The sequence below is a fragment of the Streptomyces sp. NPDC015532 genome, assembly GCF_043078065.1.
Classification (GTDB): Bacteria; Actinomycetota; Actinomycetes; order Streptomycetales; family Streptomycetaceae; genus Streptomyces.
Genome location: NZ_JBIBSY010000004.1, coordinates 450,338 through 507,288, shown reverse-complemented (window position 1 = coordinate 507,288; position 56,951 = coordinate 450,338). Strand labels below are relative to the sequence as shown.

Below are 56,951 nucleotides of genomic sequence, written 5' to 3'. Positions count from 1 at the left end.
CCTTCGCCGTCCTCGATCTGCTGCTGTTCTTCCTCGCGTTCGAGACGGTGCTCATCCCGATGTACTTCCTCATCGCACGGTGGGGAGGTGCCCAGCGCCAGGCCGCGGCCTGGAAGTTCATCCTCTTCACCCTGCTCGGTTCGGTCGTCATGCTGCTGGGCCTGCTCCTGATCGGAATCAAGGCGGGCACATTCGACATGGTGGCACTCGCCACTGACAACGGCCGGTCGCTGAGCACAACCGTGCAGGTCACCGCCGTTCTGGCGATCGGGATCGGGCTCGCGGTCAAGACGCCGATGTGGCCGTTGCACAGCTGGCTGCCCGACGCCCACACCGCCGCCCCGACCGTCGGCTCGGTCCTGCTGGCCGGCGTCATGCTGAAGATGGGCACGTACGGGTTCGTCCGGATCCTGCTGCCCATCACGCCGGACGGATTCCGGACCTTCGCCCCCTACCTCGCCGCCTTCGCCGTGGTCGGGATCATCTACGGTTCCCTGGCCTGTCTGGCCCTCGCCAAGCAGGGCGCGAAGGGCGACCTCAAACGGCTCATCGCCTACTCCTCCGTCGGCCACATGGGCTTCGTCCTGCTCGGCATCTCGACGATGACCCCGACCGGCGTGAACGGCGCGCTGTTCGCCAACATCGCCCACGGCCTCATCACCGGCCTCCTCTTCTTCCTCGTCGGAGCGCTGAAGGACCGCACGGGAACCTCCGACCTCGACACCCTCGCCGAGGAGACCGGCGCCGCGCTGTACGGCAAGGCGCCGCGCCTCGGCGGCCTGCTGGCCTTCGCCGCAGTCGCCTCGCTCGGGCTTCCGGGCCTCGCCGGTTTCTGGGGCGAGATGCTGGCGCTGTTCGGCGCGTTCGAGCCCGCCTCCGGCCTCAGCCGTCCCGCCTATCTGACGTTCATGACGATCGCCGCGTTCGGCACGCTGCTCACCGCCGCGTACATGCTCGTCGTCGTACGCCGCGTCTGCATGGGCGCGACGCCCCGGGAGGCGCCGGCACTCGCCGACGTCCAGGCCTACGAGTTCGCCGCCTGGACACCGCTCGTCGCCCTCACCGTCGTCGCCGGTCTGTGGCCCCGGGCCCTGCTCGGCCTGACCGACCCGGCCGTACAGCAGCTCCTCGCAGGAGGCACCCGATGAGTTCCCTGGTCCAGTCCGTCGACTGGCTCGCCATCGCGCCGCCCACCCTCGCGGCGGTCGTCGGACTCGTCGTGCTCGTCACCGATCTGTTCATCGGCGACGCGAGGAAGGCCGTACTCGGCTGGATGTCCGTCGCGGGCCTCGCCGCGTCCGCGCTGTTGCTGCTGCCCCTGCGAAACGGCGACCGGGCCACGTTCTGCCTGACGGAGGCGAACGACACCTGCAGTTACGTGGCGGACCGCTTCACCCTGGTCATCCAGCTCCTGGTCCTCGGCGGCGCCCTCCTCGTCGCCCTGCTGTCGGTCACCGCCCTGAAGGACGCCGACAGGGAACTCCCCGAGGGGGAGTACTGGTTCCTGCTTCTCTCCTCGGCCGCCGGCGCCGCGCTCCTGCCCGCCTCCCGCGACCTCGCGACCCTCATCGTCGCCCTGGAAGTCGCCTCGCTGCCCGCCTTCGCGCTCGTCGGCATCAAACGCGGCGACAAGAAGTCCTCGGAAGCGGCCCTGAAGTTCTTCCTGTCCTCCGTCACCGCGACCGCGGTCAGCCTGATGGGCGTCAGCTTCGTCTACGCGACGACCGGCACCCTCTATCTCACCCGGATCGCGGACCGGATCCAGCACGTCGACGGACAGTTCCACACCCTGGCCCAGACAGGCGTCGTCCTCACCCTCGTCGGCTTCGCCTTCAAGACGGCCGCCGTGCCGTTCCACTTCTGGGTGCCCGACACCTACGTCGGGGCACCCCTGCCGATCGCCGCCTACCTGTCGGTCGTCGGCAAGGCCGTCGGCTTCTCCGGGCTCATCCTCGTCACCGTGATCGCCTTCCCCTCGTACGCGGACGTCTGGGGCCCGGCGCTGGCGGCACTGGCGGCCCTCACCATGACGGTCGGGAACGTCGGCGCCCTGCGACAGCGATCCACACGCGCGTACAGCGCGGTACGGCTGCTCGCCTGGTCCTCCGTCGGCCAGGCCGGCTACCTCCTGGTCCCGATCGCGGCCGCCGCCTACTCCAAGGACGCCCAGCAGGCGATCGGTTCCACCGTCGCGTACGCCCTCATGTACGCCGCCGTGAACCTCGGCGCCTTCGCCGTGGCCGCTCTCGTGGCCCGCCGAAGCCCCCTGAACCGCATCAGCGACTACCGGGGCCTGTACGCCGAGAGCCCCCTGTCCGCGCTGGTCCTCGGCTTCTTCCTGCTCTGCCTCGCGGGTCTGCCGCCGGGCATCATCGGCCTCTTCGCCAAGGTGACCGTCTTCTCGGCGGCCGTCGACGCGGGGCTCGGCTGGCTGGCCGTCGTCATGGCCGTCAACGTGGTGATCGCGCTCTTCTACTACCTCCAGTGGACGGCACTGCTCTTCCGCGCTCCCGAGGGCGAGCCGGGCACGCAGCGCGCACCGGTTCCGCTCACCGCGGCCATCGCCCTGACGGCCGTCCTGGGCGTCGTCCTGTCCGGGGCGCCTCAGCTGATCCTGCGTTTCTCGGAGACCGTTCTCTTCTGAAGCGCCACTCCTGAAGCGGCTCTTCACAGAGGAACGCGCGCGCGTGGAACGCCGTCCGAATCACCCGGACGGCCCACGTGCCGGGCAGTGCGCACAAGGGAACTAGTGCTTCCCGTCTGGCGTTGACCAGTACGGGAGGGTCCACTGAAGAGTGGAAGCAGAGCATCAGCAAGCAAAGGGTTCCCCCGCCGCACGACTTGGAGGGCTACCGTGCACCGCCGGCACAATGGGCTCAGGACAGCCGTACTCCTCGGGGGACTGTCCGCACTCATCATCGTCATCGGCAGCTTCTTCGGACGCACAGGCCTGATCGTCGCGCTGTTCATCGCGATCGGGACGAACGCGTACGCGTACTGGAACAGCGACAAGCTGGCTCTACGCGCGATGCGCGCGCGCCCGGTGAGCGAGTTCGAGGCCCCGGCCCTGTACCGCATGGTCCGCGATCTCTCGACGCAGGCCCGCCAGCCCATGCCGCGCCTGTACATCTCGCCGACGGAGGCGCCGAACGCGTTCGCGACGGGCCGCAACCCGCGCAATGCCGCCGTGTGCTGCACCGAGGGGATCCTGCGCATCCTGGACGAGCGCGAGCTGCGTGGCGTCATCGGCCACGAGCTCAGTCACGTCTACAACCGCGACATCCTCATCTCATCCGTGGCCGGCGCCCTGGCTTCCGTGATCATGTTCCTGGTCAATTTCGCCTGGCTGATCCCCGTCGGCCGGTCCAACGACGACGACGGTCCCGGCATTCTCGGGATGCTCCTGGTCATGATCCTGGGACCGATCGCCGCTTCCCTCATCCAGCTCGCCATCAGCCGTTCCAGGGAGTACGAGGCGGACGCGTCCGGTGCCCAGCTCACCGGCGATCCCCTCGCCCTCGCCAGCGCGCTGCGCAAGCTCGACGCGGGCACCAAGCAGCTCCCGCTGCCTCCCGAGCCGCGCATCGAGACGGCGAGCCACATGATGATCGCGAACCCCTTCCGCCCGGGACAGGGAATGTCAAAGATGTTCTCTACGCATCCGCCGATGGCGGAACGCATCTCCCGGCTCGAGCAGATGGCAGGTCGTCAGCCGTGAAGACAATTCTGAACGTCATTTGGCTCATCCTGAGCGGCTTCTGGCTGTTTCTCGGGTATCTCGCCGCAGGCATCATCCTGTGCATCACGATTATCGGAATTCCCTTCGGCATTGCCGCGTTCCGTATCGGTATCTACGCGCTGTGGCCGTTCGGCTATACGACGGTGGAGCGCCACGACGCCGGCGCCCCGTCCTGCGTCGGCAACGTCCTGTGGCTCGTCCTCGCGGGCTGGTGGCTGGCCCTGGCCCACATCGTCACGGGCATCGCCATGTGCATCACGATCATCGGCATCCCGTTCGGCATCGCCAACTTCAAACTCATCCCGATCTCGCTGTTCCCGCTGGGACGCGAAATCGTGCGCACGGACGAGCCGTTCGCGGGGCGTTGAGGGGACCGGACCGCGCGCCCCGCTCCTCGCCGGAAACAGGGTCGACGTCCTTCTCGCGTGAGGGTTTTCCACAGGCTGCCCGATTGTCAGTGGCGCGCTGCATCATGAACCCATGACCGAAATCGAGCAGTTGCTGGCACGGGTCACGACGGAGGCCCGTAACACCCGCCCGTGGGGCTGGCCTTCGCTCCCGGAGCCCGTGGGCCCGGCTGAGGTCGCCCGCGCCGAGGCCGTCCTCGGCTTCCCCCTGCCCGCACTGCTCGCCTCGCTCTATCTCCGGATCGGGGACGGCGGATTCGGTCCGGAATACGGCCTGTTGCCCCTGCTCGACGGTCAGCCGTCGGGTGAGCCGGCGGCTGTTCCGCAGTACCTCGCCAGCCGCGAGAGCGGCCGCAAGGACCCCGACTGGCCGTGGCCCGAGGGTGTCCTGCCCATATCCCACTGGGGCTGCGGCATGTACGCGTGCGTGGACTGCCAGAGCCCCGACGGCACGGTCCTGCTCTTCGAGCCCAACGCAGACCGGGCCGACCACGCCTGGTACGTGGACGCACCCGACCTCGCGACCTGGCTGGTCACGTGGCTGGAGGGAAGGGGCTGGTACGAGGAGTCCAACGACGACCCGGACCTCCCCCTCTGGCCCGACTTCCCCATACGCGCGACGGCGACCCGGGCCTCCTGACCCCTGACCCCGGCCCCTGATCGCCCGAACGCGCCGAGCAGGGCGACCACTGTCCGCCCGACGACGCACGACAGTTCATGCCGCGCTGGTCCACCGGGGGGATCAGGGGACAGTGCTCAGCGGGAGGCCGCCCACAGTCGTACGCCGTACGCGGCCGCCCCCACCGCGAGCACGGCCGCGCCCATGACCACCGAAACCCCCGGCAGCGCGCAGGCCAGCGTCACACAGCCGAGGAGGCCCAGGACCGGCACGACCCGCGACGCCGGGGCCGGACTCAGCGTCCACGCGGAGGCGTTGGCGATCGCGTAGTACGCCAGCACACCGAAGGAGGAGAAACCGATCGCGCCGCGCACGTCCACGGTCGCGGCCAGCACGGCGACCACCGCGCCCACGGCCAGCTCCGCCCGGTGCGGGACCTGGAAGCGCGGATGCACGGCGGCCAGGGCGCCCGGCAGACGGCGGTCGCGGGCCACGGCCAGCGTGGTCCGTGAGACACCCAGGATCAGCGAGAGAAGCGAGCCGAGCGCGGCCACGGCGGCGCCCGCCCTCACCACCGGCACGAGTCCTGGCAGTCCGGCGGCTCGTACGGCGTCCGCCAGCGGCGCCGGGGCAAGCCCCAGACCGTCCGTTCCGAGCACCGAAAGGACAGCGACAGCGACCGCCGCGTACACCGCGAGCGCGATGCCCAGAGCCAAGGGGATCGCACGCGGAATGGTGCGCGCCGGATCGCGTACCTCCTCGCCGAGCGTGGCGATCCGCGCGTACCCGGCGAACGCGAAGAAGAGCAGCCCGGCCGCCTGAAGCACCCCGCCCGCGCCGGACGACAGTCCGACGCCCAGCCGCCCGGCATCGGAGACGTCGGACCCGAGACACCCCACCACCACGGAAGCGAGGACCGCCAGGACCACCGCCACGATGACCCGGGTCAGCCAGGCCGACTTCTGCATGCCGCCGTAGTTCACGGCGGTCAGGGCGACCACGGCCGCGACCGCCACCGCGTGTGCGTGGGACGGCCAGACGTACGCGCCCACGGTGAGTGCCATCGCCGCACAGGAGGCCGTCTTGCCGACGATGAACGACCAGCCCGCCAGATAGCCCCAGAAGGCCCCCAGTCGCTCGCGTCCGTAGACGTACGTGCCGCCCGAAGCGGGGTACAGGGCGGCCAGCCGGGCCGAGGACATCGCGTTGCAGTAGGCGACGACCGCGGCGACCGCGAGCCCGAGCAGAAGCCCGGATCCGGCCGCCCGTGCGGCGGGGCCGAGCGCGGCGAAGATCCCGGCTCCGATCATCGAGCCGAGCCCGATGACCACGGCGTCACCGACTCCCAGCGTGCGGCGCAACTCGGGACTGGACGGTGTCATGCGCCGCACCCTACTGATCGTCGCAACCGGCGGGAGCCACAGCGACGTCCTGTTCATCAGCGCGACGCCGACACGACATCGGCACACGCGACCCGTACCGGATACGGACAGCAAAGACACGGCCCGCCCGGACCGAAGTCACAGGGCCGGTACAGCGTGAGTACAGAACGGAAGGGCAGGCTCAGAGCATGGGCATCATCAGCTGGATCATTCTGGGGCTGCTGGCCGGCGCCATCGCCAAGTTCCTGCTCCCGGGGCGCGATCCGGGAGGGTTCGTCGGGACGACCGTCATCGGTGTCGTGGGCGCGTTCGTCGGCGGCTGGATATCGGCCCGCTGGCTGGACCACCCCATCAGCAAACACTTCTACGACGGCGCCACTTGGGCCGCCGCCATCGGCGGGTCGCTCGTGCTGCTGATCCTGTACCGCATCCTGTTCGGCGACTCGCGCCGCTGAGCCGGCGTCGCCGGGACCGCGGCCGGCGGTACGAGGAAGGGTGGACACCAGGGGCGTCCACCCTTCCTCGTGCCGCCGCGCACGGCGTCGCGCGGGGTGCCTCGGCAGGTGTCCCGCGGGTCGTTCTACCGGTAGTTCACGTACTGGAGGGCGAAGTCGAAGTCCTTGCCCTTGAGGAGGGCCTGAACGGCCTGCAGGTCGTCGCGGCTCTTCGAGCTGACCCGCAGCTCCTCACCCTGTACCTGGGCCTTCACGCCCTTGGGACCCTCGTCACGGATGATCTTCGCAACCTTCTTGGCGTTCTCCTGGGAGATGCCCTCCTCGATCGTCGCGAAGATCTTGTACTCCTTGCCGGAGAGCTGGGGCTCACCGGCGTCCAGCGACTTCAGCGAGATGCCGCGCTTGATCAGCTTGGTCTCGAACACATCGAGGACGGCCTTCACGCGCTCCTCGGAGTTCGCCTCCATGAGGATCTTCTCGCCGGACCAGGAGATGGAGGCGCCGACGTTTTTGAAGTCGTAGCGCTGCGAGATCTCCTTGGCGGTCTGGTTGAGGGCGTTGTCGACCTCCTGCCGCTCGACCTTCGAGACGATGTCGAAACTGGAGTCGGCCATGTCCTGTGGCTCCTTGTATCGGGGTGCGTAGGGGCGGCTGTCGAGCCCGGCGTAGGCCTCCGGCCGCATCCGCATAAGCCTAGCCACCCCCCTCCCCCCAAGCGTCGATCAATTGGGTGGCGAAGCATCCCCGAGCATCAGGTATCGTTTACGTCGTTGCCAGGGAGCACCGCGAAAGCGAGTCTCAGGGCAGCAACCCCGGCGGTGTGCCCGAGTGGCCAAAGGGAGCAGACTGTAAATCTGCCGGCTTAGCCTACCCAGGTTCGAACCCTGGCGCCGCCACATGAAGGTAAACCCCCTCCGATCTGCGGAAACGTAGATCGGAGGGGGTTTCTTCTTGTTCGAGTGGCTGTGGACGGGGCATGGACGGGTCTCGTCGTGTGCGCGACGCTCTGGAGCGGCTCGTCGTCGAGCGGGATGTATGGGCGTCGGCGGCTCACCCTGATCACGGGCCGCCATCCGGGAACAGGCTCTGAGGCTCCGTCACCAGGTGACTTCCCCCCGGCGTCCCCACCGCCGCGGAGAACCCATGAACGCCCCGCTCGCGGCCTCTGGTGCCGACCCGCCGCGAAGCCGCCGGCTTCGCCTTCCCGGGTGCGGTGCGAACCGGGAGGCGGGAGGGATGTGGCCGCAGGGCCGTGAGCTGGGCGGTCGGGGGTAGAGGCCATGAACCTGCCAGATAGGCTGCCGCTTTCTTGTAGCGGCATCCTCCTGAAGAGGTGTGAATGAAGACAGGCAGACGAACCGTCACGGCGGCCACGTTCGTGGGGGCACTGGGGCTCTCGGTGCTGAACGTGCCGACTGCTCAGGCGGCGGACACCGGTATCACCGTGTCGAGCATCGTCATCAACAACGGCAAGCCGATCGTCGTCGGCACGACGAAGGAGGTGGAGCCGCCCATCAGTTTCAACATCGCGCTCCCTTCCGGGTACAGCACCGCCGACTCGTCCCGCTACGACGCGTACCCCTTCCTCTACCGCGGCAGCATCACGACGGCGGCCGACACCGGAGAGAACTTCATTCAGCCGGGCAGCTACACCTGCTACGAGATCGACTCCAAGCACGCGCGCTGCGAGGGCAACCTCTACATCGACCCGCACCCGAGCCAGGAGCACGTCGATTCCAACAGCGACGCCACGACCTGGAAGGTCGGCGTCTCGCTGAGGCTGTGGAAGGCCGACGGCGGCCTCAAGACCGGGGAGCGGGAGACGCGGTCCACGACCGCTCAGCTCAAGCGCGCGGCCAAGGCGACCACCAACGCCTCGCCGGAGCCGGTCACCAAGGGCAAGACGATCACCGTCACGGGCAAGGTGACCCGGGCGAACTGGGACACGAAGGAGTACGACGCCTACAGCGGCCGTACGGTCAGCCTCCAGTTCCGCGCCAAGGGTGCCGCGACGTACAAGACGGTCAAGAAGGCCACCAGCGGCAGCACCGGGGGCTTGGAGACCACCGTCACCGCGTCGGTCGACGGCTACTACCGCTGGGTCTACTACGGCAACGCGACGACCGGTGTCGCCACCAGCGTGGCCGACTACGTCGACGTGCGCTGACGCCCCGGGCGCGGGGGCGGGAGGTCGCCGCCCCCGGCCCTGGCCGGCGTGACCCCCGGCACCTCGCACAGCCCTGTCCCGCCACACGGGAACCAAGGGCCCGTGGACCTGTACCAACAGGTCCACGGGCCCTTGGCCGTGTCGCGGCCCGCGTGGGTTCGTGAAACGAGAGTCACCTTCGGGGGAATGGCAGGGTTCATCGCAGTCGGTGCCGCGATGGTTATCTGCATTGCCGGCGACCGGGGCGCGAAGAAGCCTTAGAAGGCCTTTTGGGACGCGCGCGAATCCTTCCAAGGGTTCCGCGACCAGGTCGACGCGAAAGGCATCCAGGGGGTCCGCAGGGCCAAGGCTGACATCGTGGCCGTCAGGGCGGTCCGCGGGGACCACCCCGGGACCACTCCCACGTGTCGCTCATGACGGCGAAGCGTTACGTGGACTAACTGCCTTACTGGCGAGGGGAGTTGAGCCCGAGAGGTCGGGCGGGCGACGGGCGTCGACGTCGGCGCTGACGTCTCGATCCCGTAGGGCGAGGCCGGCCGGCCGCGTCCTGTTTTCGTTTTCGCGCGTCGCATTCTTCATGCACCCATGCGCCCATGCGCCATGCGGGGAATTCTCATCCGATGGGGATCGGGGTAATGGGAGGGCATCGATCTTCATTGCTCGACCGCTTCATCGCTGAATATCGGTAGGCGGGGGCGTACTCGAGAATTCCTCCAGAAGCTCCGTTTTAGGGGGAAATCCTCGTCGAGTGCGGTTCATCGACGGGGCGGCCGGTGACGGGATGCTCGGGGTGATGGACGTCGCGGTCGGCGGGGCACACTGATCCCATGTCATCGCGTCGTAGGAGTTGCCCGGAGTGCCGTCGGGAGATCGCCGTCGTCGCGGGGCGGATCGCTCGGCATGATCCGCCCGGCGCGCGGGGGACCGGGGAACTGGTCTCGTGCCCCGGTTCGCGCCGGGAAGCGTTCATCGGGGCGGCGCAGCCCACGCTGGACGGGTACACCGTCCCCGATTTCCCCGGCCAGCTCTCGCTGTTCTGAACCGGACGGGCCGACGGACGGGGGACGGGCCGACGGACGGGCGGGGCCGGGGCTGAGCGTGGCCTGGGAGGCGCGCCGCCGACCAGTGCCGCGACAGGCGGCGTCTCCGCGACGGGGGCTAGTTGCCCGCCACCGATTTCACCGCGACCGAGATCGGTGTCGAACCGCTGACGGCCTCCAGGGTCAGACCGGCGGTGGCCGGGGTGTCGACCAGTTCGGCGAGGACCGCGGCGACGTCGTCGCGGGGGATCATGCCGCGGCCGGTCGAGGCCTCCAGGCGTACGAGGCCGGTTCCGGCGTCGTCGATCAGGCCGCCGGGACGCAGGATCGTCCAGTCCAGACCCGCGCGACCGCGTACGTACTCGTCGGCCTCGCCCTTGGCGCGCAGATAGGCGTCGAAGATGTCGTCACCCGGGTGGGCCGGGTCCGCGCCCATCGAGGAGACGACCACGTGCCGGCGTACGCCCGCGCGCTCTGCGGCGTCCGCGAACAGGATCGCGGCGCCCTTGTCCACCGTCTGCTTGCGGTCCACGCCGCTGCCCGGTCCCGCGCCCGCCGCGAAGACGGCCGCGTCGGCGCCCTGCAGATGCGCGGCGACCTCCTCCACCGATGCCGACTCCAGATCGCACAGGACGGGCTCGGCGCCGGCCGCCCGCAGGTCGTCCCCCTGCTCGGCACGGCGGATGATCCCCGCGACCTCGTCCCCGCGCGCGGAGAGCAGCCGCTCCAGCCGCAGCGCGATCTGACCATGACCACCAGCGATGACAATGCGCATGTTTCCGACCGTACGCCCGGAAGACCGCGTTCGCCGCACAACCCTGTGGACAACTCGCGAGTCACATGGGTGATCACTGTGAACGCGTGGGTGATCGCCGCGAGAACGCGTCGGAACGAGTGAACACGCGAACGAAAGGAACACCGTGCGGGCCCGCGCGGTGTTGCAAGAGGAGACCATCATCACCGTCATACGCAAGACCGTCACCGCGGTCGGCTGCACCGCTGTCCTTCTCGCCGCGGCGGCCGCCTGTGGCACGGTCGAGAACCTCACGGCCGGACAGAAGGTGGACCACGCCGCCTCCCGTCTCGGCGAACAGAAGTCGCTGGCATTCCAGTTGGACCTGGACGCCGACGCGGACGCGATCAACGCCGTCGCGGGTGAGGGCGGTTCCGACGAATCCCTTCCCCCGGCGTTCGCGAAGTTCGTCAGCGGGCTCCGTGTCGACGTCGCCGTCAAGTCCAGGAAGACGCTGGCGGATTCGGGCCAGAAGGACCTCATCGGGACGAGCGTGAGGATCTCGGGGGCGGACGGCGTTCTGGTCGAGTACCGGATCATCGGCGACTTCATGTACTACCGCAGCGACATGAAGGCCGTCGGTGAGGCGATGGGCGTTCCGACGCCGTCCGCCGACGATCTGCCGCCGAGCCAGAAGGAGTTGAAGAAGGTCCTCGAAGGCGACTGGGTGAAGGTCGACACCAAGGAGCTGGAGAGCGCGGGGAAGTCCGCCGGGGGTACCTCGAAGGGGGCCGCCGGTGAAGGGGACATCGACGCCAAGACCCAGAAGAAGATGCTCGACGCCGTACGCGGTGTCATCGGCCGCAAGGTCACGTTCCGGACCAAGGGCGGCGCCGACGGTGTCGAGCACGTCGTCGCCACGGGCAACGTCCGCGACCTGCTCACCGCTGTCTTCGACAAGCTCCGCCCGCTCCAGGGCGACCTTCCGGCCGGTGCGGAACTGCCCACCGCCAAGGACCTCAAGGACGCCCCGGACAAGAAGGCCTCCGTCGACTTCACCCTGAAGAACGGCGACCTCCGGCAGATCAAGGTCGACCTGGGCGTCCTCGCCGACAGCCCGGCGAAGGCCAAGCTGCCCCTCGTTCTGAAGTTCTCCGAAGCGGGTGACATCAGCGCGCCGGCCGGAGCCACCGAGATCCCCGTGGACAAGATTTCCGAGGGCAGCCCCCTGGGCGCCTTCATGGGCGGCGGGCTCTAGGCCGTGTCCGCAAGTCGCGCCTGCCCGGCGACGCCGGAGCGGCCCCCAGGGCGGCGCGGCCCCGGCTAGGACGGTTCTTCCCGTCCCTGCCGGGGCAGTTCCAGCCCGGAGTCGGCCGCCGAGTCGCAGTACTCCCGCACCGCGCTGGTCCGTGCCACCACACGCCCGCGGTGGATCACGATCCGGCTGTACGCGAGGGACAGCACCCCCGCCAGGCGGTCCCCGCGTACGGCGAGCAACTCGGCCGGGAATCCCGCCTCCACGCGCACCTCGGACAACCCGAGCGCGGCTCTGGAGGCACAACTCACCGTGCGGTACGCCTCCTCGGGGCGCAGCCCGTACCGGGAGGCCAGCAAGTACGCGGCTTCCAGCGGGTCTCCGCGCCCCACCGGGTTGGACACGTCGCGCAGGGCGCCACTGCCCGCCGCGATCCGTACGCCGGCTGCCCGCAGCAGCCGTACGGGAGCCGTACCGCGCCGGTCGGTGGAGCCGCAGCCTCCCTGCGGCAGACACACCACCGTCACTCCGGCCGCGGCGAGTTGGTCCGCGGCGCGGGAGGCCACCTCGGTGGGCAGCCGGCCGAGCCCGCCGCACGGGCCGAGGGTCACCCCGGGCCGCAGGCCGCCCGCCATCGCGGCGAGCCGGGCGAGCCGGGCGGGATCGGCGGCGTCCGTGTGCAGATCGACCGGACAGCCGTGTTCGGAGGCGAGTTCCAGGACGGCCTCGACGTACCCCGTCGGATCGGGGTCGGTGTCCGGACAGCCGCCCACCACGGAAGCGCCCATCTTCAGGGCGTCCCGCAGCATCGCGAGCCCGTCGGCACCGGCCGCCCCGGTCAGGACCCGGGGCATCGCGACCGTCGCCAGTTCGGCGAGCCCCCGCAACGACCGCCGTGCCTCGAGCACCGCCGCCAGCGCGTCCAGCCCCTGCACGTCACCGACGCGCACATGCGTCCGCAGAGCCGTGGCGCCGTGCCCGAGTTGCAGCAGGGCCGCCTCGGTCGCCCGGCGCTGGATCGCCCGGTCGTCGTACGCGAGAGGTCCGTGGTCGTCGGCCGTCAGGGCCGTGTCGCTGTGCGCGTGAGGCTCGGCGGGGGCCGGCAGGAGGAGGTAGCCGTCGAGGTCCACCTTCGCGCCGAGAGCCCCCGAGGCACCCGCAGCGAGGCTCCCAGCGGTGCCGACCGCCTCGATACGGCCGCCGCCCAGCCGTACGTCCACGGCCCTTCCGTCGGTGAGCCGCGCCCCGCACAGCAGGAGAGCGGCCGTGTCGGTCTGTCCCGAGGGGGAGCGGGGCGGCTGCTGCTGACTGTCGGGCATCGCACTCCTGTGGCTCGGGGCGGCTGCGGGAGGGACGACTGCGGAGCGTGGGGACACAAGATCACGCAGCGTGAGTCGAGCCTAGGGCGGTGACCCGTCAACGTCGGGGAGGAGCGCAATAGTCGTACCGGCGTGGCCCGTCGACCGGCCGGGACCGGTCCCCCTCCGAGACCGGCCGGAACCGTCCGCCTGGTGACCAGGTCTGCGCGGGACCCGGCGGCAGGCGCCCACGGACCCGGCCGCGGCAGGCCCTCGCGGACCCGGCGCGGGGTCGCCACCGCCCGGCGGCCGGAGAGCCGTCACCCCGTGTGATCCATGAGTCGTGAGGGGCGTGTGAAGCCTTCCGGGAACGCCCGGGGGAACGCCTGTGATCAGGCCCGGGCGGGTGCCGGGAAACGGATTTGGGCGATCGGTGGAGGACCGTGTAATGTCTTCATCGCTCGCCCCAATAGCTCAGTCGGTAGAGCGTCTCCATGGTAAGGAGAAGGTCTACGGTTCGATTCCGTATTGGGGCTCTGGTGCGAAAGGTTCCCGTCGCAAGGCGGGACCCGATCGCATCAAAGCGGTGTAGCTCAGTCGGTAGAGCAAGCGGCTCATAATCGCTGTGTCACCGGTTCAAGTCCGGTCACCGCTACTGACAGTAGCCGATTGTGGGGTCGGTCCTTCGATCGGCTACTCTTCTATGCGTTAATGTCCCATCCGTTCGTCAAGGAGCACTCCTGTGGCTGCCACCGACGTCCGCCCGAAGATCACGCTGGCCTGCGTGGAGTGCAAGGAGCGGAACTACATCACCAAGAAGAACCGGCGTAACAACCCGGACCGACTGGAGATGAAGAAGCACTGCCCGCGTTGCAACGCGCACACCGCGCACCGCGAAACGCGATAATTTCAGGCTCGTACACGAGGCCGTCCCCTTCGGGGGGCGGCCTCGCGTCGTTGTGCAACCGACGTCCGGCGCGGACCCCGCGTCATAGGCGGACCAGCGACTTAGAGCGAAGATGGGCCGTCCGGCCAAGACGGTCGGTCCAGCTGTGACAACCAGCGCAGCGAAGACAACCAGGAGGTGCCGAGCCCATGGCGCTCGACCAGTCCTTCGTAGGGCGGTCCTACCCGCCCACCGACCCCTATGAGGTCGGCCGGGAGAAGATCCGCGAGTTCGCGGAGGCCGTGGGGGACAGTAACCCTGCGTACACGGACCCCGAGGCCGCACGCGCGCTCGGGCACCCCGATGTGATCGCCCCGCCGACTTTCGTGTTCGCCATCACGTTCAAGGCCGCGGGCCAGGTCGTCCAGGACCCGCAACTGGGGCTCGACTACAGCCGCGTGGTGCACGGTGACCAGAAGTTCGCGTACACCCGCCCGGTGCGCGCGGGTGACCGGCTCACGGTCACCTCGACCATCGAGTCGATCAAGTCCCTCGCGGGCAACGACATCCTGGACATCCGTGGCGAGGTCCACGACGAGGCGGGCGAGCACGTCGTGACGGCCGTCACGAAGCTCGTGTCCCGTGCGGCGGAGGTGGGCTGACATGACGGCGAAGATCTCTTACGCGGACGTCGAGGTCGGCACCGAGCTGCCGGCCCAGACCTTCTCCGTGACGCGTGCCACGCTCGTGCAGTACGCGGGGGCCTCCGGGGACTTCAACCCGATCCACTGGAACGAGAAGTTCGCGGTCGAGGTGGGCCTTCCCGACGTCATCGCGCACGGCATGTTCACCATGGCCGAGGCGATCCGCGTGGTCACCGACTGGGTCGGCGACCCGGGCTCGGTCCTCGAGTACGGCGTTCGCTTCACCAAGCCCGTCGTCGTCCCGAACGACGAGAAGGGCGCCACGATCGAGGTCAGCGGCAAGGTCGCGGCCAAGCTCGACGACAACACCGTCCGCGTCGACCTCACGGCGACCAGCGCCGGCCAGAAGGTGCTGGGCATGTCGCGAGCGGTCGTACGACTGGCCTGACGCGCCGGATCACGTAAGGGGCGCCCGCCACTGCGGGCGCCCCTTACGCATCCCCGCTGCGGCGCCCCCAGGACCTCACCACAGGAACCTCACCTCAGGAGATCCGCGTCCGCGTCCAGGAGCCAGGAGCCAGGAGCCAGGAGCCAGGAGCCAGGAGCCAGGAGTCAGGAGTCAGGAGCCAGGAGCCCGAGAGCCAGAAGCCCGAGAGCCAGAAGCCTGAGTCACCGGCGCCCAGACGCCCGGCGGTCGACGCGCCCAAGCGCCCCGCACCCAAACCCCAGAACTCCTTGACTTAGTTAGTGATTGAGTACTAACTTAGTCGTATGGTCAGGATGAGCGCAGAGGAGAGGCGCGAGAGCGTCATTCGCGCGGCGATGATCGAGTTCGCCCACGGCGGCTACTACGGCACGTCCACCGAGGCGATCGCCAAGCGTGTGGGCGTCTCGCAGCCGTATCTCTTCCGGCTCTTCCCGGGCAAGCGGGCGATCTTCCTGGCGGCCGCCGAGCACTGCATGGAGCTCGCCCGGCGCAGCTTCGAGGAGGCCGCCGAGGGGCTGGAGGGCGAGGAGGCCCTGCACGCCATGGCGAGCTCCTACGTCAAGGTGATCGCGGAGCACCCCGAGCGGCTGCTGATGCAGATGCAGACGTATGTCGCGGTGGGGGCCGCCGAGGAGGCCGGCGATCACGAGCTCGGCGAGGCGGTCCGGGCCGGCTGGATGCGGCTCTGGGACACGGTCCACGTGCCGCTCGGGGCCGACGTGGACGGGACCACGACCTTCATGGCGTACGGAATGCTCGTCAACTGCCTGGTGTCGATGGGGTTCCCGCCCGAGCACCGGGTCTGGGAAGGGCTCTACCCGTCGGCGCGGATCACCGGCCGGCTGGAGAAGTAGCGCGATGGGGAAGGCGGTGTTCGGCGCCTTTTCATGAGCGTAAAAGTTAGTCATCGATAACTAACCACCAAGAGCGATCACATCACCTTCTGGGGGAGAGATGTCTCAGCGGACGGCACGGACAGCGAAGAACGGACCGGCGGAACCGGCCCCGCCCGGGGCCACGGGATCGCCGGAGGAGTCGGCCGCGGCGCCGGCCGCGACCCCGAGCGGGCGGCGCGGCGGAGCCGGGTGGGCCCTTCTCATCACGAGCGTCGCCGGATTCATGGCGGCCCTCGACAACCTCGTCGTCACCACCGCCCTGCCCTCCATCCGCAAGGATCTCGGGGGAGCGCTGGGCGACCTGGAATGGACCGTGAGCGCCTACACGCTCACCTTCGCCGTCCTGCTGATGTTCGGCGCCGCGCTCGGTGACCGGTTCGGCCGCCGCCGGCTCTTCCTGGTCGGTCTGAGCATCTTCACCGGCGCCTCGGCCGCCGCGGCCATGGCACCCGGCATCGACTCCCTGATCGCCGCCCGCGCGGTCCAGGGCGTCGGCGCGGCGATCATGATGCCGCTGACCCTGACCCTGCTGACCGCCGCGGTCCCCGCCGCCAAGCGCGGGATGGCGTACGGGATCTGGGGCGCGGTCAACGGACTCGCGGTCGCCTCCGGGCCCCTCATCGGCGGCAGCCTCACCGAACACGTCTCCTGGCACTGGATCTTCTGGCTGAACGTTCCGCTGGGTCTCGCGGTGCTCCCGCTCGCCCGGCTTCGGCTGTCCGAGTCGTTCGGCGCCGGCGCCCGGCTCGACTTCGCCGGCACCCTGCTCGCCAGCGGTGGCCTCTTCGGGATCGTCTACGGTCTGGTCCGCGGGCCCGCCGACGGCTGGACCAGCGCGTTCGTCCTGACCGGCCTGATCGCGGGCGCCGCTCTGCTCGTCGGCTTCGTCGTCCACGGCACCCTGGCCAAGAACCCGATGCTCCCGATGCGGCTCTTCCGCTCCCGTGCCTTCGCGGGGATCAACGCGGCCAGCCTGCTGATGTTCCTCGGGATGTTCGGCTCGATCTTCCTGCTCAGCCAGTACATGCAGGGCGTGCTCGGCTACTCGCCGACCGAGGCGGGGCTGCGCATGCTCCCCTGGACCGGTATGCCGATGCTGGTCGCGCCCATCGCCGGCTACCTGTCGGACCGGATCGGCGGGCGTCCCGTCGTCGCCACCGGGCTCTTCCTCCAGGCCGCCGGGCTCGCGTACTACGCCGCCGTGGTCGCCGCCGACGCCTCGTACGCCTCCCAGCTGCCCGCGCTCATCATCAGCGGCGTCGGGATGTCGCTCTACTTCGCGCCGGCCTCCAACCTGGTCATGTCCAGCGTGCGGCCGCAGGAGCAGGGCATCGCCTCCGGTGCCAACAACGCGCTGCGCGAGGTGGGCGGGGCGCTCGGCATCGCGGTGATGTCCTCGATCTTCTCGGCGCAGGGCGGCTACGCGACCGCCCAGAGCTTCATCGACGGACTGCGGCCCGCGCTCGTGGTCGGCGCCTCGGTCGTGGCCCTCGCGGGGATCGCCGCCCTGGTCATCCCGGCCGCCCGGCGCACGGCACGCACCGAGACGGCGGCCGAGGCTGCTCCGGTGCGCCCCCCGCACCGGGAGGCCGCCTCTCTCGAAACCGCCTCCCACTGACGGACGGGCCGAGATCCCGGCACTCCTGCCCGGCCGCCCGGAGCGCCTGGCCGCCCGGTCGCACCCCCAGGAGAGCCGCCTCGGCCGAGCGTCAGGCGCGAACGGGCCCCGCCCCACGGGCGGGGCCGTTCGCATGTCCGGAGCACACCGGTGGCCGGGCCTCCCCGCCCCTTCTCGTAGTCTTGAGCCCGTGCAGGAACTCCACGATGCCCCGCTCGCCCCGCTGACCACCTTCCGGCTCGGCGGCCCGGCCGCCCGGCTGATCACCGCCACGACCGACGCCGAGGTCGTCGCCGCCGTGCGCGAGGCCGACGACGCCGGTACGCCCCTGCTGCTGATCGGCGGCGGATCGAACCTGGTCATCGGCGACAAGGGCTTCGCCGGGACGGCCCTGCGCATCGCCACGAAGGGCTTCGACCTCGACGGTACGAGGCTGGAGCTGGCCGCGGGCGAGGTGTGGACCGACGCGGTCGCCCGCTCGGTCGAGGCCGGGCTCGCCGGGATCGAGTGCCTCGCGGGCATCCCCGGGTCCGCCGGTGCGACACCGATCCAGAATGTGGGCGCGTACGGCCAGGAAGTGTCGTCGACGATCACCGAAGTGATCGCCTATGACCGGAAGACGCGCGAGACGGTCACGCTGACCAACGCCGAGTGCGCGTTCTCGTACCGGCACAGCCGCTTCAAGGCGGACCCCGAGCGCCATGTCGTGCTGCGGGTGCGTTTCGGGCTGGAGGACGCGCAGGGGCTGTCGGCGCCGGTCAAGTACGCCGAGACGGCCCGTGCGCTCGGCGTGGAGCCCGGCGACCGTGTGCCTCTCGACGCGGCCCGCGAGACCGTTCTGAAGCTGCGTGCAGGGAAGGGCATGGTGCTCGACCCCGAGGACCACGACACCTGGTCCGCCGGATCGTTCTTCACCAACCCGATCCTCACCGACGAGGCGTTCGCCGCGTTCCACGCGCGCGTGGAGGAACGGCTCGGCGCCGATGTCGTACCGCCCGCCTACGCTGCCGGCGAGGGCCGCACCAAGACCTCCGCGGCCTGGCTGATCGACAAGTCGGGCTTCACCAAGGGCTACGGAACCGGGCCCGCCCGTATCTCCACCAAGCACACCCTCGCCCTGACCAACCGTGGCGAGGCCACCACCGAGGACCTCCTCGCGCTGGCCCGGGAGGTCGTCGCCGGGGTCCACGAGGCCTTCGGGATCACGCTCGTCAACGAGCCGGTGACGGTGAACGCGAGCCTCTGAAGGCGAGATCACCGGCGTGCACGGCGATCGCCGGCGTGAACGGTGACTAGTAGGCGACACCCACCCCCTGCTTCACGGTCCCCGGGTCGTCGATCATCGCCAGCATCGCGTGGGCCACGTCGGCGCGCGCGATGAAGCGGCCCCTGGGCGGGAAGCCTCCGACGGCCGTGCGGTAGGAGCCGGTCAGCGGCTTGTTCTGGAGCCGGGGAGGACGGACGGCGGTCCAGTCCGCGGAACCGGCCGCGAGCTCGGCCTCCATCTCCCGCAGGTCGGCGTAGACGTCCTTCAGGAGGCTGGAGATCAGGCTCCGCATCGCGCGGTCGAGGGCGGTGTCGTTCGTGGCGCCGGGTCCGACCGGACCCGCGCTGACGACCAGCACCCGGCGCACCCGCTCCGCCTCCATGGCACTCAGCACCGCACGGGTGAGCCGGGCCGCGACCCCGGCGTCCTTGCGGCTGCGCGCGCCGAGGCCCGACAGGACCGCGTGCCGGCCCGCGACGGCCGGGCGCAGCGACTCCGGGTCGGTGAGGTCCGCGCGGAAGACCTTCAGCTGCGCGCCCGTGACGGTGAGCCGCGCGGGATCCCGTACGACCGCCGTGACCTCGTGGCCCGCGCCCAGGGCCTGGCGGACGATCTCCTGGCCGATGCCTCCGGTGGCACCGAAAACGGTGAGTTCCATGACCTGCTCCCGCATGAGAGGGAATGAGGTGGGTGAGTGTTCACTCACCCCGCTTCCCTCTAGAGTGAGTAAGTGCTCACCCACCCGTCAACCCCGTAAGGGCGGGTCATGGAATCCTTGGGCCCCATGCAGCAGAAATCCGCCACGGAGACCACGCCGTCGAAGCCGGCCAGGATCCGCATCCTCGACGCGGCGCACGAGCTCATGCTCACGCTCGGTCTCTCCCGTGCCACCACCAAGGAGATCGCCAGGGCGGCCGGCTGCTCCGAGGCGGCGCTCTACAAATACTTCGCGAGCAAGGAAGAGCTGTTCATCCGCGTCCTCCACGAGCGGCTGCCCCAGCTCGGCCCGCTCCTGGAGCGGCTGACGGCCGAGCGGGGGGAGCACTCCCTGGAGGAGAACCTCACGGAGGTCGCCCGTCAGGCGGCCCTCTTCTATGAGCAGAGTTTCCCGATCGCCGCCTCCTTGTACGCGGAGACGCAGCTCAAGCGCCGTCACGACGACGCCATGCGGGCCATGGGCGCGGGCCCGCACATGCCCATCCGGGGCGTCGCCGCCTATCTGCTGGCCGAACAGCGGGCCGGGCGGGTCCGGCCGGACACCGACACCTACGCGGCCGCGTCCCTCCTCCTCGGGGCCTGCGCGCAGCGGGCGTTCGCCTACGACGCCACCGAGGAGGGCACGCCGCCGCCTCTGGACGCCTTCGCCCCGGCGCTGGCCCGCACGCTGCTCGCCGGGATCGCGCCCGCGGGTGCCTCGGACACGGCCTAGGCGGTCAGCCAGTCGTCGACGCCGGCCAGCAGCTTCGCCCGGATGTCCTCGGGCGCGGCCGAGGCGCGGACGGACTGCCGGGCCAGCTCGGCCAGCTCCTGGTCCGTGAAGGCGTGGTGGCGGCGGGCGATCTCGTACTGGGCGGCGAGCCGGGAGCCGAAGAGCAGCGGGTCGTCGGCGCCGAGGGCCATCGGGACGCCGGCTTCGAACAGAGTGCGCAGGGGGACATCGGAGTGCTTCTCGTAGACGCCCAGGGCGACGTTCGAGGCGGGGCAGACCTCACAGGTCACCCCGCGGTCCGCGAGACGCTTCAGCAGCCGCGGGTCCTCGGCGGCCCGCACCCCGTGGCCGATCCGGGAGGCGTGCAGGTCGTCCAGGCAGTCGCGGACCGAGGCGGGACCGGTCAGCTCGCCGCCGTGCGGCGCGGACAGCAGCCCGCCCTCCCGCGCGATGGCGAAGGCCCGGTCGAAGTCCCGCGCCATGCCCCGCCGCTCGTCGTTGGAGAGGCCGAAACCGACGATTCCCCGGTCCGCGTACCGCACGGCGAGCCGGGCCAGCGTGCGGGCGTCCAGGGGGTGCTTCATGCGGTTGGCGGCCACCAGGACGCGCATCCCGAGCCCGGTGTCCCGCACGGCCGAGTCGACCGCGTCGAGGATGACCTCCAGGGCCGGGATCAGACCGCCCAGGCGCGGGGCGTACGACGTCGGGTCGACCTGGATCTCCAGCCAGCCCGAGCCGTCCTTCAGGTCCTCCTCGGCGGCCTCGCGCACCAGCCGCTGGATGTCCTCGGGTTCTCTGAGGCAGGACCGCGCGGCGTCGTACAGGCGCTGGAAGCGGAACCAGCCGCGCTCATCGGTCGCCCGCAGCTTCGGTGGCTCCCCGCTGGTCAGCGCGTCGGGCAGATGGATCCCGTGCTTGTCGGCCAGTTCCAGCAGGGTGGTGTGCCGCATCGAACCGGTGAAGTGCAGGTGCAGATGGGCCTTCGGCAGTTCACTCACATCACGTACGCGCTCCATCCAAAGATCCTGCCGTACGCGGATGGCGTGCCGGTAGCGCTTTCGCTGATCGGAGGCCTGCTCGAACGAACTAACGGGGGCCGGTCACTCCTGGGAGTGGCCGGCCCCCGCATGTGCGCGTGGAGCGCGAGGACGTCACCGGCGCCCCGAGGGCGCGGGCGGAGAAGGGGAGGTCAGTCCGTGGCCTCGGCCAGCAGCTTCTGGATCCGGCTGACACCCTCGACGAGGTCCTCGTCACCGAGGGCGTACGACAGCCGCAGATAGCCCGGCGTGCCGAAGGCCTCGCCCGGGACGACCGCGACCTCGGACTCCTCCAGGATGAGCGCGGCCAGCTCGACCGTGTCCGCGGGGCGCTTGCCGCGGATCTCCTTGCCGAGGAGTCCCTTCACCGAGGGGTACGCGTAGAAGGCGCCCTCGGGCTCGGGGCAGAGCACGCCGTCGATCTCGTTCAGCATGCGCACGATGGTCTTGCGGCGGCGGTCGAAGGCCTCGCGCATCTTCGCGACGGCCGTGAGGTCGCCGGAGACGGCGGCGAGCGCGGCGACCTGGGCGACGTTCGAGACGTTCGAGGTGGCGTGCGACTGGAGGTTGGTCGCGGCCTTGATGACGTCCTTCGGGCCGATGACCCAGCCCACACGCCAGCCCGTCATCGCGTACGTCTTGGCGACGCCGTTGACGACGATGCACTTGTCGCGGAGCTCGGGCACCACCACGGGCAGCGAGTGGAACTCGGCGTCGCCGTAGACCAGGTGCTCGTAGATCTCGTCGGTCAGGACCCACAGGCCCTTCTCGGCGGCCCAGCGGCCGATCTCCTCGATCTGTTCGCGGGTGTAGACCGCGCCCGTCGGGTTGGACGGGGAGACGAAGAGCAGCACCTTGGTGTTCTCGGTGCGGGCGGCCTCCAACTGCTCGACCGAGACGCGGTAGCCGGTGGTCTCGTCGGCGACGACGTCCACCGGGACACCGCCGGCGAGACGGATGGACTCCGGGTAGGTCGTCCAGTACGGCGCCGGGACGATGACCTCGTCGCCCGGGTCGAGGATCGCGGCGAAGGCCTCGTAGATGGCCTGCTTGCCGCCGTTGGTGACGAGGACCTGGGCGGCCTCCACCTCGTAGCCGGAGTCGCGCAGCGTCTTCGCGGCGATCGCGGCCTTCAGCTCGGGGAGCCCGCCGGCCGGCGTGTAGCGGTGGTACTTGGGGTTCGAGCAGGCCTCGATGGCGGCCTGGACGATGTAGTCCGGGGTGGGGAAGTCGGGTTCACCGGCGCCGAAGCCGATCACCGGACGTCCGGCGGCCTTGAGGGCCTTGGCCTTCGCGTCCACGGCGAGGGTGGCGGATTCGGAGATCGCGCCGACTCGGGCGGAGACCCGGCGCTCGGTGGGAGGGGTTGCAGGGCTCATGGGTCCATCGTTTCAGACCGGAAACACCCCCGGCACGCGGGTTTCACGGACTGAACAACGGCAGAACATCCGTCCGGATCCGCGCGCCCGACCAGTGGATCTTCAGCACGGTGGGCACGGCCGGACACTTTCTGTTCGACGCCCGGCTCCGGACCACGTACACTCTCACCTCGTTGGCCTTCACCGGCCGCACTCAACCGGTGCACACCGAGCACCCGGTCGGATGCGGTACGTTGGGGGAAATCAAAGGGTCGTAGCTCAATTGGTAGAGCACTGGTCTCCAAAACCAGCGGTTGGGGGTTCAAGTCCCTCCGGCCCTGCTACACACTCCTTTCGCCAGGATGTGTGCGCATGTACGTACTGCAATGCACCGCCGTGCGGCTCAACCGGGCGCGGCACGGTCACGACCCGGGAATCAGGTGAGGACGAGTGACGGACGCCGTGGGCTCCATCGACATGCCTGATGCCGAGGCGCCGGAGTCCAAGAAGAAGGCCCGCAAGGGCGGTAAGCGTGCCAAGAAGGGCCCGCTGAAGCGCCTTGCCACTTTCTACCGCCAGATCATCGCGGAACTCCGTAAGGTTGTCTGGCCGACTCGCAATCAGCTGACGACTTACACCACAGTGGTGATTGTGTTCGTCGTCATCATGATCGGCCTGGTGACCGTGATTGACTATGGGCTCAACCACGCCGCCAAGTACGTCTTCGGCTGAGCCGAGAGCGAAGGGCGCCGTCACCGGCGCCCCTTTCGCGCGTTCCACCCCCATGTAACCAGGAAGAAGCAGCCACCGTGTCTGACCCGAACCTGAACGACGCCTCCGAGTCGGTCGAGTCCGTTGACGACGAGCTCGAGATCGTCGAGGGAGCGGACGTCGTGGACGAGTTCGAGGCTGCCGATGCCGCCGCCGGCGAGAACGCCGAGGACGCGGCCCTGCACGTCGAGGACGAGTCCGGTGAGGACGTCGAAGACGTCGAGGACGAGGACGCGACCGACGAGGCCGAGTCTGAAGTCGAGGCCGAGCCCGAAGTCGAGGCCGAGCCCGTCGACCCCGTGACCGCCCTGCGTGAGGAACTGCGTCTGCTCCCCGGCGAGTGGTACGTCATCCACACGTACGCCGGTTACGAGAACCGCGTGAAGACCAACCTCGAGCAGCGTGCCGTCTCGCTGAACGTCGAGGACTTCATCTTCCAGGCCGAGGTGCCGCAGGAAGAGGTCGCGCAGATCAAGAACGGCGAGCGCAAGACGATCAAGCAGAACAAGCTCCCGGGCTACGTCCTGGTCCGTATGGACCTGACGAACGAGTCCTGGGGTGTCGTCCGCAACACTCCCGGCGTCACCGGCTTCGTGGGCAACGCCTACGACCCGTACCCGCTGACCCTGGACGAGATCGTCAAGATGCTCGCCCCGGAGGCCGAGGAGAAGGCCGCCCGCGAGGCCGCCGAGGCCGAGGGCAAGCCCGCTCCGCAGCGCAAGGTCGAGGTCCAGGTCCTGGACTTCGAGGTCGGCGACTCGGTCACCGTCACCGACGGCCCCTTCGCCACGCTGCAGGCCACGATCAACGAGATCAACGCCGACTCGAAGAAGGTCAAGGGCCTCGTCGAGATCTTCGGCCGCGAGACCCCGGTCGAGCTTTCCTTCGACCAGATCCAGAAGAACTAACACCTTCTGGACGTACGTCTTCCGAACAGGTCAGACGGGCTCTCGCTGGGGGTACCTCCCGCTTGCGGGGGACGGTCTGACCTGCTCGGTTTTTAGCCGCGCACAGATACCCGTTATCGTTGTGCGGTATGCCTCCATCCGGATCATCACTCGGTTGAGGGCAGCCGTCCGGGGCGACTCGGACGTAGGAAGGCGAAAACGAAAGAGGACCCGGAATGCCTCCCAAGAAGAAGAAGGTCACGGGGCTTATCAAGCTCCAGATCAACGCCGGTGCGGCGAACCCGGCCCCGCCGGTCGGCCCTGCGCTCGGTCAGCACGGCGTCAACATCATGGAGTTCTGCAAGGCCTACAACGCCGCGACCGAGTCGCAGCGTGGCTGGGTGATCCCGGTGGAGATCACGGTCTACGAAGACCGCTCCTTCACCTTCATCACCAAGACTCCGCCGGCCGCCAAGATGATCCTCAAGGCCGCGGGTGTCGAGAAGGGCTCCGGCGAGCCGCACAAGACCAAGGTCGCCAAGATCACCCAGGCGCAGGTCCGCGAGATCGCCACGACCAAGATGCCCGACCTCAACGCCAACGACCTGGACGCCGCTGCGAAGATCATCGCCGGCACCGCCCGTTCCATGGGCATCACGGTCGAGGGCTGACACCCACCTTCGTAGGAACCATGCGGCCGCGGCCGCACGTGGCAGGGCCTGCTCGGCCCGCACCACGACTCCTCAGAACACAACAGGAGCAGTAGTGAGCAAGCGCAGCAAGTCTCTCCGCGCTGCGGACGCCAAGGTCGACCGGGACAAGCTCTACGCCCCGCTCGAGGCCGTCCGTCTCGCCAAGGAGACCTCCACGAGCAAGTTCGACGGCACCGTCGAGGTCGCCTTCCGCCTGGGTGTCGACCCGCGCAAGGCCGACCAGATGGTCCGTGGCACCGTGAACCTGCCGCACGGCACCGGCAAGACCGCCCGGGTCCTGGTCTTCGCGACCGGTGACCGTGCTGCGGCCGCGGAGGCCGCGGGCGCCGACATCGTCGGCTCCGACGAACTGATCGACGAGGTCGCGAAGGGCCGTCTGGACTTCGACGCCGTCGTCGCCACCCCGGACCTCATGGGCAAGGTCGGCCGCCTCGGCCGCGTGCTCGGTCCCCGTGGTCTCATGCCGAACCCCAAGACCGGCACCGTGACCCCCGACGTCGCCAAGGCTGTCACCGAGATCAAGGGTGGCAAGATCGAGTTCCGCGTCGACAAGCACTCGAACCTGCACTTCATCATCGGCAAGGTGTCCTTCGACGACACCAAGCTGGTGGAGAACTACGGCGCCGCGCTCGACGAGATCCTTCGTCTGAAGCCGTCGGCCGCCAAGGGTCGCTACATCAAGAAGGCCGCGATCAGCTCCACGATCGGCCCCGGCGTTCCCGTCGACCCCAACCGCACCCGCAACCTCCTCGTCGAGGAGGACCCGGCCGCCGTCTGAGCCCTTCGCTCACCACGGTGACCGCGTCGCGCACGCGTATCTGAGCGGGCCCCGCAACCTTTCGAGGTGCGGGGCCCGTCCTCATGTGCGGAGGTCTTTCCGGCCGCCACGGGACGGACGCCCCGGGCGGAATTCCGGACACGACTGTCAGTGGGCCGCGCTAACGTGCGGTTCACAGAGTTCGCATAGGGGTGGACGAATGAAGAGCACCATGGTGCGCCGTGTGACCGTCTCGATCGCGCTGACGACCGCGCTGGCGGGGGTGACGGCCTGCAACTCGGCCGATTCCCCAGGGAGTTCGGGCAGCGGCGACAAAGCCGGCCACAAGAGCGCCACCCGCGTCAGCCCGGTCGCGGCCCTGCGCTCCGCGGAGAGGTCCACCGACGGCGCCGACTCCGCGAGGATCGAGTCCACGACGACCCTGGGCACCCTGATGTCCATGAAGTCGGGCGGCGTCATGGCCTGGGGCGACGGCTTCACCGGCGACATGACGATCACGTACACCGGCGGCACGATGGCCGAGACGATGCGCCAGATGGGCAGCGACTCCATGGAGGCGCGCTATCTGTCCGACGCCTACTACGCCAAGATGGGCGACGCCTTCGCCCGGCAGGCGGGCGGCAAGCACTGGATCAGGTACGGGTACGACGACCTGGCGAAGTTCGGCGGCGGCTCCGGCGCGCTGCTGAAGGACCAGATGCAGAACAGCTCGCCGAACCAGTCGGTGAAGCTCCTGCTGGCGTCCGGCGACGTCAAGAAGGTCGGCGACGAGACGGTCCGCGGCAAGAGGGCCACGCACTACGCGGGCACGGTGGACGTGAGCGACCTCGCGGCCAGGAGCTCCCACCTCACCGCCGGCCAGCTCTCCGACATGAAGAAGCAGTTCACCCAGGCCGGCATCACGACCGAGGACGTCGACATCTGGGTCGACACCGAGGACCTGCTCGTCAAGGCCGTCTCCAAGGCCGCGATGGCGACCGGCACGATGTCCTCCACGACGTACTACAGCGACTACGGAGTGAAGGTCTCCGCCGTCGCGCCCCCGGCCGGTGACACCGAGGACTTCAAGGACATCCTGACGAAGCAGGGCATGACGCCGGGCAGCGGCGACACGGCGACCGGCTCCGGCTCGTCCTCCTGAGCACCACCCCGCGCCCTCCCGGCCCGGGCGCACCACTCCAACGTCCTTCGCGCGTATCAGAGTTGCGTCAAAACCCAGGTGATCATCCGGGCCCCCTGGGCTACGCTCGCGCAGAATCTGTGCATCGCTCAACTATTCCCTGGGGGGAACCTTGAAGCTTTCTGTGAGCACCTCGGTACGGCGCCGGGCGACCGGAGCGGCACTCGCGGCGATGGTCCTCGGCGGGGGCGCCGTGGGCTGTTCGAAGGGCGCGGCGGAGGAGTCGCCCGCACTCACGCCCGCCGCGGCCGTGGCGAAGGCGGCGAAGAAGACCGACGACATCACCTCGCTCCGCTACCGGATGACCGGCAAGGTCCCGGAGGAGGGCCGCGTCACCGGCGAGGCGGCGATGAGCATGAAGCCGCTGGCCATGAGCATGAAGATGACCGCCGAGGACCAGGCCGCCGACGGCCCGGTCGAGATCCGGCTCGTGGGCAAGGCGATGTACATAGGCGGGGGCGCCAAGGCCGCCAAGGAGATGGACGGCAAGAGCTGGATCAAGTTCGACATGTCCGCCCTGGGTGCGGACAAGGAGCTGAACGCGAGCCAGCTGGGAGGCGGGCAGGCCGACAAGAACCCGGCCACCGAGTCCACCTTCCTCACCGGCTCCAAGGATGTGAAGAAGGTCGGGACCGAGACCGTCGACGGCGTGAAGACCACGCACTACAAGGGGTCGATCACCCTCGACGCGTACCGCAAGTCGCTCAAGAGCGAGGACAAGGCCACGCGCGAGAAGCGGGAGAAGGCCCTCGACCAGTACACGAAGATGGGCATCGACGCGATCACGATGGACATGTGGATCGACGGCGACGACCACACCAAGCAGTTCCGTATGCGCGGGACCGCCGACAAGGGTCCGCTCGACATGACCATCACCTTCCTGGACTACAACAATCCCGTGACCGTGACCGCTCCGCCGGCCAAGGACACCGTCGACCTCGCCGAGATGATGAAGGACGCCCAGCAGGGCTGATCCGCGCCGCCGGACGCTCACGCGCGCCCGGCGGCCGGGCCGTTCGGCCGGATTTGCTTGACGGCGTCCCCTTCACGTACTCTCCTCGAGAAGCCAAAGACCGCTGGTCGTTGCCTCGCACTCGCAAGAGGGTGTGGTGACCGAAGGATCCGCTGAAACTGCGGACGACCCGCGTAGGTGATCGTGGATGTGTTCCCGGAGTCCGCACGCCCAGCGTGTGGAGGAATCCGGTCGAGCTACGCCCCGTGCGCCTGCGCCGGGGCGTTTTGTTTTGTCAGTCCCTTCTGAGCGGTCCTCATCACCCGGAAGGAGGCCACGCTTATGGCAAGGCCCGACAAGGCTGCCGCGGTAGCCGAGCTCGCGGACCAGTTCCGCAGCTCGAACGCCGCCGTGCTGACCGAGTACCGGGGTCTCACCGTGGCGCAGCTCAAGACGCTGCGCCGTTCGCTCGGTGAAGACGCCCAGTACGCCGTGGTGAAGAACACGCTGACCAAGATCGCGGCCAACGAGGCCGGGATCTCCACGCTCGACGACCTGTTCAACGGTCCGACGGCGGTCGCCTTCATCACCGGTGACCCGGTGACGTCGGCGAAGGGTCTTCGTGACTTCGCCAAGGACAACCCGAACCTCGTCATCAAGGGCGGTGTCCTTGACGGCAAGGCGCTGTCCGCCGACGAGATCAAGAAGCTTGCGGACCTCGAGTCCCGCGAGGTTCTGCTCGCCAAGCTGGCGGGTGCCTTCAAGGGCAAGCAGACGCAGACTGCTCAGCTCTTCCAGGCGCTGCCCTCGAAGTTCGTCCGCACCGCGGAGGCGCTTCGTGTCAAGCAGGCCGAGCAGGGCGGTGCCGAGTAATTCGGCTCGCGCATTGACCGCCGCCTGAGGCGACGGTCGTAGCGGGCCGAACGTACGCCCGCCTCACCAGTACATACCGGCACCTGCCGAATGAGTGGAAGGACGCCATCATGGCGAAGCTGTCCCAGGAAGAGCTGCTCGCGCAGTTCGAGAACCTCACCCTCATCGAGCTCTCCGAGTTCGTGAAGGCCTTCGAGGAGAAGTTCGACGTCACCGCCGCCGCCGCGGTCGCCGCTGCCCCGGTCGGCCCCGTCGCCGTCGAGGCCGCTGAGGAGCAGGACGAGTTCGACGTCATCCTCACGGGTGCCGGCGAGAAGAAGATCCAGGTCATCAAGGTCGTGCGTGAGCTCACCTCGCTGGGTCTGAAGGAGGCCAAGGACCTCGTCGACGGCGCTCCGAAGCCCGTCCTCGAGAAGGTCGCCAAGGAGGCCGCCGAGAAGGCTGCCGAGTCCCTCAAGGGCGCCGGCGCCTCCGTCGAGGTCAAGTAACTCGACGAGTCCCCCGAGGACTCCTGTGAAGCTGTCTACAGCCGCTCGAGTAGCGCTGTAACGCTGACGCACTGAAGAGCGATCACCCAACTGGGTGGTCGCTCTTCGGCGTTCCAGGGGGTCCCTGAAGCGGCAGCCTTGCGCTGCAGGCCGCGACGAGTATGGTGATCTTCGTTGTGCCTCCGGCCGCCCTGTGACAGGCAGAGGGACGGGTTGCAAGACGGGCCGCACGTGACGATCGCGGCACTTGCTTTGGGCATGGGGGGCCTTGACGAACCGCACGCAGCGCGCAATTCTCAGGACGCGTCGTCACAACGATCCGTATCCGAGGCATGGATCGCTGACGAAGAGGGCAGTATCGATGTGCATTGAGGGCGTGGCTTGCCGCAGGTGTTGAGAACAGTGAGAGTCTCAAGAAACCGGGACTGGACATCAGTGGGCCTAGTGGCTACACTGACCCTTTGCGCTGCCTGTTAGCTGCCTCCTGCCCGTCACCAGGGGCATACCCGTGTTTGAGCATCGACAGTCGGACTATCCCTGACCTGGCCTTTATCCGGCCGGATCGGGAACGGCCCGACGCTATGTCCGACATGGGACCGGTACGCGCGTAGTGAGTCCGAGCCCTCGGAAGGACCCCCTCTTGGCCGCCTCGCGCACTGCCTCGACCGCGAATACGAACAACGGCGCCAGCACCGCCCCGCTGCGCATCTCCTTTGCAAAGATCAAGGAGCCCCTCGAGGTTCCGAACCTTCTTGCGCTGCAAACCGAGAGCTTCGACTGGCTGCTCGGCAACGACGCGTGGAAGGCTCGTGTCGAGGCGGCTCTGGACAGCGGACAGGACGTCCCCACCAAGTCCGGTCTGGAGGAGATCTTCGAGGAGATCTCCCCGATCGAGGACTTCAGTGGGTCGATGTCCCTGACGTTCCGCGACCACCGCTTCGAGCCCCCGAAGAACTCCATCGACGAGTGCAAGGACCGCGACTTCACGTACGCGGCCCCGCTCTTCGTCACCGCCGAGTTCACCAACAACGAGACCGGCGAGATCAAGTCCCAGACGGTCTTCATGGGCGACTTCCCGCTCATGACCAACAAGGGCACCTTCGTCATCAACGGCACCGAGCGTGTCGTCGTGTCGCAGCTGGTCCGCTCGCCGGGTGTCTACTTCGACTCCTCCATCGACAAGACGTCCGACAAGGACATCTTCTCCGCCAAGGTCATCCCGTCCCGGGGTGCCTGGCTGGAGATGGAGATCGACAAGCGCGACATGGTCGGTGTCCGCATCGACCGCAAGCGCAAGCAGTCCGTCACCGTTCTCCTGAAGGCTCTCGGCTGGACCACCGAGCAGATCCTCGAGGAGTTCGGCGAGTACGAGTCCATGCGCGCCACCCTGGAGAAGGACCACACCCAGGGCCAGGACGACGCGCTGCTGGACATCTACCGCAAGCTGCGTCCGGGCGAACCGCCGACCCGTGAGGCCGCCCAGACGCTTCTTGAGAACCTCTACTTCAACTCGAAGCGGTACGACCTCGCGAAGGTCGGCCGCTACAAGGTGAACAAGAAGCTGGGCGGCGAAGCGCCGCTGGACGCCGGCGTGCTGACCGTCGAGGACATCCTCTCGTCGATCAAGTACCTGGTGAAGCTGCACGCCGGTGAGACCGAGACCGTTGGCAACAGCGGCACCTCGATCGTCGTCGAGACCGACGACATCGACCACTTCGGCAACCGTCGTCTGCGCAACGTCGGCGAGCTCATCCAGAACCAGGTCCGCACGGGTCTGGCTCGTATGGAGCGCGTCGTCCGCGAGCGCATGACGACTCAGGACGTCGAGGCGATCACGCCGCAGACCCTGATCAACATCCGGCCGGTCGTCGCCTCCATCAAGGAGTTCTTCGGCACCAGCCAGCTGTCGCAGTTCATGGACCAGAACAACCCGCTGTCGGGTCTCACCCACAAGCGCCGTCTGTCGGCTCTTGGCCCGGGTGGTCTCTCCCGTGAGCGGGCCGGCTTCGAGGTCCGTGACGTGCACCCGTCGCACTACGGCCGCATGTGCCCGATCGAGACCCCTGAAGGCCCGAACATCGGTCTGATCGGCTCGCTCGCCTCCTACGGCCGCGTGAACGCGTTCGGTTTCGTCGAGACCCCGTACCGCAGGGTCACGGGCGGCTTCGTCACCGACGAGGTCGACTACCTGACGGCCGACGAAGAGGACCGGTTCGTCATCGCGCAGGCCAACGCGCCGCTGACGGACGAGTTCCGCTTCGAGGAGTCCCGCGTCCTGGTCCGCCGTCGTGGCGGAGAGGTCGACTACGTCCCCGGTGACGACGTCGACTACATGGACGTCTCCCCGCGCCAGATGGTGTCGGTCGCGACCGCGATGATCCCGTTCCTGGAGCACGACGACGCCAACCGTGCCCTCATGGGCGCGAACATGATGCGCCAGGCCGTTCCGCTCATCAAGTCCGAGGCGCCGCTGGTCGGCACCGGCATGGAGTACCGCTGCGCGGTCGACGCCGGTGACGTCCTGAAGTCGGAGAAGGACGGTGTGGTCCAGGAGGTCTCCGCGGACTACATCACCACCGCCAACGACGACGGCACGTACACCACGTACCGCCTGCACAAGTTCTCCCGGTCGAACCAGGGCACCTCCGTCAACCAGAAGGTTGTCGTGGACGAGGGCGCCCGCGTGATCGAGGGCCAGGTCCTGGCCGACGGTCCCGCGACCGAGGACGGCGAGATGGCCCTCGGCAAGAACCTGCTCGTGGCGTTCATGCCGTGGGAAGGTCACAACTACGAGGACGCGATCATCCTGTCGCAGCGCCTCGTGCAGGACGACGTCCTCTCCTCGATCCACATCGAGGAGCACGAGGTCGACGCCCGTGACACCAAGCTCGGCCCGGAGGAGATCACCCGGGACATCCCGAACGTCTCCGAGGAGGTCCTCGCCGACCTCGACGAGCGCGGCATCATCCGTATCGGTGCCGAGGTCGTCGCCGGCGACATCCTCGTCGGCAAGGTCACGCCCAAGGGTGAGACCGAGCTGACGCCGGAAGAGCGCCTGCTGCGCGCGATCTTCGGTGAGAAGGCCCGTGAGGTCCGTGACACCTCGCTGAAGGTCCCGCACGGCGAGATCGGCAAGGTCATCGGCGTCCGCGTCTTCGACCGTGAAGAGGGCGACGAGCTGCCGCCGGGCGTGAACCAGCTGGTTCGTGTCTACGTGGCGCAGAAGCGCAAGATCACGGACGGTGACAAGCTCGCCGGCCGCCACGGCAACAAGGGTGTCATCTCGAAGATCCTGCCGATCGAGGACATGCCGTTCCTGGAGGACGGCACCCCGGTCGACATCATCCTCAACCCGCTCGGTGTCCCGTCCCGAATGAACCCGGGACAGGTGCTGGAGATCCACCTCGGCTGGCTCGCCAGCCGCGGCTGGGACGTCTCCGGTCTCGCCGACGACTGGGCGCAGCGCCTTCAGGCCATCGGTGCCGACAAGGTTCCGCCGCGTACGAACGTCGCCACCCCGGTGTTCGACGGTGCGCGCGAGGACGAGCTCGCGGGTCTGTTCGAGCACACCCTGCCCAACCGCGACGGTGACCGTCTGGTCCTCCCGTCCGGCAAGGCGAGGCTGTTCGACGGCCGCTCCGGTGAGCCGTTCCCGGACCCGATCTCGATCGGGTACATGTACATCCTCAAGCTCCACCACCTGGTCGACGACAAGCTGCACGCCCGCTCGACCGGTCCGTACTCGATGATCACCCAGCAGCCGCTGGGTGGTAAGGCTCAGTTCGGTGGCCAGCGCTTCGGTGAGATGGAGGTGTGGGCGCTGGAGGCGTACGGCGCCGCTTACGCCCTCCAGGAGCTGCTGACGATCAAGTCCGACGACGTGACCGGCCGCGTGAAGGTCTACGAGGCCATCGTCAAGGGCGAGAACATCCCCGAGCCCGGCATCCCCGAGTCCTTCAAGGTGCTCATCAAGGAGATGCAGTCTCTCTGCCTCAACGTGGAGGTGCTGTCCAGCGACGGTATGTCCATCGAAATGCGTGACACCGACGAGGACGTCTTCCGCGCGGCGGAGGAGCTCGGCATCGACCTGTCCCGGCGCGAGCCGAGCAGCGTCGAAGAGGTCTGACGGGAGTCCGGCCGGGCCTTGGACACCTGTGGAAAAGGTGATCAAGGCCCGCCGGCCCCAGGACCCCCGTATCAGACCCCTAAGACTTACAACCCTGAGAGGGATTGACGCATAGTGCTCGACGTCAACTTCTTCGATGAGCTCCGGATCGGTCTGGCCACCGCTGACGACATCCGTCAGTGGAGCCACGGCGAGGTCAAGAAGCCCGAGACCATCAACTACCGCACCCTCAAGCCCGAGAAGGACGGACTCTTCTGCGAGAAGATCTTCGGTCCGACCCGGGACTGGGAGTGCTACTGCGGCAAGTACAAGCGTGTCCGCTTCAAGGGCATCATCTGTGAGCGCTGTGGCGTCGAGGTCACTCGCGCCAAGGTGCGCCGTGAGCGGATGGGCCACATCGAGCTGGCCGCTCCCGTCACCCACATCTGGTACTTCAAGGGCGTTCCGTCGCGGCTGGGCTACCTGCTCGACCTCGCCCCGAAGGACCTCGAAAAGGTCATCTACTTCGCCGCGTACATGATCACGTACGTCGACGAGGAGCGCCGCACCCGCGACCTGCCCTCGCTGGAGGCCCACGTCTCCGTCGAGCGCCAGCAGGTCGAGAACCGCCGCGACGCCGACCTGGAAGCCCGCGCCAAGAAGCTCGAGACCGACCTGGCCGAGCTGGAGGCCGAGGGCGCCAAGGCCGACGTGCGCCGCAAGGTGCGCGAGGGTGCCGAGCGTGAGATGAAGCAGCTGCGCGACCGCGCGCAGCGCGAGATCGACCGTCTCGACGAGGTGTGGACCCGCTTCAAGAACCTCAAGGTCCAGGACCTGGAGGGCGACGAGCTCCTCTACCGCGAGCTGCGTGACCGCTTCGGCACGTACTTCGACGGTTCGATGGGTGCCGCGGCGCTGCAGAAGCGCCTGGAGTCCTTCGACCTCGACGAGGAGGCCGAGCGCCTCCGCGAGATCATCCGCACCGGCAAGGGCCAGAAGAAGACCCGTGCGCTCAAGCGCCTCAAGGTCGTCTCCGCGTTCCTGCAGACCAGCAACAGCCCCAAGGGCATGGTGCTCGACTGCGTGCCGGTCATCCCGCCGGACCTTCGCCCGATGGTGCAGCTGGACGGTGGCCGCTTCGCGACCTCCGACCTGAACGACCTGTACCGCCGTGTGATCAACCGCAACAACCGTCTGAAGCGGCTTCTCGACCTCGGCGCGCCCGAGATCATCGTGAACAACGAGAAGCGCATGCTCCAGGAGGCCGTCGACGCGCTCTTCGACAACGGCCGTCGTGGTCGCCCGGTCACGGGCCCCGGCAACCGTCCGCTGAAGTCGCTGTCCGACATGCTCAAGGGCAAGCAGGGTCGATTCCGTCAGAACCTGCTCGGCAAGCGTGTGGACTACTCCGCGCGTTCCGTGATCGTCGTCGGTCCGCAGCTGAAGCTGCACCAGTGTGGTCTGCCCAAGGCCATGGCGCTGGAGCTCTTCAAGCCGTTCGTGATGAAGCGCCTGGTCGACCTGAACCACGCGCAGAACATCAAGAGCGCCAAGCGGATGGTCGAGCGCGGCCGCACGGTCGTGTACGACGTCCTCGAAGAGGTCATCGCCGAGCACCCGGTTCTGCTGAACCGTGCGCCCACGCTGCACCGCCTCGGCATCCAGGCCTTCGAGCCGCAGCTCGTCGAGGGCAAGGCCATCCAGATCCACCCGCTCGTCTGCACCGCGTTCAACGCGGACTTCGACGGTGACCAGATGGCCGTCCACCTGCCGCTCTCCGCGGAGGCGCAGGCCGAGGCCCGCATCCTGATGCTGTCCTCGAACAACATCCTCAAGCCGGCCGACGGCCGCCCGGTCACGATGCCGACCCAGGACATGGTCCTCGGTCTGTTCTTCCTGACCACCGACGGCGACCTGCGGAACGTGAAGGGCGAGGACCGCTCCTTCGCGTCCGTGGCCGAGGCGATCATGGCGTTCGACGCCGGCGAGCTCTCGCTCCAGTCGCAGGTGGACATCCGCTTCCCGGTGGGCACCATCCCGCCGCGCGGCTGGACCCCGCCGGCGCAGGAGGAGGGCGACCCGGAGTGGCAGCAGGGTGACACCTTCCGCCTGCGGACGACCCTGGGCCGCGCGCTCTTCAACGAGCTGCTGCCCGAGGACTACCCGTTCGTCGACTACGAGGTCGGCAAGAAGCAGCTCTCCGAGATCGTCAACGACCTCGCCGAGCGCTACCCCAAGGTCATCGTGGCGGCGACGCTCGACAACCTGAAGGCGTCGGGCTTCTTCTGGGCGACCCGTTCCGGCGTCACCGTGGCCATCTCCGACATCGTCGTTCCGGATGCGAAGCGCGCGATCGTCAAGGGCTACGAGGACCTGGACGAGAAGGTCCAGAAGCAGTACGAGCGCGGTCTGATCACCAAGGAAGAGCGCACGCAGGAGCTCATCGCGATCTGGACCAAGGCGACCAACGAGGTCGCCGAGGCGATGAACGCGAACTTCCCGAAGACCAACCCGGTCTCGATGATGGTGAACTCGGGCGCCCGAGGCAACATGATGCAGATGCGTCAGATCGCCGGTATGCGCGGTCTGGTGTCGAACGCCAAGAACGAGACCATCCCGCGTCCGATCAAGGCGTCCTTCCGTGAGGGCCTGTCCGTGCTGGAGTACTTCATCTCCACGCACGGTGCCCGTAAGGGTCTGGCGGACACCGCCCTGCGTACCGCCGACTCGGGTTACCTCACCCGTCGTCTGGTGGACGTCTCGCAGGACGTCATCATCCGCGAGGAGGACTGCGGCACCGACCGCGGTCTGCGTCTGGCCATCGCCGAGCGCGGCGAGGACGGCGTGCTGCGCAAGACGGAGAACGTCGAGACCAGCGTGTACGCACGTGCGCTGGCCGAGGACATCACCGTCGACGGCAAGGTGCTGGCCCCGGCCAACACCGACCTCGGCGACGTCCTCATCGACGAGCTCGTCAAGCACGGCATCGAGGAGGTCAAGACCCGTTCGGTCCTGACCTGTGAGTCCGCCGTCGGCACCTGCGCCATGTGCTACGGCCGCTCGCTGGCCACCGGCAAGCTGGTCGACATCGGTGAGGCGGTCGGCATCATCGCCGCCCAGTCCATCGGTGAGCCCGGTACCCAGCTGACGATGCGTACCTTCCACACCGGTGGTGTGGCCGGTGACGACATCACCCAGGGTCTGCCCCGTGTCGTCGAGCTCTTCGAGGCTCGTACGCCGAAGGGTGTCGCCCCGATCTCCGAGGCCTCCGGCCGCGTGCGGATCGAGGAGACCGAGAAGACCAAGAAGCTCGTCGTCACCCCGGACGACGGCAGCGACGAGACGGCGTTCCCGATCTCGAAGCGTGCCCGTCTCCTGGTGTCGGAGGGCGAGCACGTCGAGGTGGGCCAGAAGCTCACCGTGGGTGCCACCAACCCGCACGACGTGCTGCGCATCCTGGGTCAGCGTGCCGTCCAGGTCCACCTGGTCGGCGAGGTCCAGAAGGTCTACAACTCGCAGGGTGTGTCGATCCACGACAAGCACATCGAGATCATCATCCGGCAGATGCTGCGCCGTGTGACGATCATCGAGTCGGGCGACGCGGAGCTGCTGCCCGGCGAGCTGGTCGAGCGTTCGAAGTTCGAGACCGAGAACCGTCGTGTGGTCCAGGAAGGCGGCCACCCGGCCTCCGGCCGTCCGCAGCTGATGGGTATCACCAAGGCCTCGCTGGCGACGGAATCCTGGCTGTCGGCCGCCTCCTTCCAGGAGACGACCCGAGTTCTGACGGACGCGGCGATCAACGCCAAGTCCGACAGCCTCATCGGCCTCAAGGAGAACGTCATCATCGGTAAGCTCATCCCGGCCGGTACGGGTCTGTCCCGCTACCGCAACATCCGGGTGGAGCCGACCGAAGAGGCCAAGGCCGCGATGTACTCGGCCGTCGGCTACGACGACATCGACTACTCGCCGTTCGGCACGGGCTCCGGCCAGGCCGTCCCGCTGGAGGACTACGACTACGGTCCGTACAACCAGTGAGCTAGGCAGTAGGCAGTAGTGCGAAGGGCGGTCATCCCCGATGGGGGTGACCGCCCTTCGGCGTTCCCGGTCCAGGCCCGGATCCGAGCTTCGGGCCTTCGGACCCGGGCCTAGCGCGGGAGCTGGAGATACGGCTCCAGGGCGCGCAGCCGGGTGTAGTTGTCGGGGTGGGTGGACAGCAGCCTGGCAAGGCCGGTGGGCTCCTGGAGCTTCTTGCCCTGGCCGGCGGCGGCCGCCTTCGCGGCGTCCTCCTCGGCCTGGAAGTGGTGCAGCACCTCGGCCATCTCGGGCGCGAAGCCGAGGGCCGCGGCCTGCTGGTCGGCACGCAGTTCGCCGAGGCGGCCCGCCCAGGCGAGGAGGTAGGGCGCGACGACGAGGGGGATGGTGATGTACCAGGCGACGAGGAACCCGGCGACCACGAACATCCCCATGAAGAGGATCAGCAGCCCGGTCGCGGCGGCGGAGAAGACCCCGGCGACGGCGAGCGCGACTCTCGCCATCCCGCGCGTGAAGGCCCAGGCGAGCCGGCCGGGCAGCGAGTACCAGTAGCCGAGGAGCCCGGCCCAGGCGTGACCGCCGGTGTGGTGGCCGAGTTCATGGGCGAGTACGGCGGCGAGGTTGCTGCTGGGAATCCGGTTGAGGGAGTAGGTGGTGACGCCGACGACATGGCCGGCGACGGCGACCGCGTTCAGGTCGTCGCTGTTCTCCACCATCAGCTCGTAGGTGTTCGCCTCGATGCCGGCCCGGGCGGTGACCTCGCGCCAGATCGGTTCCAGCCGGGCGCGCTCCTCGGCCAGCGGCGGCCGCAGTCTGAGCGCGTGCCGGGCGAAGCGGAGTTCGGTGGGCCGGTGGAAGACGAGTGCTCCCGACGCCACCCAGGCCACGATGACCAGCCAGCCCACGACGGTGCCGAACAGCCCCAGCGCGAGGGCCGACACCACGGCGAGGCTCACCAGGGCCCCCGGGATCTGCGTGGCGAGCTGTCCGACGGCGGTGGCGTCCGCGCCCCGCTGATGGCTCGCCAGGTGGACGCGTGCGCCCTGGTGGCGGTAGTCGAGATCGTCGGGCGCGACGGCGGGCCGCGGGACGAACGGCGCCGGCTGCGGCTGGGGCCCCGCGAACCGCGGGTCGGCCCCGGGAAACCCGGGAGCGGCGGGGCCGCCGGCCCCCGCTCCCACACCCGGATACTGCGATCCCGGCCCACTGGGTCCGGGGCCTCCGGGGTACTGCGGTCCGGGTCCGCCGGGTCCCGGGGTTCCGGGGTACTGCGGTCCGGCTCCGCCGGGTCCCGGACTCCCGGGGTACCGAGGGGGGTGGCCGGTCGTGCCTGGGTACTGGGGTGCGGGCCCCCCGGCTGCCGCCCCTGGGTACTGCGCTCCGGGTCCGCCCGGGTACTGAGGGGGGTGGCCGGTCGCCCCCGGGTACTGCGGTTCCGGTCCGCCGGGGCCGGGGCCTCCGGGGTACTGCGGCGGGGGAGCGGAGGCCACCGGGTACTCCGGGGGCGGGGTCGCGGCTCCCGGGTACGGGGGTCCCGGATACGGGGTCCCCGGGTATGCCGGTTCGTGGGCCGGACCTGGAGGCTGGGACATGACGGCTCCTTCGGGGTGGCTGGTGGCGGTGCGGGGACGTCAGCCGGTGAGCGGCGCGGCCGACGGCGCCCCGGAGAGCGGGGTCAGGCGGGCCCGTCCTCGGGCGCGCCGTCCGGTGGCTCGGCGGGCGGTACGGCGGCCTGGCCGACGTCGGGGCGGCCGGGCACCGGGGGCACGGCCGGAGATGGTCCGGCGGTGGGGTAGGGCGTCGTGGCGGGCGGTCCGTACGGGGCCGCCGGGCCGCCGGGCCGCCCCGGCACCACGGGGGACCCGGTGTCCGGACCGCCCATGTACGAGGGCTGCCCCGGCGTCACGGGCGGCCGGGCGTCGGGACCGCCCGTGTACGGAGGCTGCCCGGCGTATGTGGGCTGCCCCGCGTACGGGGGCTGTCCGGCGTAGGGCGGCTGTCCGCCCGCGTACGGGGGCTGTCCGGCGTACGACGGCGGTCCGGTGTACGGCGGCTGGGGCGAGGGGCCCGGGTAGGGAGACTGGCCCCCGTACGGCGGCTGGGGCGGTGTCTGCGGCTGTCCGGGCGCCGCCCCGGGGAGCAGAGCCCCCTGGCCGTCCCGCGGCGCCGGAGGCGCCTGCTGCTGGATCAGCTCGTCGACGGCCCGCAGGGTCGAGCGCGCGGACTCCGCCTTCTGGAAGTCCTCCAGGGTGTCCCCGGCGAGGACCTGAAGCTGGCCCCGGATGATGGACAGCTGGTCCTTCTGGATCGACCCGATGACCATCTTGGTGTCCTCGGGGTGCTGGGACAGGTGCAGGGCCCAGGCGCCGACGCCTCCGTGCTGGAGGTGGTACTGGTAGAAGTTGATCTTCTCGGCGATCAGACGGTGGTCCTGCTGCTGGCGCAGCATCTCCAGTTCGTGCTGCTGATGCGCCAACCGGAGCCGGAACTCGTGCTCGGGGTCGAGCATGTCCGACTCGTAGCGCAGGCTCCGCTGCCGTCGCCGGTGCGTGATGGCCTCGTCGTCCAGCCGCAGCCGTACCGCACAGGTCACGGCGAGCCCGATGCCCGCGGCGAATCCGCCCCCGTCGACGGCCCGCTGCACCGCGCGCTCGGCGGCCGGGCTGTCCTCGATGGAGAAGGCGCGGCTCACCGGCCGAGCGAGCTGGTGCAGTTCACGGGTGAGCCGTGTCGGCACGTCACGCTCGCCGCTCGCCACGTACGCGATCGGGTCCGCGACCCGCCAGGTCAGGTCGGCCGTGGCGCCGAAGGAGAACGCGTCGTCGTCGCTCGGCATCTCCAGCGCGAGCTGGACGGGGTGGCTGCCCATGTCCACCTCGTAGACGGAGGTGTAGCGGCGGGTGGCCGCGTCCGAGCGGCTCGGCCGGTGCGGCGGGGTGTAGACGTCGTACGTGCCCTTCGCGGTGACGAAGACCAGCGCGTGGTCGATCGCGGTGACCGCGCGGCGGACGGTGTAGTCGAAGCGGGCGATGGGCCGCACCGTGAGCACCGGGTCGATGAGCGTGGTGTGCCGGTTGGCGTCCTGCTGCCACTCCGGCTGACGGCGGAACTCCGCCATGGTTCAACTCCTCGATGGATCTGGGATGGAGGGGGTCAGCACGCGGAGCAGGCGGTCGGCCACGGCCGGCCGCGCGCCGCCGTCCGGGGTGCGCAGATTGACCAGATGGTGGCTCAGGCGTTTGTGGTCGTCCGCCGTGACGACGAGCGCGGGCAGCAGCAGCTCCAGGGCCTGCGCGACGTCCGCCCGGCTCTCGGCCAGCACGACCCAGGTGCGCAGGGCGGCCAGGGCGCCCCGGGTCTGCCCGTGGTCGCCGAGCGAGGTCCGCCAGAGGGTGGCCAGGTCACGGGCCGAGTCCGTCTCGTACATGCCGGTGTCGGCGTACCACTCGACGAGCGCGCCCTCCTCGGCGTTGTCGCAGGCGCGCACGAAGGCCCCCAGCGCGAGCGCGCGGACCGAGGCCGTGTCGTGGTGCAGGAGGCGCACCAGCTCGGAGAGCATCTCGCCGCGCCGGGCGCCCACCGAGAGCAGCAGGGCCGTCGAGTCGACCAGGTTCTTGGACTCGGTCCCGCCGCCACCTCCGGCACGGGCGCGGGCGGCGAGCGCGCTCAGTGCCGGGCCCGCGAGGTCGGGGCGCAGCGGGGTGAGCAGGCCGAAGGCGCGGATCGCGGTCCAGCGGCGGGCCCAGTGGGTGTCCGTGCACCACTGGGTGAGCAGGCGCAGGACGACGGGCGCGTCGAGGAACTGGGCGAGGGTGAGGGTGTTCGCGGCGGTGAGCCGGGGACCGAAGGCCTTGGACACCGCCCAGCCGTCGATCAGCAGTTCCATCGCCGAGGGCAGGTCGGCGCGGGCCAGCAGCGCGGCCGCGGCGGCGGCCCGGGTCCGGACGACCGGACGTCTGTCGCGGGCCAGTTCCTTCAGCCAGGTGACCAGCGCGGGCCGCGCCGACGGGTGGCCCGTCCAGACCTCGCCGAGCAGCACCTGCGGGGTGTTCTCCTTCTTGAAGCGGGCCGTGAACTGCGGTACCGAGCCCCATTTGGTGGTCTCGACCCGTACCTCGCCCTCGGCCCACGCCCGCTCCAGCCGGTTCTCGGGGGCCAGTCCGAACACCGGGATCTCCGGCGGCTGCTCGGGATGCTGGAGCCGCTGGAAGTGCACGTACAGCGTGTCGGCGAGTTCGGCGGCGAGCACGTACGGCGCCTGGTCGAAGACGGCGAGCGAGATGAGGAACGCCTTGTCGCGCAGGGTGGCCTCGGGGTCGCCGAGCCACTCCCTGCACTGCTGCTCGACGGCCGCGTGCCCGAAGTCGGCGAGGCGGGCCGCCGCCTCTTCGCCGCCGTCGTAGCGGGCGACCTCGACGGCGAACCGGGCCACCTCGGCGGGCCGGTGGGCGCCGCGCGCGAGGAAGTCGCGGACGGGCCCGAGGGCGAGCAGACCGGCGAGGTCGGCGGGGTCCTTCCGCAGGACGGCCAGGTGGGCGCGCAGCACCGCGGCCGCCTGCGGTGGTTCCCAGGGGCAGGGGGTGACTCCCAGCAGGAACGGGGAGTTCTCCAGGGTCACGACCAGGTACCCGCCGGTCTTCGCGAGCCGGTCGCGGGCCGCGTACAGGTGGGTGTCGCGCAGCGGGCGGTTGCGGCTCAGCGGCAGATCGCGCAGGACGTGGCCGCCGGGCGCGGTGAGCTGGGCACCGAGGTTCGCCGGGCCGGTCTCGGCGGACAGCGCGTGCACGGCCGGCACGCCCAGGTGGTGCAGGAGCATGAGCGCCGCGGCGTAGCGGCCGGTCGAGTGGGCGCCGGCGAGGACCAGGACGCGCTCGTCGCGCAGCCGGGCCAGGGCGGCGGCGAAGGCGGGGCCCTCGACGAAGACCGAGGCGAGCGCGTCGAGCCGCTGCCGGGGGATCTCGCCGGAGACGTGGGCCGCCGGCACGGAGCCCGTCCCGTGGTGGTGGATCTCCGTCTTGCCGCCCAGGAACACGTCACGGGCGGAGCCGCCGGCGGACACCCCGTGCTGGGCCCCGGCGACCAGGCTGCCGCCGAAGGACGCGGCCTCGTCGAAGATGAATCCCGGGGTGTGCGCGACGAGTTCGCGCTGTGCGGCCCTGGCCTCCTGGGTCTCCTCCTCGGGCTCGCCCGCGTCGCCGCCCGCCTCGGAGTCCGGGTCCGGTGCCGGGGTCCATGGAGCGTCCTGGGGCGGTGCGTCGTCGTGGCCGCCCCGTGTCGGGGGCGCGGAGACCGTCACGCGGGCTCACCCCCGCTCCGGCCCAGGTGGACGTCCCCGGTGACCTGCCCGCCGGACACCCCGTGCTGATCGCCCGCGACGAGGCTTCCGCCGAAGCTGGGGGAGCCGCCGCCGAAGGTGAAGACGACGTTCGCGGGCGGCGCGGCGGCCTGGGCGGGCTGCTGCGCGGGCTGCGCGGTCTGTCCTGGCTGTCCTGGCTCCCCGGGCTGTTCTGTCCGGGGGGTCTCGTGCGGGCCGGGGATCGCCGCCGCACGCGTTGCCGCGGTCGCCGTCGGATCCGTCGCCGACGTTGGCTCCGCCCGGGGTGTGGTGGTGTCCGCCCCCGGCGCCGGGCTCTCCCCCGAGCAGTCCGGCGCCGGGGCTCCCCGGCTTTCACCGGGGCGGTGAGCCCCGTGCGGGACCGGGCCGTGCAGCCAGGCCCGCAGGGGTCCGTTCTTGCTGTCCACCGTCACCGCGTGGAAGTCCTGCGCCGGGATGCCCGGGTGGTCGTGCCGCACGATCCCGGCGTGCACGCTCTCGGAGACGCACAGGGCGAAGTCGTCCGGCCGCTCCCGCAGGGCGGCGCGCAGCAGCCCGGCGTCGAGGAGCCGGCAGGCGTGGTTGAGGTCGGAGCCGACCCAGCCGTCGAGCTCGTCGACGGCGACGTATCCGGTGGCGACGACCCCGCGCAGCCGGATCTGGGCCGAGCTCGACGCCGTCCGGTTGACCGCGCGGAGCAGGTCGGGCACCTCGGTGAGCAGGGTGCGCAGCAGTGCGGTGACGGAGGCGTTGGCGTCGATCAGTTCCATCACCGAGTCGCCGCGGTCCGCCCGCAGGCGCAGCCGTTCGTCGATGCCGGCGCTCTCCAGCGCGCGGTCCGTGATGTCGTACAGCATCCGGCGCAGGTAGGCCTGCTCCACGTCGTCCCGGTCGCTGTACTTCTCGATGTCCAGCAGCAGGATCGTCCGGCTCACGGGGTCGGTCATGGTCGCCTCTCGGTGGGGGCCTCGCCTGGCAAGCAGGGTGGCGTCACCGGTGGGCCGGGTGTGAGGGCGGATGTCCCACTCGAAGTGTGACCGTGTGCACAGAAGTCGCCCGCAGTCACGGGAGCCCCGGCCGTCAGGGGGGTCACCACGGGGTGGTCCCCGTGGGCATGGTCGGCGGCGCGAACCCGTGCGGGCCGGCGGTCCGCACGGGCGGGGCCGCGGGGGCGTTCCGGTGGGGGCCGGCGGTCCGCACGGGCGGGGCCGTCGGGGCGTTCCGGTGGGGGCCGGCGGTTCATCGGCGGGCGATCCGCCGCAGGACGTCCATGCGCAGGATCACCATCGTCCGCCGGCCCGTCAGCACCGCTTCCCGCTCCCGGAGTTCCTTCAGCAGGCGCTGGACCATCTCCCGGGACGCCCCCACCGAGCCCGCCAGCTCCTGCTTGCTCAGCGGGACGGAGAGTTCGACGCCCTCCTCGGTGCGGCGGCCGTTCGTGCGGGCCAGATCGAGCAGGAGCGCCGCGAACCGCTCGCGCACGCTCATGGAGGCGAACTCCAGGCGGCGGCGGTCGGCGGCGCGGGTGCGGTCCGAGGTGAGGCCGAGGAGGGCGAAGGAGACCGCGGGGGAGCCGGCGAGGAAGTCCCGGAAGTGTTCGCGTACGAGCGCGACCGTACGGACCGGCTCCAGGGCCGTCACCGTCGCGGAGCGCGGCCGGCCGGTGAGCGCGGCGGACTCGCCCACGATGTCGCCGGGGCCGCGCAGCGCGAGCAGCGCCTCGTAGCCGTTGGCGGCGGCCGCCGTCACCTTCGTCCAGCCGTGCGTCACGATCAGCACGTGCGAGGAGGGCTCGCTCTGGTGCAGGAGCACCGTCCGGGGCGCGAAGGACAGCTCGCGGCCGAGGGACAGCAGCGCCGAGCGGTCCTCGCCCTCCAGACGTGCCAGGAAAGGCACCCGGTCGTCCAGGCTCTCGTCCTCGCCTAAGGGCGCAGCCCCCATGAGTCCATCCCCCGTCCCCCGATCGGCCCCCGTGGCCGACGCACAGTGACCGGTGCGCGGCAACGGGTCAACGTACTCACCCAGTGTGTGCGGTGCGGACCGAATCGGGGACATTCCTCGGGGAACCGATGACAAGCTGCGCCAAGTGTGAAGTGCCCCGAGAATGGATCGGGAGAAGTCCGGCGTGTCGGGCGGCACGGCATTTGTTTTGACCGAAGTCCGTGAGGTAGGTACGCTCTTACCTTGTGCCTGGGGTGTGCCCTGGCTCTCGTGCGTGCCTTCAGACCGCAAGGGGAGCCGTAAGCGGCCACCGCAATCTGCGCCCTTTTCGCCTTGCGGCGAGGGTCTGCAGTATTCGACACACCCGACCGCGTGGGTCGGTGGCGTTCCAGGTTAGCTTCACCATTCGGCACACAGAAACCGGAGAAGTAGTGCCTACGATCCAGCAGCTGGTCCGGAAGGGCCGGCAGGACAAGGTCGAGAAGAACAAGACGCCCGCACTCGAGGGTTCGCCCCAGCGTCGCGGCGTCTGCACGCGTGTGTTCACGACCACCCCGAAGAAGCCGAACTCGGCCCTGCGTAAGGTCGCGCGTGTGCGTCTGACCAGCGGGATCGAGGTCACGGCTTACATTCCGGGTGAGGGACACAACCTGCAGGAGCACTCCATCGTGCTCGTGCGCGGCGGCCGTGTGAAGGACCTGCCCGGTGTTCGTTACAAGATCATCCGCGGTTCCCTCGACACCCAGGGTGTCAAGAACCGCAAGCAGGCCCGCAGCCGCTACGGCGCCAAGAAGGAGAAGTAGAAATGCCTCGTAAGGGCCCCGCCCCGAAGCGCCCGGTCATCATCGACCCGGTCTACGGTTCCCCTCTGGTGACCTCCCTCATCAACAAGGTGCTGCTCAACGGCAAGCGCTCCACCGCCGAGCGCATCGTCTACGGCGCCATGGAGGGTCTGCGTGAGAAGACGGGCAACGACCCGATCATCACGCTGAAGCGCGCGCTGGAGAACATCAAGCCCACGCTCGAAGTCAAGTCCCGCCGTGTCGGTGGTGCGACGTACCAGGTTCCGATCGAGGTCAAGCCCGGTCGCGCCAACACGCTCGCGCTGCGCTGGCTCGTCGGTTACTCCCGCGCCCGTCGCGAGAAGACCATGACCGAGCGTCTGCTCAACGAGCTTCTCGACGCCTCCAACGGCCTTGGTGCCGCTGTGAAGAAGCGCGAGGACACCCACAAGATGGCCGAGTCCAACAAGGCCTTCGCGCACTACCGCTGGTAGTCGCTACCCACATCGAGACCGAGAGAAGACTGAAGCCTTATGGCTACCACTTCACTTGACCTGGCCAGGGTCCGCAACATTGGGATCATGGCCCACATCGACGCGGGCAAGACGACCACCACCGAGCGGATCCTCTTCTACACCGGCGTCAGCTACAAGATCGGTGAAGTCCACGACGGCGCCGCCACCATGGACTGGATGGAGCAGGAGCAGGAGCGTGGCATCACGATCACCTCTGCTGCCACCACCTGTCACTGGCCGCTTGAGGACAACGACTACACGATCAACATCATCGACACCCCGGGGCACGTCGACTTCACGGTCGAGGTGGAGCGTTCGCTCCGCGTCCTCGACGGTGCCGTCACGGTGTTCGACGGTGTCGCCGGTGTCGAGCCGCAGTCCGAGACGGTGTGGCGTCAGGCCGACCGTTACGGCGTGCCGCGCATCTGCTTCGTGAACAAGCTTGACCGCACCGGCGCCGAGTTCCACCGCTGCGTGGACATGATCAAGGACCGGCTCGGTGCCGTTCCGATCATCATGCAGCTCCCGATCGGTGCCGAGATGGACTTCAAGGGCGTTGTGGACCTGGTCCGCATGAAGGCGCTCGTGTGGTCCGCCGAGGCCGCCAAGGGCGAGATGTACGACGTCGTCGACATCCCGGCCACGCACGCCGAGGCTGCCGAGGAGTACCGCGGCAAGCTGGTCGAGACCGTCGCTGAGCACGACGACGAGATCATGGAGCTGTTCCTGGAGGGCCAGGAGCCCACCGAGGAGCAGCTGTACGCCGCGATCCGTCGCGTCACCATCGCGTCCGGCAAGTCCGACGGCGTCACGGTCACCCCGGTGTTCTGTGGCACCGCGTTCAAGAACAAGGGCGTTCAGCCCCTGCTCGACGCGGTCGTGCGCTACCTGCCGACTCCGCTTGACGTCGAGGCCATCGAGGGCCACGACGTGAAGGACCCGGAGCTGGTCGTCAAGCGCAAGCCGTCCGAGGACGAGCCGCTGTCCGCCCTCGCGTTCAAGATCATGAGCGACCCGCACCTCGGCAAGCTCACCTTCGTCCGGGTTTACTCGGGCCGCCTGGAGACCGGCACTGCCGTGCTGAACTCCGTCAAGGGCAAGAAGGAGCGCATCGGCAAGATCTACCGCATGCACGCGAACAAGCGTGAGGAGATCGAAGCGGTGGGCGCCGGCGACATCGTCGCCGTGATGGGTCTGAAGCAGACCACGACCGGTGAGACGCTCTGTGATGACAAGAACCCGGTGATCCTGGAGTCCATGGACTTCCCGGCGCCGGTCATCCAGGTCGCCATCGAGCCCAAGTCCAAGGGTGACCAGGAGAAGCTGGGTGTCGCCATCCAGCGTCTCGCGGAGGAGGACCCCTCCTTCCACGTTCACTCGGACGAGGAGACCGGCCAGACCATCCTCGGCGGTATGGGCGAGCTGCACCTCGAGGTGCTGGTCGACCGTATGAAGCGTGAGTTCAGGGTCGAGGCCAACGTCGGTAAGCCGCAGGTCGCCTACCGTGAGACGATCCGCAAGACCGTCGAGCGTCACGACTTCACCCACAAGAAGCAGACCGGTGGTACCGGTCAGTTCGCCAAGGTGCAGATCGCGATCGAGCCCATCACCGAGACCGACGGTCCGGCGTACGAGTTCGTGAACAAGGTCACCGGTGGCCGTATCCCGCGGGAGTACATCCCGTCGGTGGACGCCGGTGCGCAGGAGGCCATGCAGTTCGGCATCCTGGCCGGCTACGAGATGACGGGCGTCCGCGTCATTCTTCTCGACGGTGGCTACCACGAGGTCGACTCGTCCGAGCTCGCGTTCAAGATCGCCGGTTCGCAGGCCTTCAAGGAGGCCGCGCGCAAGGCCAGCCCCGTGCTGCTCGAGCCGATGATGGCCGTCGAGGTCACCACGCCCGAGGAGTCGATGGGTGATGTCATCGGCGACCTCAACTCCCGCCGTGGCCAGATCCAGGCCATGGAGGAGCGCAGCGGCGCTCGCGTCGTGAAGGGCCTCGTGCCCCTCTCGGAGATGTTCGGCTACGTCGGAGACCTCCGCAGCAAGACGTCGGGTCGCGCAAGCTACTCGATGCAGTTCGACTCCTACGCCGAGGTTCCCAGGAACGTCGCCGAGGAGATCATCGCGAAGGCCAAGGGCGAGTAACACACCCCGTTTGCACGCTTTAGGCTTGACACCGACCGCCGGGGCTTCCCCGGAAGGGAAAACCCCGGCGGGCGGCATCCCAGCAAAGATCACCTGGCGCCGATGAGTAAGGCGTACCAGAACCACTCCGCAGGAGGACCCCAGTGGCGAAGGCAAAGTTCGAGCGGACTAAGCCGCACGTCAACATCGGCACCATCGGTCACATCGACCACGGTAAGACGACCCTCACGGCCGCCATTACCAAGGTGCTGCACGACGCGTACCCGGACCTGAACGAGGCCTCGGCCTTCGACCAGATCGACAAGGCTCCCGAAGAGCGCCAGCGCGGTATCACGATCTCGATCGCGCACGTCGAGTACCAGACGGAGGGCCGTCACTACGCCCACGTCGACTGCCCCGGTCACGCGGACTACATCAAGAACATGATCACGGGTGCGGCGCAGATGGACGGCGCCATTCTCGTCGTCGCCGCGACCGACGGCCCGATGCCGCAGACCAAGGAGCACGTGCTCCTGGCCCGCCAGGTCGGCGTTCCGTACATCGTCGTCGCCCTGAACAAGGCCGACATGGTGGACGACGAGGAGATCCTGGAGCTCGTCGAGCTCGAGGTCCGTGAGCTCCTCTCCGAGTACGAGTTCCCGGGCGACGACCTTCCGGTCGTCAAGGTCTCGGCGCTCAAGGCGCTCGAGGGCGACAAGGAGTGGGGCCAGACCGTTCTGGACCTCATGGCCGCCGTCGACGAGGCCATCCCGACCCCGCCGCGTGACACCGAGAAGCCGTTCCTCATGCCCGTCGAGGACGTCTTCACGATCACCGGTCGCGGTACGGTCGTCACCGGCCGTATCGAGCGTGGTGTCCTGAAGGTCAACGAGACCGTTGACATCATCGGCATCAAGCAGGAGAAGACCACCACCACGGTCACCGGCATCGAGATGTTCCGCAAGCTGCTCGACGAGGGCCAGGCCGGTGAGAACGTCGGTCTGCTCCTCCGTGGCATCAAGCGCGAGGACGTCGAGCGCGGCCAGGTCATCATCAAGCCCGGTTCGGTCACGCCGCACACCGAGTTCGAGGCCCAGGCCTACATCCTGTCCAAGGACGAGGGTGGCCGCCACACGCCGTTCTTCAACAACTACCGTCCGCAGTTCTACTTCCGTACGACTGACGTGACCGGTGTTGTGACCCTCCCCGAGGGCACGGAGATGGTCATGCCGGGCGACAACACTGAGATGACCGTTTCGCTCATCCAGCCCGTCGCGATGGAAGAGGGCCTGAAGTTCGCCATCCGTGAGGGTGGCCGGACCGTGGGCGCCGGCCAGGTCACCAAGATCACCAAGTGATCTTGAGCCTGACCCGGTAGCTACAGCCTGAGCTGAGCTCCAGAAGGGGCCCGTACGACTTCGGTCGTACGGGCCCCTTCGCCATGTCCGGCCCTGTCCGGAACGCCTGCCCGGTCCACCGCGCGACGTGTCCGGTCCACCCGACGAAGCGGTCGCATCCGTATACGAAATCCGAACGTTGTTACGAGGTGAGGGTGGTTCCTCCAGGTGAAACGATTCCTGGCGCGTGTCGGCATAATCACGTAACGCGGCCGTAATTCAGAAGGAAGACTGTAGGGACGGCCTCCCGCCCGTGGGCGGGGGCTCGACTGGTCTGCGCACCAATGCCGCCGGAACCGACCGGTAGAACCGACTCCGGTCAGCCGTTCCGGCAACCCCGTCTGAAGGGACCCCAGGTGACCCGTCCTGACACGAAGAGCCGTATCGCCTCCTTGCTCGTCGACATCGAGCGGCGCAATCCGGCGCAGCCCGAGTTTCTCCAGGCCGCGAACGAGGTGCTCGAAACGCTGGCTCCGGCCCTCTCGCAGCGTCCGGAGCTCGCGGACGCGGCCCTCGTCGAACGGCTGGTGGAGCCCGAGCGGCAGATCATCTTCCGTGTCCCGTGGCAGGACGACCACGGCAAGGTTCACGTCAACCGCGGCTACCGCGTGGAGTTCAACAGCGCGCTCGGCCCGTACAAGGGCGGTCTGCGGTTCCACCCGTCGGTGAACCTGGGCATCGTGAAGTTCCTCGGCTTCGAGCAGATCTTCAAGAACGCGCTGACCGGTCTCGGCATCGGCGGCGGCAAGGGCGGCAGCGACTTCGACCCGCGCGGCAGGTCGGACGACGAGGTCATGCGGTTCTGCCAGTCGTTCATGACGGAGCTGTACCGGCACATCGGTGAGCACACGGACGTGCCGGCGGGCGACATCGGCGTGGGCGGCCGGGAGATCGGCTACCTGTTCGGCCAGTACCGGCGCATCACCAACCGCTGGGAGGCCGGTGTCCTCACCGGCAAGGGCACGCACTGGGGCGGTTCGCTGATCCGGCCCGAGGCGACCGGATACGGCAACGTCCTGTTCGCCGCCGCGATGCTGCGGGAGCGCGGCGAGGACCTGGAGGGCCAGACCGTGGTCGTCTCCGGTTCCGGCAACGTCGCCACGTACACGATCGAGAAGCTCATCGCTCTCGGTGCCAACCCGGTGACCTGCTCCGACTCGACCGGTTACGTCGTCGACGACAAGGGCATCGACGTCGAGCTGCTCAAGCAGGTCAAGGAGGTCGAGCGCGGCCGGGTCTCCGACTACGCGGCCCGGCGCGGCGCGTCGGCGCGGTTCGTCGCGAACGGCAGCGTCTGGGACGTGCCGGGCGATGTCGCGCTGCCCTCGGCCACCCAGAACGAACTGGACGCGGCCGCGGCGGCCACCCTGATCGGCAACGGCGTCAAGGCGGTCTCCGAGGGCGCCAACATGCCCACCACCCCCGAGGCGGTCCACCTCTTCCAGAAGGCGGGCGTCGCCTTCGGCCCCGGCAAGGCTGCCAACGCGGGCGGTGTCGCGGTCAGCGCGCTGGAGATGAGCCAGAACCACGCCCGGACCTCGTGGTCGCGGGAGCGGGTCGAGGACGAGCTGACCCAGATCATGAACAACATCCACGCCATCTGCCACGAGACCGCCGAGCGCTACGGCGTCGCGGGCGACTACGTCAGCGGCGCGAACATCGCGGGCTTCGAGCGGGTCGCGGGCGCGATGCTGGAGCAGGGTCTGATCTGACGGAGCCGGGCTCTCCGGGAAGGGCTCGTACGGCCCCGGTCGTACGAGCCCTTCGCCACGTCCGGCTCAGGCGGCGGCCTCCGGGAGACCGGACCGCTGCCGGCAGCGGGCGCAGCGGCCCGGTTCGGACGCGCGGAAGGCGCGGTCGCAGCCGTCGCAGTTCTGGAGCGGATGCGGGCGGGCTGTCACCGGGACGGTGGGTGTCCGGGGCGGCAGCGACTCCGTGAGCCGGTGCGACATGACGCCCGCCGGATGGCGCAGCGGTTCCCGGGGCAGGCCCGAGGTCAGAGTGGCCCGTACGGCCCCGGGCGCGACACCGCGTTCCAGCCAGGCGCTGACTGCCGGAGCGAGGCGGTTCACGTCGCGCTCCGAGAGCAGGAGACGCGGGTCCTCCCGGTGGAGGCTCGCGAGGAGCACGGTGGCCGTGAGGTGGCGGTCGGGGTCGTGCGTGTCGGGGGTGGGGAGGGGGCGCTCGGGTGCGGCTGTGGGGGCCGGACCGGTCCCGGTGGGGACAGGGGAAGCCGGAGCGGGGGCGTCTTCGAGTACGGGCTCGGGCGGCTCTTGGTGATTGGGCTTCCGGGGTGTTCCCGGTGGCGGGCCCGGCTCGGGTGCCGTCGGCAGGGCGGCAGAAGCGGCAAGCCCCTGCGGCTGGTTGTACGACACCGTGTGCGTGACGACCCGGCCGCTCGGCAGCCGCTCCCGCCTGCGGGACAGATAGCCGTGGGCCTCCAGCTCCCGCAGACCCGCCGCGATGCGCGTCTCACCCTCCCGGAAGCGCGCGGCGAGCGACTTGATGTCGACGCGGGCCCCTTCGGGCAGCGACTGGATGTGGGCGGCGAGTCCGATCGCGGTGAGGGACAGCGCGCGGTGCTGGGTGAGGTGGTTGCCGACCGTCGTGAACCGCGCGGTGTGGCGGACGTTGATGTGGGTGACGCCCCGCGGAATCCGGGGCTGGGCGCACGGGGGCGCGCTAAAGTTCTGGGTACCCATCGGGAAGCCTGTTTCTTCCTTGTTGGTGAGGCCCTCGATCGGGATGCCAGTCCCGGCCGGGGGCCGTTGTCTGTCTGCGGTTGTGTTGCCGCCGCGAGCATATGCCCGGCAATAGCTCCTAAATCCAGCCCGGTTGGCGATTGTCACCCTTGCGAGTGATGAGCCGGCCTCGGGGAGGCTGGTGGGTTGGCAGGTGGTTCTCACCTCGGGTTTTGAAGAGCCTTTTGATGTCGCGCGCGGCCGCGTCGCGGCTCACCGGGTCGTGACGTTCCGCGATCCGGTGGGTGCCGGGACGGACCCCCCGGACGCGAGGGACAGTTCGGCCCAGACGGTCTTGCGTGGGGCGGGTCCTGGTGTCACGCCCCAGCGGTCCGCGAACGTGTCCACGAGGAGCAGGCCGCGGCCCGAGTCGATGCCGGCCTCCACCGCACCGAGTCGGGGAAGCCGGTCACCCACGGTGTCCGTCACCTCGATGCGGAGGGTGTCGCCGACGACGTACAGCGTGAGCCGGAAGTCGCGTCCCGGCACGCGTCCGTGCGTCGCCGCGTTCGTCGCGAGCTCGGCGACGACCTGGTCGGCCGGGCTCAACGGGCTTCCCCAGGAGCGGAGTTGTTCGATCGCCAGCAGCCTCCCCAGACGGGCACCGCGTGGCGTGGGGGACAGCAGCACGCTGAAGTTGCGGACGGGTTCGACGCGTTGGGCCTCGGGCCCGGCGGATTCCTGATTCACGTCACTCAGCGTGTCCGACCCTGCCTACGGTGAGCTGCGAAGACGTCGGTGCGTACTGGGATTGTCCGGTCGTTGTCCTGATCTGTCCCGGCTGTCCTGGGTGCCGTTCGGGAACGGTGCGCGTTGGAGGTGGGTGGGTGTGAGTAGCGAGAGTGCGGACGAGCCGGGGTGGGACGTGAGCCCCGAGGACGAGATCGCCCCGGTGGTCGAGGCGGCCGGCCGCCAGGTCAGGCTCTGGCGGGAGGCGGCCGGGATGCGGGTGGTCGAGTTCGGGCGGGCCATCGGCTACGGGGAGGACCTGGTCCGGAAGGTGGAGCGCGGGGCGCGGATTCCCCGGGCGGACTTCCTGGATCGCGCGGACGACGTCCTGAACGCGGGTGGGCATCTCCGGGCCTTCAAGGACGACATGGAGAAGGCCCGATACCCGAAGAAGGTCCGCGAGCTGAAGCTGCTGGAGGAGCGGGCCGTTGAGCTGCTGCTGTACAGCAACCACAACATCCATGGGTTGTTGCAGACGCCTGAGTACGCACGTGCGTTGCTCGGTACCTGGCGGCCGGCCTATTCGCCGGACGAGTTGCAGCGAATGGTTGCCGCGAGGGTGGCCCGCAAGTCCGTCTTCGAGCGGTCGCCGGCGCCCGAACTCAGCTTCGTCCAAGAAGAGGTGACCTTGCGCCGACCTGTCGGGGGCACAATGGTGCTGCGCCGCCAGCTCGAACACATGCTGGAGGTGGCCCGGTTGCCGTATGTGGAGCTTCAGGTGATGCCGACAAGTCGCGCCGATCACCCGGGCACAGGTGGGCGGATCCAGGTGCTGAAGTTCGGGGACGGTACTGCCGTCGGGCGCACGGACGACGAGTTCGCCGGGCGGCCGGTTTCGGACCCACGGCATATCCGGGTTCTGGAGCTGCGGTACGGCATCATCCGGGCCCAGGCGCTCACGCCAGGAGAGTCCGTGGCTTTCATCGAGCGAGCGCTGGGAGAAACATGATCCACATGACCTCCACCGAGATCTCCTCGGATCTTCTCTGGTTCAAGAGCAGCTACAGCGACAGCAGTAACGGAAACGACTGCGTCGAGATAGCCCCCACCCCCACCGCGATCCACATCCGTGACTCCAAGAAGCCGGGCGGCGCGCGCCTGGCGATGGCCCCCGCGGCCTGGACGGCGTTCATCGGCTTCGTCGGCCAGGGCTGACCGGGGGAGCGGCGATCCACCCGCAGAGCTATGCCCGTACCGTGTTCGCCGCGCTGGGCGGAGTCGTCGAGATCGGCGCGGTGAACCACGCCGGCACCTGGGACCTGGGCGATGTCTCGGTGGGGGGCTTCCTGGCGCCCAGGGGCGAGGACATCGCACGGATCATGGCGGCGGTCCGGACGATCGGCCGGTTCGACGCGCCCGTCATGGCCATCTCGGACGAGCTGGGATACCTGCGCGAGCACTCTGTCGAGGCGCCGTCTCTGCTCCTCTGGTCGGCGGGCGTCACCTGGGTTCCGGAGTCGGCGGGGAACGTCGCGTATCTGGAGGAGCCGCACGTGGTGCGCCGGATGTGCAGGATGGGCGCGGACGTTCAACTCACCCGTCTGCTGGACGCTCTGGTGACCGCCGGCATCGCGGCCGGAGTGGAGGCCGAGGAGGGCGCAAGCCTGGTTGCCGGGATCATCCGCATCGCCTGTGACCTGGTGGACGATGGCGGGCGCAGCACTCCGGAAGGCGTCTTCCGGATGTGGCGGGTGGCCGAGCTGCCGGACATCCTGCGCCCGGACTCCGGTGCACCGGAGTCCGGCAAGGCGGGGTACAGGGCGTACGACGCGGAGCTGGAGCGGTTGCTCGCGCCGTTCTGAGGCCCGCTCGGAGAACAGTCACTGCATGTTCTGGACGTGCGGATGGTCGTACGAGGACACGCACACGTAGATCTGCATGGTGTACCCGCGGCCGATCGTGAGCTGGGTGGCGCAGGCCGGGCCGAGGAAGTGCAGGCCCGTGTAGTCGGCGTCTTCGAGCGGGCGCCAGCTGCCGCTGCCGCCGTCCCATTCGGTGCCGTCGACGGTGAGCAGCGGGCGGACGTCCGAGCCGCACTCGGCGCAGGCCATGGGGAACGGATCGCTGAAGCTCCAAGGCGCGTGGCCGCCGAGCTTGCAGCCGGGGGCGACGCTGAGGTCGTACTGGTAGTCGACGACCTCGATGTCGTCCTCGCCGTCCGGGTTCTGTTCGTCCTCCCAGGCCTCGATCCGGTCCGTCAGCTCCTCGGGCAGTTCGTGCGGGGCCGGGTACTCGGTGACCGTCTCGGGGTGGAGGAGGCACGGTTCGGGCAGGTAGTCGTCGTTGCCGATCACCGACGGCTCCGGGGGCGCGGGGAGCGGGTCGGTGACCTCGGTGGAGGCCCGCCAGTACAGCTCGGCGGCGGGGAGGTAGTCCTCGTCGTGGTCGAAGGGGCACCAGAGGACTTGCAGCAGGTCGGTGCCGGCCGGGCGGGGCAGCGCGGGGATGTCGCTGGCGTAGAGCTGGACCACGGGGATGAGCGGGACCGGGCCGTCCTGCGGTATCCGCGTCCTCGCGACGGCACGGTCGACGATCACGCGCTCCTCGGGGGTGAGGAGGTCGGCGCCCTCGGCGCGCGGCCGGGTCCAGGCGTCGGCGAGGATGCGCCGCCGCTTCCGTACGTCCCCCGGCACCAGACCGCTGTGCGTGGGCGCGTCGTGGTCGGGGCAGGTGGGCCACGGCTCGTCAGCCGGCCACAGGAGGGGGCCGCCGATCGAACTGTCCCTGACCGTAGGGGTACTTGGACGCGGATGCAGTCGGACGGCGGTACGGGCCAGGGGCGCGAGTTCGGGGAACAGCGTGGTGACGTCCAGGGTCCGCGGGGGAGTGGTGCGAGACATGGGGTGAGGCTACGGGCTCGATGGGACCTGTGATCAAGGGGCATGGGGCGCGTCCCGGTCGAGCGGGGCCGATGGCGTACTTCCCGGGGAAGCGGGGTTGCGCACGGTGCCTGCCGTGAGGTGGCCGCCGTGTCGAATCGACGTTCCCTATAAGTTCGCTGGTGCGTACGGGTGTTGCCGAACTGGACGTGACGGGGGTTGCGGCATGGCGGGGAATCGGCCGGGGGACTGGCATGTCCTGGACCTGGACAAGGATCCGACGCCGGGAGATCCGGACCGGGTGCGGCAGCTCTCGAAGAATCTGCACGACTTCGCGGACGACGTGTCGGATGCGTTGCGTCTGATCGAGGGGATGGCGGACGAGGACGCGGTTCTGCGGTGGGCGGGGAAGTCGACGCGGACGGGCAGACGGAGGTGTGGACGTACGACGCCGAGGGGAATCGGGTCAGCCACACCGATGCCATGGGCGCTGTGACACGCTTCGAGTACACCCACTTCAACCTGCTCGCGGCACGGACCGGGCCCGATGGCGTCCGCCATTCCTTCGCGTACGACCCCTCCCTGCGGCTGGTCAAGGTGGGACGCCCTGACGGGCGATGCTGGAGTTACGAGTACGACGCGGCGGGGCGACTCGTCTCGGAGACCGACTTCGACGGGCGGTCGAAGCGCTACGGCCGTGATGCCAAGGGCCAGGTCGTCCTGCGCAGGAACGCGCTCGGGCAGACGGTCCGCATCACCAGAGACACCTTCGGCCGCATGACCGTCAAGGACGTGGACGGTGCGATCAGCACGTACACCTACGACTTGAACGACCGACTCTGCGCGGCCGAGGGCCCCGACGCCACCGTGGTCCTACAGCGTGACCCCGAGGGACGTCTCCTCTCGGAGACCGTCAACGGTCGGACCACCACCTTCAGGCACGATGCGGCAGGGCGGTCGCTGAGCCGCACCACTCCCACAGGTGTGACCAGCACGAAACGGTACGACGGCCGTGGCGAGGTCGCCCAGGTCCGTACCGCCGGGCACACCCTCGACTTCCGTTACGACGCGGCACGGCGATTGCTCTCCT

50 protein-coding genes, 4 tRNA genes and 1 pseudogene (2 of these 55 running past the window's edge) are annotated in these 56,951 nt (G+C 69.1%); 40 read left to right on the top strand and 15 right to left on the bottom strand.

The window, feature by feature from the left end; translation table 11 throughout:
• From ACF07B_RS16730 to ACF07B_RS16710, 5 genes are all read left to right on the top strand, one after another.
• On the top strand, nt 1-1,148 hold the 3' portion of the coding sequence (locus tag ACF07B_RS16730) for a NuoM family protein (protein WP_392179442.1). 427 nt of this gene lie to the left of the window's left edge; 1,148 of the gene's 1,575 nt are visible here — the last part of the coding sequence; its start codon lies off the left edge, out of view; its stop codon occupies nt 1,146-1,148.
• Nucleotides 1,145-2,644 carry an NADH-quinone oxidoreductase subunit N gene (locus tag ACF07B_RS16725; RefSeq protein WP_392179441.1) on the top strand — a complete coding sequence of 500 codons (1,500 nt, stop codon included), beginning with the start codon at nt 1,145-1,147 and terminating at the stop codon, nt 2,642-2,644. Before ACF07B_RS16730 ends, ACF07B_RS16725 begins: the two co-directional genes overlap by 4 nt.
• 210 nt (nt 2,645-2,854) lie before the next feature.
• Nucleotides 2,855-3,718, top strand: coding sequence for a zinc metalloprotease HtpX (htpX, locus tag ACF07B_RS16720; protein WP_369480886.1), 864 nt, complete (start codon nt 2,855-2,857; stop codon nt 3,716-3,718).
• Entirely contained in the window at nt 3,715-4,107 is a 393-nt protein-coding gene (locus tag ACF07B_RS16715; protein ID WP_037627077.1) for a YccF domain-containing protein, read from the top strand. Before htpX ends, ACF07B_RS16715 begins: the two co-directional genes overlap by 4 nt.
• A gap of 112 nt (nt 4,108-4,219) precedes the next feature.
• On the top strand, nt 4,220-4,786 hold the full coding sequence (locus ACF07B_RS16710; RefSeq protein ID WP_392179440.1) for an SMI1/KNR4 family protein: 567 nt from the start codon (nt 4,220-4,222) through the stop codon (nt 4,784-4,786).
• A gap of 116 nt (nt 4,787-4,902) precedes the next feature.
• Here the strand turns inward: ACF07B_RS16710 and ACF07B_RS16705 are convergent, their stop codons facing one another.
• Nucleotides 4,903-6,147, bottom strand: a complete 1,245-nt coding sequence (locus ACF07B_RS16705) for an APC family permease (RefSeq protein ID WP_392179439.1) — start codon at nt 6,145-6,147, stop codon at nt 4,903-4,905.
• Nucleotides 6,148-6,335: 188 nt separating this feature from the next.
• Here ACF07B_RS16705 and ACF07B_RS16700 point away from each other — a divergent pair, with 188 nt between their 5' ends.
• Nucleotides 6,336-6,602 (top strand): GlsB/YeaQ/YmgE family stress response membrane protein, encoded by a 267-nt coding sequence (locus ACF07B_RS16700; RefSeq protein ID WP_392179438.1) that lies wholly within the window; start codon nt 6,336-6,338, stop codon nt 6,600-6,602.
• Between the two features lie 125 nt (nt 6,603-6,727).
• Here ACF07B_RS16700 and ACF07B_RS16695 read toward each other — a convergent pair whose 3' ends face one another.
• Nucleotides 6,728-7,216 carry a YajQ family cyclic di-GMP-binding protein gene (locus ACF07B_RS16695; RefSeq protein ID WP_351863196.1) on the bottom strand — a complete coding sequence of 163 codons (489 nt, stop codon included), beginning with the start codon at nt 7,214-7,216 and terminating at the stop codon, nt 6,728-6,730.
• Between the two features lie 200 nt (nt 7,217-7,416).
• Between ACF07B_RS16695 and ACF07B_RS16690 the strand changes: the two genes are divergently transcribed.
• The 3 genes from ACF07B_RS16690 to ACF07B_RS16680 all read left to right on the top strand — a co-directional run bounded on the left by ACF07B_RS16690 (nt 7,417) and on the right by ACF07B_RS16680 (nt 9,809).
• Nucleotides 7,417-7,498, top strand: a tRNA-Tyr gene (locus ACF07B_RS16690).
• A gap of 443 nt (nt 7,499-7,941) precedes the next feature.
• The gene (locus ACF07B_RS16685) at nt 7,942-8,769 is read left to right on the top strand and encodes a hypothetical protein (protein WP_392179437.1); all 828 of its coding nucleotides are present in this window, start codon (nt 7,942-7,944) and stop codon (nt 8,767-8,769) included.
• An 827-nt stretch (nt 8,770-9,596) separates the two neighbouring features.
• On the top strand, nt 9,597-9,809 hold the full coding sequence (locus ACF07B_RS16680) for a hypothetical protein (RefSeq protein WP_362404225.1): 213 nt from the start codon (nt 9,597-9,599) through the stop codon (nt 9,807-9,809).
• Between the two features lie 118 nt (nt 9,810-9,927).
• Here ACF07B_RS16680 and ACF07B_RS16675 read toward each other — a convergent pair whose 3' ends face one another.
• A complete protein-coding gene (locus ACF07B_RS16675; protein WP_369480882.1) occupies nt 9,928-10,584 on the bottom strand; it encodes an SDR family oxidoreductase in 657 nt (218 codons plus the stop codon).
• Nucleotides 10,585-10,744: 160 nt separating this feature from the next.
• Between ACF07B_RS16675 and ACF07B_RS16670 the strand changes: the two genes are divergently transcribed.
• Nucleotides 10,745-11,800: a hypothetical protein gene (locus ACF07B_RS16670; protein ID WP_392179436.1), complete on the top strand. Its 1,056-nt coding sequence runs from the start codon at nt 10,745-10,747 to the stop codon at nt 11,798-11,800.
• A gap of 65 nt (nt 11,801-11,865) precedes the next feature.
• Here ACF07B_RS16670 and ACF07B_RS16665 read toward each other — a convergent pair whose 3' ends face one another.
• Nucleotides 11,866-13,116, bottom strand: coding sequence for an amidohydrolase family protein (locus ACF07B_RS16665; protein WP_392179435.1), 1,251 nt, complete (start codon nt 13,114-13,116; stop codon nt 11,866-11,868).
• Between the two features lie 442 nt (nt 13,117-13,558).
• On the opposite strand from ACF07B_RS16665, the gene ACF07B_RS16660 reads away from it, so the two are divergent.
• From ACF07B_RS16660 to ACF07B_RS16625, 8 genes are all read left to right on the top strand, one after another.
• Nucleotides 13,559-13,631: transfer RNA gene (locus ACF07B_RS16660), tRNA-Thr, on the top strand.
• A gap of 46 nt (nt 13,632-13,677) precedes the next feature.
• Nucleotides 13,678-13,750 (top strand) — tRNA-Met (locus ACF07B_RS16655).
• Between the two features lie 87 nt (nt 13,751-13,837).
• On the top strand, nt 13,838-14,002 hold the full coding sequence (rpmG, locus tag ACF07B_RS16650; RefSeq protein ID WP_003948671.1) for a 50S ribosomal protein L33: 165 nt from the start codon (nt 13,838-13,840) through the stop codon (nt 14,000-14,002).
• Nucleotides 14,003-14,190: 188 nt separating this feature from the next.
• The gene (locus tag ACF07B_RS16645; RefSeq protein ID WP_326786093.1) at nt 14,191-14,643 is read left to right on the top strand and encodes a MaoC family dehydratase N-terminal domain-containing protein; all 453 of its coding nucleotides are present in this window, start codon (nt 14,191-14,193) and stop codon (nt 14,641-14,643) included.
• Nucleotide 14,644: 1 nt separating this feature from the next.
• Nucleotides 14,645-15,073 (top strand): MaoC family dehydratase, encoded by a 429-nt coding sequence (locus ACF07B_RS16640; protein WP_392179434.1) that lies wholly within the window; start codon nt 14,645-14,647, stop codon nt 15,071-15,073.
• A 323-nt stretch (nt 15,074-15,396) separates the two neighbouring features.
• Entirely contained in the window at nt 15,397-15,966 is a 570-nt protein-coding gene (locus ACF07B_RS16635) for a helix-turn-helix domain-containing protein (RefSeq protein WP_362404236.1), read from the top strand.
• 265 nt (nt 15,967-16,231) lie between these two features.
• The gene (locus ACF07B_RS16630) at nt 16,232-17,626 is read left to right on the top strand and encodes a DHA2 family efflux MFS transporter permease subunit (RefSeq protein ID WP_392179540.1); all 1,395 of its coding nucleotides are present in this window, start codon (nt 16,232-16,234) and stop codon (nt 17,624-17,626) included.
• Between the two features lie 190 nt (nt 17,627-17,816).
• Complete coding sequence (locus tag ACF07B_RS16625) at nt 17,817-18,872, top strand: UDP-N-acetylmuramate dehydrogenase (protein ID WP_392179433.1); 1,056 nt, start codon at nt 17,817-17,819, stop codon at nt 18,870-18,872.
• 46 nt (nt 18,873-18,918) lie between these two features.
• Here ACF07B_RS16625 and ACF07B_RS16620 read toward each other — a convergent pair whose 3' ends face one another.
• The gene (locus ACF07B_RS16620; RefSeq protein ID WP_392179432.1) at nt 18,919-19,551 is read right to left on the bottom strand and encodes an NAD(P)-dependent oxidoreductase; all 633 of its coding nucleotides are present in this window, start codon (nt 19,549-19,551) and stop codon (nt 18,919-18,921) included.
• 126 nt (nt 19,552-19,677) lie between these two features.
• Here ACF07B_RS16620 and ACF07B_RS16615 point away from each other — a divergent pair, with 126 nt between their 5' ends.
• Nucleotides 19,678-20,322 carry a TetR/AcrR family transcriptional regulator gene (locus tag ACF07B_RS16615; RefSeq protein ID WP_392179431.1) on the top strand — a complete coding sequence of 215 codons (645 nt, stop codon included), beginning with the start codon at nt 19,678-19,680 and terminating at the stop codon, nt 20,320-20,322.
• Here the strand turns inward: ACF07B_RS16615 and ACF07B_RS16610 are convergent.
• Both ACF07B_RS16610 and ACF07B_RS16605 read right to left on the bottom strand, forming a co-directional pair.
• A complete protein-coding gene (locus ACF07B_RS16610) occupies nt 20,319-21,338 on the bottom strand; it encodes an adenosine deaminase (protein ID WP_392179430.1) in 1,020 nt (339 codons plus the stop codon). The two genes, ACF07B_RS16615 and ACF07B_RS16610, sit on opposite strands and share 4 nt — an antisense overlap.
• A 173-nt stretch (nt 21,339-21,511) precedes the next feature.
• Nucleotides 21,512-22,738: a pyridoxal phosphate-dependent aminotransferase gene (locus ACF07B_RS16605; RefSeq protein WP_362404250.1), complete on the bottom strand. Its 1,227-nt coding sequence runs from the start codon at nt 22,736-22,738 to the stop codon at nt 21,512-21,514.
• A gap of 247 nt (nt 22,739-22,985) precedes the next feature.
• On the opposite strand from ACF07B_RS16605, the gene ACF07B_RS16600 reads away from it, so the two are divergent.
• The 11 genes from ACF07B_RS16600 to ACF07B_RS16550 all read left to right on the top strand — a co-directional run bounded on the left by ACF07B_RS16600 (nt 22,986) and on the right by ACF07B_RS16550 (nt 37,499).
• A tRNA-Trp gene (locus ACF07B_RS16600) sits at nt 22,986-23,058 on the top strand.
• 109 nt (nt 23,059-23,167) lie between these two features.
• Nucleotides 23,168-23,449: a preprotein translocase subunit SecE gene (gene secE / locus ACF07B_RS16595; RefSeq protein WP_103549158.1), complete on the top strand. Its 282-nt coding sequence runs from the start codon at nt 23,168-23,170 to the stop codon at nt 23,447-23,449.
• 77 nt (nt 23,450-23,526) lie between these two features.
• Nucleotides 23,527-24,396, top strand: coding sequence for a transcription termination/antitermination protein NusG (gene nusG, locus ACF07B_RS16590; RefSeq protein ID WP_369480873.1), 870 nt, complete (start codon nt 23,527-23,529; stop codon nt 24,394-24,396).
• 215 nt (nt 24,397-24,611) lie between these two features.
• Nucleotides 24,612-25,046 carry a 50S ribosomal protein L11 gene (gene rplK / locus ACF07B_RS16585; RefSeq protein ID WP_369480872.1) on the top strand — a complete coding sequence of 145 codons (435 nt, stop codon included), beginning with the start codon at nt 24,612-24,614 and terminating at the stop codon, nt 25,044-25,046.
• A 94-nt stretch (nt 25,047-25,140) separates the two neighbouring features.
• Entirely contained in the window at nt 25,141-25,866 is a 726-nt protein-coding gene (rplA, locus tag ACF07B_RS16580; protein WP_328449291.1) for a 50S ribosomal protein L1, read from the top strand.
• 199 nt (nt 25,867-26,065) lie between these two features.
• Nucleotides 26,066-27,007, top strand: coding sequence for a hypothetical protein (locus ACF07B_RS16575; protein WP_392179429.1), 942 nt, complete (start codon nt 26,066-26,068; stop codon nt 27,005-27,007).
• A gap of 163 nt (nt 27,008-27,170) precedes the next feature.
• On the top strand, nt 27,171-28,019 hold the full coding sequence (locus ACF07B_RS16570; RefSeq protein WP_392179428.1) for a DUF1396 domain-containing protein: 849 nt from the start codon (nt 27,171-27,173) through the stop codon (nt 28,017-28,019).
• A 321-nt stretch (nt 28,020-28,340) separates the two neighbouring features.
• A complete protein-coding gene (gene rplJ / locus ACF07B_RS16565; RefSeq protein ID WP_081218869.1) occupies nt 28,341-28,871 on the top strand; it encodes a 50S ribosomal protein L10 in 531 nt (176 codons plus the stop codon).
• A gap of 110 nt (nt 28,872-28,981) precedes the next feature.
• Nucleotides 28,982-29,359 (top strand): 50S ribosomal protein L7/L12, encoded by a 378-nt coding sequence (rplL, locus tag ACF07B_RS16560; RefSeq protein WP_326786080.1) that lies wholly within the window; start codon nt 28,982-28,984, stop codon nt 29,357-29,359.
• Between the two features lie 640 nt (nt 29,360-29,999).
• Nucleotides 30,000-33,485 carry a DNA-directed RNA polymerase subunit beta gene (gene rpoB, locus ACF07B_RS16555; RefSeq protein WP_369480870.1) on the top strand — a complete coding sequence of 1,162 codons (3,486 nt, stop codon included), beginning with the start codon at nt 30,000-30,002 and terminating at the stop codon, nt 33,483-33,485.
• 114 nt (nt 33,486-33,599) lie between these two features.
• A complete protein-coding gene (locus ACF07B_RS16550) occupies nt 33,600-37,499 on the top strand; it encodes a DNA-directed RNA polymerase subunit beta' (protein ID WP_362404272.1) in 3,900 nt (1,299 codons plus the stop codon).
• A gap of 110 nt (nt 37,500-37,609) precedes the next feature.
• On the opposite strand, the gene ACF07B_RS16545 is transcribed toward ACF07B_RS16550, so the two are convergent.
• The 5 genes from ACF07B_RS16545 to ACF07B_RS16525 all read right to left on the bottom strand — a co-directional run bounded on the left by ACF07B_RS16545 (nt 37,610) and on the right by ACF07B_RS16525 (nt 44,751).
• Complete coding sequence (locus tag ACF07B_RS16545; protein WP_392179427.1) at nt 37,610-38,677, bottom strand: M48 family metalloprotease; 1,068 nt, start codon at nt 38,675-38,677, stop codon at nt 37,610-37,612.
• 494 nt (nt 38,678-39,171) lie between these two features.
• The gene (locus tag ACF07B_RS16540; protein ID WP_392179426.1) at nt 39,172-40,614 is read right to left on the bottom strand and encodes a PE-PGRS family protein; all 1,443 of its coding nucleotides are present in this window, start codon (nt 40,612-40,614) and stop codon (nt 39,172-39,174) included.
• A gap of 3 nt (nt 40,615-40,617) precedes the next feature.
• Nucleotides 40,618-42,792: a hypothetical protein gene (locus ACF07B_RS16535; protein ID WP_392179425.1), complete on the bottom strand. Its 2,175-nt coding sequence runs from the start codon at nt 42,790-42,792 to the stop codon at nt 40,618-40,620.
• On the bottom strand, nt 42,789-43,757 hold the full coding sequence (locus tag ACF07B_RS16530) for a hypothetical protein (RefSeq protein WP_392179424.1): 969 nt from the start codon (nt 43,755-43,757) through the stop codon (nt 42,789-42,791). The genes ACF07B_RS16535 and ACF07B_RS16530 overlap by 4 nt, the downstream gene beginning before the upstream one ends.
• A 292-nt stretch (nt 43,758-44,049) precedes the next feature.
• The gene (locus ACF07B_RS16525; protein ID WP_369480864.1) at nt 44,050-44,751 is read right to left on the bottom strand and encodes a Crp/Fnr family transcriptional regulator; all 702 of its coding nucleotides are present in this window, start codon (nt 44,749-44,751) and stop codon (nt 44,050-44,052) included.
• Between the two features lie 431 nt (nt 44,752-45,182).
• Between ACF07B_RS16525 and rpsL the strand changes: the two genes are divergently transcribed.
• The 5 genes from rpsL (at nt 45,183) to gdhA (ending at nt 51,284) form a co-directional block, all read left to right on the top strand.
• Nucleotides 45,183-45,554: a 30S ribosomal protein S12 gene (rpsL, locus tag ACF07B_RS16520; protein WP_003948652.1), complete on the top strand. Its 372-nt coding sequence runs from the start codon at nt 45,183-45,185 to the stop codon at nt 45,552-45,554.
• A 2-nt stretch (nt 45,555-45,556) separates the two neighbouring features.
• Entirely contained in the window at nt 45,557-46,027 is a 471-nt protein-coding gene (gene rpsG, locus ACF07B_RS16515) for a 30S ribosomal protein S7 (protein ID WP_003992340.1), read from the top strand.
• A 39-nt stretch (nt 46,028-46,066) separates the two neighbouring features.
• Nucleotides 46,067-48,196 (top strand): elongation factor G, encoded by a 2,130-nt coding sequence (gene fusA, locus ACF07B_RS16510; RefSeq protein WP_369480863.1) that lies wholly within the window; start codon nt 46,067-46,069, stop codon nt 48,194-48,196.
• Between the two features lie 143 nt (nt 48,197-48,339).
• Entirely contained in the window at nt 48,340-49,533 is a 1,194-nt protein-coding gene (gene tuf, locus ACF07B_RS16505; RefSeq protein WP_362404290.1) for an elongation factor Tu, read from the top strand.
• A gap of 395 nt (nt 49,534-49,928) precedes the next feature.
• Nucleotides 49,929-51,284 (top strand): NADP-specific glutamate dehydrogenase, encoded by a 1,356-nt coding sequence (gene gdhA / locus ACF07B_RS16500; protein ID WP_369480862.1) that lies wholly within the window; start codon nt 49,929-49,931, stop codon nt 51,282-51,284.
• Between the two features lie 66 nt (nt 51,285-51,350).
• Here the strand turns inward: gdhA and ACF07B_RS16495 are convergent, their stop codons facing one another.
• Both ACF07B_RS16495 and ACF07B_RS16490 read right to left on the bottom strand, forming a co-directional pair.
• Entirely contained in the window at nt 51,351-52,274 is a 924-nt protein-coding gene (locus ACF07B_RS16495; protein ID WP_392179423.1) for a helix-turn-helix domain-containing protein, read from the bottom strand.
• Nucleotides 52,275-52,526: 252 nt separating this feature from the next.
• Complete coding sequence (locus tag ACF07B_RS16490) at nt 52,527-53,003, bottom strand: ATP-binding protein (RefSeq protein ID WP_392179422.1); 477 nt, start codon at nt 53,001-53,003, stop codon at nt 52,527-52,529.
• 175 nt (nt 53,004-53,178) lie between these two features.
• Here ACF07B_RS16490 and ACF07B_RS16485 point away from each other — a divergent pair, with 175 nt between their 5' ends.
• Genes ACF07B_RS16485 through ACF07B_RS16475 form a run of 3 tightly spaced genes read left to right on the top strand, consistent with a single transcriptional unit; the run spans nt 53,179 to nt 54,844 of the window.
• Nucleotides 53,179-53,991, top strand: a complete 813-nt coding sequence (locus ACF07B_RS16485) for a helix-turn-helix domain-containing protein (protein WP_392179421.1) — start codon at nt 53,179-53,181, stop codon at nt 53,989-53,991.
• The gene (locus ACF07B_RS16480; RefSeq protein WP_392179420.1) at nt 53,988-54,197 is read left to right on the top strand and encodes a DUF397 domain-containing protein; all 210 of its coding nucleotides are present in this window, start codon (nt 53,988-53,990) and stop codon (nt 54,195-54,197) included. Before ACF07B_RS16485 ends, ACF07B_RS16480 begins: the two co-directional genes overlap by 4 nt.
• Before the next feature lie 41 nt (nt 54,198-54,238).
• The gene (locus tag ACF07B_RS16475; RefSeq protein ID WP_392179419.1) at nt 54,239-54,844 is read left to right on the top strand and encodes a hypothetical protein; all 606 of its coding nucleotides are present in this window, start codon (nt 54,239-54,241) and stop codon (nt 54,842-54,844) included.
• Nucleotides 54,845-54,862: 18 nt separating this feature from the next.
• Here the strand turns inward: ACF07B_RS16475 and ACF07B_RS16470 are convergent, their stop codons facing one another.
• Nucleotides 54,863-55,882: a hypothetical protein gene (locus ACF07B_RS16470; RefSeq protein ID WP_392179418.1), complete on the bottom strand. Its 1,020-nt coding sequence runs from the start codon at nt 55,880-55,882 to the stop codon at nt 54,863-54,865.
• Between the two features lie 205 nt (nt 55,883-56,087).
• Here ACF07B_RS16470 and ACF07B_RS16465 point away from each other — a divergent pair.
• Nucleotides 56,088-56,282: pseudogene (locus tag ACF07B_RS16465) on the top strand (hypothetical protein); the annotation flags it as partial.
• A protein-coding gene (locus tag ACF07B_RS16460; protein ID WP_392179417.1) for an RHS repeat-associated core domain-containing protein crosses the window boundary here: on the top strand, nt 56,261-56,951 show its 5' portion. Its footprint extends 1,349 nt past the window's final position; only the first 691 of its 2,040 coding nucleotides appear in the window; it begins with the start codon at nt 56,261-56,263; its stop codon lies off the right edge, out of view. The pseudogene ACF07B_RS16465 and the gene ACF07B_RS16460, both read left to right, overlap by 22 nt.

Coding starts and splice junctions, on each gene's coding strand:
- ACF07B_RS16530 (WP_392179424.1), bottom strand. CDS start 43,757: ATGACCGACCCCGTGAGCCGGACGATCCTGCTGCTGGACATCGAGAAG.
- ACF07B_RS16700 (WP_392179438.1), top strand. CDS start 6,336: ATGGGCATCATCAGCTGGATCATTCTGGGGCTGCTGGCCGGCGCCATC.
- ACF07B_RS16480 (WP_392179420.1), top strand. CDS start 53,988: ATGATCCACATGACCTCCACCGAGATCTCCTCGGATCTTCTCTGGTTC.
- ACF07B_RS16685 (WP_392179437.1), top strand. CDS start 7,942: ATGAAGACAGGCAGACGAACCGTCACGGCGGCCACGTTCGTGGGGGCA.
- ACF07B_RS16645 (WP_326786093.1), top strand. CDS start 14,191: ATGGCGCTCGACCAGTCCTTCGTAGGGCGGTCCTACCCGCCCACCGAC.
- rplJ (WP_081218869.1), top strand. CDS start 28,341: ATGGCAAGGCCCGACAAGGCTGCCGCGGTAGCCGAGCTCGCGGACCAG.
- ACF07B_RS16620 (WP_392179432.1), bottom strand. CDS start 19,551: ATGGAACTCACCGTTTTCGGTGCCACCGGAGGCATCGGCCAGGAGATC.
- ACF07B_RS16665 (WP_392179435.1), bottom strand. CDS start 13,116: ATGCCCGACAGTCAGCAGCAGCCGCCCCGCTCCCCCTCGGGACAGACC.
- rplK (WP_369480872.1), top strand. CDS start 24,612: ATGCCTCCCAAGAAGAAGAAGGTCACGGGGCTTATCAAGCTCCAGATC.
- ACF07B_RS16630 (WP_392179540.1), top strand. CDS start 16,232: ATGGCGGCCCTCGACAACCTCGTCGTCACCACCGCCCTGCCCTCCATC.
- ACF07B_RS16675 (WP_369480882.1), bottom strand. CDS start 10,584: ATGCGCATTGTCATCGCTGGTGGTCATGGTCAGATCGCGCTGCGGCTG.
- rpsG (WP_003992340.1), top strand. CDS start 45,557: ATGCCTCGTAAGGGCCCCGCCCCGAAGCGCCCGGTCATCATCGACCCG.
- ACF07B_RS16540 (WP_392179426.1), bottom strand. CDS start 40,614: ATGGCGGAGTTCCGCCGTCAGCCGGAGTGGCAGCAGGACGCCAACCGG.
- ACF07B_RS16610 (WP_392179430.1), bottom strand. CDS start 21,338: ATGGAGCGCGTACGTGATGTGAGTGAACTGCCGAAGGCCCATCTGCAC.
- ACF07B_RS16470 (WP_392179418.1), bottom strand. CDS start 55,882: ATGTCTCGCACCACTCCCCCGCGGACCCTGGACGTCACCACGCTGTTC.
- ACF07B_RS16605 (WP_362404250.1), bottom strand. CDS start 22,738: ATGAGCCCTGCAACCCCTCCCACCGAGCGCCGGGTCTCCGCCCGAGTC.
- ACF07B_RS16695 (WP_351863196.1), bottom strand. CDS start 7,216: ATGGCCGACTCCAGTTTCGACATCGTCTCGAAGGTCGAGCGGCAGGAG.
- ACF07B_RS16710 (WP_392179440.1), top strand. CDS start 4,220: ATGACCGAAATCGAGCAGTTGCTGGCACGGGTCACGACGGAGGCCCGT.
- fusA (WP_369480863.1), top strand. CDS start 46,067: ATGGCTACCACTTCACTTGACCTGGCCAGGGTCCGCAACATTGGGATC.
- ACF07B_RS16575 (WP_392179429.1), top strand. CDS start 26,066: ATGAAGAGCACCATGGTGCGCCGTGTGACCGTCTCGATCGCGCTGACG.
- ACF07B_RS16725 (WP_392179441.1), top strand. CDS start 1,145: ATGAGTTCCCTGGTCCAGTCCGTCGACTGGCTCGCCATCGCGCCGCCC.
- ACF07B_RS16615 (WP_392179431.1), top strand. CDS start 19,678: ATGCAGCAGAAATCCGCCACGGAGACCACGCCGTCGAAGCCGGCCAGG.
- ACF07B_RS16495 (WP_392179423.1), bottom strand. CDS start 52,274: ATGGGTACCCAGAACTTTAGCGCGCCCCCGTGCGCCCAGCCCCGGATT.
- rplL (WP_326786080.1), top strand. CDS start 28,982: ATGGCGAAGCTGTCCCAGGAAGAGCTGCTCGCGCAGTTCGAGAACCTC.
- ACF07B_RS16635 (WP_362404236.1), top strand. CDS start 15,397: ATGGTCAGGATGAGCGCAGAGGAGAGGCGCGAGAGCGTCATTCGCGCG.
- ACF07B_RS16705 (WP_392179439.1), bottom strand. CDS start 6,147: ATGACACCGTCCAGTCCCGAGTTGCGCCGCACGCTGGGAGTCGGTGAC.
- ACF07B_RS16525 (WP_369480864.1), bottom strand. CDS start 44,751: ATGGGGGCTGCGCCCTTAGGCGAGGACGAGAGCCTGGACGACCGGGTG.
- ACF07B_RS16640 (WP_392179434.1), top strand. CDS start 14,645: ATGACGGCGAAGATCTCTTACGCGGACGTCGAGGTCGGCACCGAGCTG.
- ACF07B_RS16680 (WP_362404225.1), top strand. CDS start 9,597: ATGTCATCGCGTCGTAGGAGTTGCCCGGAGTGCCGTCGGGAGATCGCC.